Here is a 42,043-nt window from a genome sequence, read left to right as displayed (position 1 = left end):
TCGACCGGCAGGCCGGTCGCCGGGTCGATCCTGTGGTCGACGACGACGCGGCCCGACGACCCGGCCGGGGGCTCGAGGTTGCCGTGGAAGTCGTTGAAGGACAGGATCTGGATGTTCATCAGCGGTCCGGCGTCGGGTCGCGCCCTGCCGGCCGTGGCCTGCGCGGTGCTGCCCGTCGCGGCGAGTCCGGCGATGGCGCAGGCGCCCGCCGTGGCGACGCCGACGAGGCGCCTCGTCAGTCTGGTGGTCATGGTGCTCCCTGGTTCTCGAGCTCGCGTTTCCCGTGTCGATGCTCTGGTCGTCCTTGTCCTCGGCACCCTAGTCGGGCCCAGTGACTTCACAGGGATTCAGGAGGCAACGACCAGTGACATCCGGTCGACATCGTGGGTGAGGCCGCCGCTGGCACCCTGGGAACGGCGGCCGGAAGGTCCGACCCCCGTGGTGGAATGACCCGCATGGAGAGCACCGACGTCACGACGCGCGTCGACCTGGCGCAGGACGAACGCACCGCGGTCCTCGACCTCGTCGCGGCCGCGAGCGCCGCCGACGGGGTGCCGCCGATGTCCGAGCAGTTCCTCCTCGACCTGCGGGCGGGTTCGGGTGTCACCCACCTCCTCGCGTATGCCGCGTCGGGGCCCAGCTCGTCGAAGCCCAGTTCGTCCGGGCACCGTTCCTCGACGCTGAGCGGCTACGCCCAGCTCTCCGCCGGCGCGGCCGAGCTCGTCGTCGCTCCGGGTCACCGCCGCCGTGGCACCGGCACCGCACTGCTCTCGGCACTGCCCGGGGACGCCCAGGTGTGGTCCCACGGCGACCTCCCCGGCGCCTCCGCCTTCGCCGCCGCTCGCGGGCTCGACGTCTCCCGTGAGCTCTTCGTCCTCGAGCGCGACCTGCCCGCAACGGAGTTCGCCGATCCCATCGTGCTGCCCGACGGGCTGCGGGTCCGGCCGTTCGAGCCGGGACGCGACGAGGACGAGTGGGTGCGCGTCAACGCGGCGGCCTTCGCCCACCACCTCGAGCAGGGGCGCCTGACCCGGGCCGACCTCGAGCAGCGGATGGCGCAGCCCTGGTTCGACAGCGCCGGGCTGCTGCTCATCGTGCCCACCCCGGGGCAGGGTGACCCCGACACCGTGGCGGCGTTCCACTGGACCAAGGTCCACCCGGCGGGGGCGAAGGGTGAGGACCCGGTGGGTGAGGTCTACGTGGTCGGCGTCGACCCGGCATACCAGGGACGGGGGCTGGGCCGGCCGCTCACCCTCCTCGGCCTGCGCCACCTGGCCCAGGAGGGGCTCGAGCACGTGATCCTCTACGTCGACGGCGACAACGCCGCGGCCCTGCGGGTCTATCGGACGCTGGGCTTCTCCACGCTCGGGGTCGACCGGACGTACGCACCCGCCAGGGGCCCGGAGTGCGACGATGACGTCATGACCGCCACCGCCAACGTCTCGGACCGGGACCTGCCGGGCACGGAGGACGACCCGACGGCTGACGCCCCGGAGGACGAGCTGAGCTCCGTCCGCTCGCTCGCCAGCGCGATCCCGGCCCACCGTCCCTACCAGCCGCGCGCCGCCAACGGCCGGTTCGTGCGCGCCGACGGCTCCGACGAGCTGCCGCCCGACCGCTTCCTCGAGCGGGAGATCTCCTGGCTGCAGTTCAACGAGCGCGTCCTCCAGCTGGCGATGGACGAGGACGTGCCCCTGCTCGAGCGGGCGAAGTTCCTCGCGATCTTCTCCAACAACCTCGACGAGTTCTTCATGGTCCGGGTCGCCGGGCTCAAGCGACGCATCGTCGCCGGGCTCGCGGTCCGCTCCGCTGCCGGGCTCGAGCCGCGGGAAGTGCTCGAGCAGGTCGGCGAGGTCGCCCAGAAGCTCGTCAAGCTGCAGGCGAAGGTCTTCCTCGAGTCGGTGCGGCCGGCCCTCGCCGACGAGGGCATCACCATCCGTCGCTGGGACCAGCTCTCCGACGCCGACCGCGAGCCCCTGACCCGGCTCTTCATCGACTCGATCTTCCCCGTGCTCACCCCGCTGTCGGTCGACCCGGCCCACCCGTTCCCCTACATCTCCGGCCTGTCGCTCAACCTCGCGGTGACCCTGGTCAACCCGAAGACCGGCAAGGAGCACTTCGCCCGGATCAAGGTGCCGCCTTCGCTGCCGCGGCTGCTGCGCGTCGGCGGCGACATCCAGGACGGCGAGTATGCCGTGCGGTTCGTCCCGCTCGAGGACGTCATCGCGGCCCACCTCGACCAGCTCTTCACGGGCATGGAGGTCCACGAGCACACGACCTTCCGGGTCACCCGCAACGAGGACCTCGAGGTCGAGGAGGACGACGCGGAGAACCTCCTCACGGCGCTGGAGAAGGAGCTCACCCGCCGCCGCTTCGGGCCACCCGTGCGGCTCGAGGTCGAGGAGGACATCGACGACCACGTCCTCGACCTCATCGCCCGCGAGCTGCAGGTGGAGCCCGCTGAGGTCTACCGGCTGCCGGCCCCGCTCGACCTGCGCAACCTCTTCATCGTCGGCGACATCGAGCGTTCCGACCTCAAGTACGAGCCGTTCGTGCCCCTCACCCAGGCCGACCTCTCGCCCACGGAGTCGTCGAAGGCCAGTGACATCTTCGCGGCGATGCGCAGCAAGGACATCCAGCTGCACCACCCCTACGACTCGTTCTCGACCTCGGTGCAGGCCTTCATCGAGCAGGCCGCCGCCGACCCCCGTGTCCTCGCGATCAAGCAGACCCTCTACCGCACCTCGGGCGACTCCCCCATCGTCGACGCCCTGATCGACGCGGCGGAGGCGGGCAAGCAGGTGCTCGCCGTGGTCGAGATCAAGGCCCGCTTCGACGAGGTCAACAACATCAGCTGGGCCCGCAAGCTCGAGCAGGCGGGCGTCCACGTCGTCTACGGCATCGTCGGCCTGAAGACCCACGCGAAGATCTGCCTCGTCGTGCGCCAGGAGGCCGAGGGCCTGGTGCGTTACTGCCACATCGGGACCGGCAACTACAACCCCAAAACGGCCCGTCAGTACGAGGACCTCGGGCTGCTCACCTGCGACCCCCAGGTCGGCGAGGACCTCACCCGGCTCTTCAACCAGCTGTCAGGCATCGCCCCGAGGAGCCGCTTCAAGCGGCTGCTCGTCGCCCCGCGGACGGTGCGGTCCGGGCTGATGGAGCAGATCGAGGCCGAGGCCGAGCGGCACGAGCGCTCCGGCGGCGGGCACATCGTCCTCAAGGTCAACGCGATCGTCGACGAGGAGATCATCGACGCCCTCTACCGCGCGTCGCAGGCGGGCGTCCGCGTCGACCTGTGGGTGCGCAGCATCTGCTCGCTCCGGCCCGGCGTCGAGGGCCTCAGCGAGACGATCACCGTGCGCTCGACGCTCGGCCGGTTCCTCGAGCACTCCCGGATCTTCTGGTTCGGCGGCGGCGGCGACCCACAGGTCTACATCGGCAGCGCCGACATGATGCACCGCAACCTCGACCGCCGGGTGGAGGCGCTCGTCCGGATCACCGACCCGACCCACCTCGCCGACATCGAGTCGCTGCTGCGGCTCGGCGCCGACCCGGGCTCGTCCCGCTGGGAGCTGAGCGGTGACGGCCGCTGGACCCGGCACCACCGCGCCGCCGACGGCGAGCCGTTCGTCGACGTCCAGTCCGCGATGATCGAGATCCACGCCCGGCGGCGCCGCAAGGCGCGACGCCGCTAGGTTCTCCCCCATGTCGGTCATCCCCGCCGCCGGGACCGTGCCCTGGCGTCGCCGACGCGGCGCCCTGGAGGTGGCCGTGGTCCACCGCCCGAAGTACGACGACTGGTCGTGGGCGAAGGGCAAGCTCGACCCGGGCGAGGAGTGGCCGGTCGCCGCGGTCCGGGAGACGCAGGAGGAGACCGGGCTGGAGGTGCGGCTCGGGCTGCCGCTCCCCCCCACGGCATACACCGTGCTGGACCGGATGGGGCAGCCGGCCGCCAAGGAGGTCCGCTACTGGGCCGCCGAGGTGGTGGGGGGCGCGGGCGCGCTCGACAACGAGATCGACGAGGTCAGCTGGCTCGACGTGGTCACCGCGCACGAGCGGCTCGACTACGCCCGGGACCGCGAGCAGCTGCGGGCCGTGGTCCGTGCCGACGGGCAGGGCAACCTCACCACCTGGCCGCTGGTCGTCGTGCGGCACGCCAAGGCGCGGTCCCGCTCGTCGTGGGGCCGCGAGGACCCGCTCCGTCCGCTCGACGCACGCGGGACGGCCCAGGCCGCCGCGATCGTGCCCCTGCTGGCCGCCTTCGGGATCTCGCGGCTGGTCTCGTCACCGTCGACCCGGTGCGCCGACACGCTCCGCCCGTATGCCGCGGCCACCGGCCTGCCACTGAAGCTGAGGGACGGGCTGTCGGAGGAGGGCTTCGTCGCCGACCCCGACCGGGCCGTCCACCACCTGCGCCGCGCCTTCGACCGCGGCGCGGCCACCGCGATCTGCAGCCACGGACCCGTGCTGCCGACCCTGCTCGAGACGCTGCGGCACTATGTCGACCTCACCAGCGAGGAGGGTGCGGTCGCCGACGCCCGGTTGAGCGAGGCGGCCGACCTGGCGATGGGCAAGGGGGAAGTGCTCGTCTGCCACGTGGTGTCGACCGGCATCGCCGCGCGGATCGTCGCGGTGGAACGGCACCGCAGCTGACCGTCAGGGGCGGCATACCAGCGCAATGCCGTTTTGTCGCCCATGGGGACAGCAGAAACCCCCAAACCGACAGGTTGCGTTTACCTCTCGTTAACCGATCAAGGACTTTTCGTCACCGAGCCGACCTACCTTCGAGTCGGGAGATGTCATCGGCGACCGTCGCTGCGTGCCTCCCACCCGAAGACAACGACCCCCGAGAGGGACAACTCCCGTGCGAATCACCCGTACCACCGCCGTCAGCGCCATCGCGCTGTCCGGCGCCCTCGCCCTGTCTGCCTGCGGCAGCGACAACAACGCCGGCGGCACCGGCTCGACCGCAGCGGCCACCATCGCCGCCGCCGACTGTGGCAGCGGAACGCTCAACGCCGAGGGGTCCACCGCCCAGCTGAAGGCGATCCAGCAGGCGATCAGCCTCTACCAGGCCGCGTGCAACAACAAGGTCACCATCAACTACAGCGGCACCGGATCGGGCGCCGGCGTCAAGCAGTTCACCGCCAAGCAGGTTCAGTTCGGCGGCTCCGACTCGGCCCTGAAGACGGCCGTCGCGTCCGGGGCGACCACCACCGAGCTCGCTGCGGCCACGACGGCCTGCGGGTCACCGGCGCTCGACATCCCCCTGGCCGCCGGAGCCATCGGGGCGGCCTTCAACGTCAAGGGCGTCGACAAGCTGAACCTCGACTCGGCCACCCTCGCGAAGATCTTCAAGGGCGCCATCACCAAGTGGAACGACCCCGCCATCGCGGCGACGAACTCCGGTGTCACCCTCCCCGCCACCGACATCAAGGTCTTCTTCCGCTCGGACGAGTCGGGCACGACGGAGAACCTCGCGAAGTACCTCCACGCCACTGCGCCCGACGTCTGGACCGACGCGCCCGCCAAGGCCTGGAAGGGCGCCGGCGAGGGCAAGAAGGGCTCGTCCGAGATCGCCAAGTCGGTCGTCGCGACCGACGGGGCCATCGGCTACATGGAGGTCGCCTTCGCCAAGGAGGCCAAGCTCAACGTCTCGTCCATCGGCGGACTGGCCCCGGAGAGCGACGCACTGAGCAAGGGCGTCTCCGGCGGGACCGTCAAGGCGACGAACGGCGACGTGCGGGTCACCTTCGACTACACCAAGCCGGCCGCTGGCGCCTACCCCATCCCGATCGTCACCTACGAGCTGGTCTGCTCGAAGTATGCCGATGCGGCCGTCGGGAAGAACGTCAAGTCCTTCCTCGGCTTCTGGGCCAAGGACAGCACCCAGCAGGCCATCGCCCCGCTCGGCTACGTCCCGCTCCCGACGGACCTGAAGACCGCGGTCGACGCCGCGGTCGCGGGGATCTCCTGATCTGCGACACCGCCACCACGTGACGATCGACGCGCCCACGAGGCACCGCATACTCGGTGCCGAGTGGGCGCGCTCGCGTCATCGGACCCACTCGCGTCATCCCCGCCCCCGACGCCCCATCCACCCCGTGCCCACCAGGAGCGCCGCATGACGACCGAGACCGAGGTCGCCCAGGTCCTGCGACCCGCGAACCACCGTCGCCAGGACCAGGTGTTCAAGGCTCTCGCCATCGGCGCGAGCAGCGTCATCGTCGCCCTCGTCGTCCTGGTCGCCGTCTTCCTGGTGACCCAGGCCTACCCGGCGCTGCGCCAGAACACGGCGAACTTCTTCACCTCCCGGATCTTCTCGATCGACACCCCGCCGATCATGTTCGGCATCGCCGACCTGCTCTGGGCGACGATCGTGACCTCGGTCATCGCGGTCGTCATCGCGGTGCCGCTCGGGGTGAGCATCGCGCTGTTCCTCTCGCACTACGCGCCCGAGCGGCTGGCCCGGCCGGCCGCTCAGCTCGTCGCCCTGCTCGCTGCCGTGCCGTCGATCATCTACGGGCTGTGGGCCTCGCAGCTGGTGGCGCCCTACTACCTGCCCGTGCAGGACTTCCTCGAGAAGGTCCTCGGCTGGATCCCCCTGTTCTCCGCGACGAACACCTCCGGCGGCGCGACCCTCATGTTCGCCGGCATCGTCCTCGCGGTGATGATCCTGCCGATCATCACCTCGCTCTCGCGCGAGGTCTTCGCCCAGACGCCCACCTTCCACGAGGAGGCCGCGCTGGCCCTGGGGGCGACGCGGTGGGAGATGATCCGCACGGCGGTCCTGCCCTTCGGCAAGCCCGGTGTCATCTCGGCCGCGATGCTCGGGCTCGGTCGGGCGCTCGGCGAGACCATCGCCGTGACGATCATCATCAGCTCGCTGTCGGACCAGAACCGGCAGAGCTTCAGCCTCTCGTTCTTCAACGGCGGCGAGACCTTCGCCAGCCGGATCGCCAACAACGCGGCCGAGTTCGACACCCCGACCAAGGCCGGTGCCTACATCTCGGCCGGCCTCGTGCTCTTCGTGCTGACCTTCGTCGTGAACGCCATCGCCCGGGTCGTCATCGAGCGCAGAAGGGCCTTCAGCGAATGAGCGCCGCCACCCACACCCCGGACCTCGTCGAGCAGGCCCTGCCCGACCCGGAGACCCCGCAGAGCACCGGGCGCCGCGTCAAGGACCGGACGGCCACCGTCGCGGTCTGGGCCGCCTTCGTGATCGCGATGATCCCGCTGGTCTGGATCATCGTCGCGCTGCTCGTCAAGGGCGGGTCGGTCGTCGTCAGCGCCAGCTGGTGGACCAACTCGCAGCGCGGGATGACGACGCTCACCGCCGGCGGTGGCGCCTACCACGCGATCATCGGGACGCTGTTGCAGGCGGTCGTCACCGCGGTGATCTCGGTGCCGCTCGCCATCATGACGGCGATCTACCTGATCGAGTACGGCCGCAGCACCCGGTTCGGGAGGATCGTCTCCTTCATGCTCGACATCCTCACCGGTGTGCCGTCCATCGTCGCAGGGCTGTTCATCTACGCGCTGTGGGTGACGACCTTCGGCCTTCAGCGGGTGCCCTTCGCGGTGTGCCTCGCCCTGGTCCTGCTGATGGTCCCCGTCGTGACGCGGTCCACCGAGGAGATGCTCAAGCTCGTCCCCAACGAGCTGCGCGAGGCGTCCTACGCCCTCGGTGTCTCCAAGTGGAGGACCATCACCAGCATCGTGCTGCCGACCGCGTTCTCGGGCATCATCACCGGCATCCTGCTCGGCCTGGCCCGGGTCATGGGCGAGACGGCGCCGCTGCTGATCCTCGGCCCCTACAGCCAGTCGATCGCGACGAACCTCTTCTCCGGCTTCATGGGTACCCTCCCGACGATGATCAACGCCGAGCGCAACGAGGTCGCCGCCATCCCCCTCGACCGCGTCTGGGGAGCGGCCCTCACCCTCATCATCCTGGTCCTGCTGCTCAACCTCGCTGGCCGGCTCATCGCCCGCTACAGCGCCGTCCGGAAGTGAGCTGAACCATGGCCAAGCGCATCGACGTCAAGGACCTCAACGTCTACTACAGCTCGTTCAAGGCGGTGGAGGACGTCACGATGACGGTCGAGCCCCGCTCGGTGACGGCCTTCATCGGACCCTCCGGCTGCGGCAAGTCGACCTTCCTGCGCACCCTCAACCGGATGCACGAGGTCATCCCCGGCGCCCGGGTCGAGGGCAGCGTCATGCTCGACGACCTGGACCTCTACGCCAAGGGCGTCGACCCGGTCTCGGTGCGCCGGTCCGTGGGCATGGTCTTCCAGCGACCGAACCCGTTCCCGACGATGTCGATCTACGACAACGTCATCGCCGGGCTGCGCCTCAACGGGGTCAAGGGCCGCAAGGACCTCGACGAGGCGGTCGAGACCTCGCTCAAGGGGGCCAATCTCTGGAACGAGGTCAAGGACCGGCTGAAGAAGCCCGGCGCCGGCCTCTCGGGCGGGCAGCAGCAACGCCTGTGCATCGCCCGGGCGATCGCCGTGCGACCGCAGGTGCTCCTCATGGACGAACCCTGTTCGGCGCTGGACCCGATCTCGACGCTCGCCATCGAGGACCTCGTCAACGAGCTGAAGTCGGACTTCACCATCGTCATCGTCACGCACAACATGCAGCAGGCCGCCCGCGTCTCCGACCGCACAGCCTTCTTCAACCTCGCGGCGACAGGGAAGCCGGGCCGGCTCGTCGAGATCGGCGACACCCAGAAGATCTTCAACAACCCGATCGAGCGGGCGACCGAGGACTACATCTCCGGACGCTTCGGCTGATGCGTGGGGCGCAGGGGGCACCATGATGGCGACGACCGGCAGGACCAGCGGGACCGCTCGGACGAGTTTCTCTGCGGTCCTTGCGGCGCTCGGGGTCTGTGCTGCCGCCCTCACGGGGTGCAGCGGCGGTTCGGACGCCGGCCTCCCGTCATACACCGGTGGGGCGGGGAGCGGTTCGACGTCCTCGGCGGCCGCAGGGTCTGCCACGACGAGCAGCGCCGGTATGCCGTCCAGCTCGTCGGGTGCACCGGGCTCGTCGGGCTCGTCGGGCTCGTCGGGCTCGTCGGGCTCGTCGGGCTCGTCGGGCTCGTCGGCAGTCGGCGCCTTCCCCGACGCCGTGCCCACGGTGACGGAGGGAAGGAGCACCGTGCCTGCCTCGGCGGCGCCACTGAAGAAGGCGCTGGCGGACTACCAGCTGGCCGTCCTCACCGGGCTGCACACCGGTCAGCCCGCCAGCAACCTGGGCTCGGTGGCGACCGGAAAGGCCCTCTCGCAGGCGCTCGGAACCACGACCTCCTTCAGGTCGAAGTCCTGGTCGCTGCGAGGCAGCCTCATCTATGCCGTGCTGACCGCGACCATCACCGGGCCCACCGCGACCATCGAGGGGTGCCTGGCCGACTCGACCGTCGCCTTCACCTCCGGCCTGCCGGTGAACCCCCCACGCACCACCTACGTCGCCTACTCTGGAGACCTCGTTCTCAGGGGGAACACATGGATCGTCAGCAACCTCGCCAACACGGTGCAACCGCGGTGCCCGGTGTGACGGACCGCGTGCGACGGACACTCGTCGGACTGGCCGTCGCGGTGCTTGCCGCGACAGGCCTGGCCGTCATCGGGGCTCCTGCCGCGCACGCCGATGGCTGCGCCTCGTACTACTGCACCAACCCTGGTGGCGGCGCGACCGTCAGGATCTCGGTGATCTTCACCGGGGACGCGGCGGGCGGCGGGGCGGGCGGTGGAGGGACCTCGGACTCGGTCTACGTCAAGCCGGTCTGCTACTGGTACCCCGTCCTGACCTACGGCAAGACCCTCCAGCAGGTGATCGACGAGTACTACTCCCCGCCCGGGAAGAGCCGCGGTGGCGCAAACGACTACGGGTGGCCCAACCCCCCGCTGGAGTGGTGGGCGCCCTACCTCGCGGCCGAAGCCGCCGGGCACTCCACCCGGATCTACGAACCGACGTGCGACGACGGCAACAGCTATTCCGGGGGTGACCTCACCAGACTGGCCGACTACGCCACGCCGACCAGTCCCTACGGCTTGGTGCTCACGACGCCCAACAACGTACCGCCGCCACAGATCGACCCGTTCGTCCTCGTCGAGGCGGACCAGAAGCACCTCCAGCTCGGTGACCCCCAGGTCGACCACAACCCCGAGATCGGCGCTCTGGGCGGCGGGACCCTGGTCGGGCTGCCGACCTACTTCTGGATGCGCGACGGCCTCACCGTCGGCGGCGCGGCCGGGACCCGGACCATCCGGGCCACTGCCGCCGGAGTCTGGGCACAGATCAATCTCCAGAACGACGGGATCACCCTCGTATCGGACGGTTTCGCCCCTGCGGCCTGCTCGCACCAGCAGGCGCTCACCCGCTACGGCGACGGCGGGACCCCCTGCAGCGTCGTCTTCACCCATGCGTCGATCGCGGCGCCCTACACCGTGACGGCGGCCAGCGCGTGGAAGGCGGCGTACCAGACCTCCGACGGGCAGGCCGGGCCCGTCGCCATCGACCCTGTGGTCGGCACGGCCAACACCATCACCGTCGGCGAGTCCCAGGCGATCGTCCAAGGCGGCTAGGCCCGCGCTCAGCGGACGAGCAGGGTCAGCCCGTAGGCGAGCGCGGCGGCGAGGCCGGCGCCGGGGAAGGTCAGGACCCATCCGCCGATGATGGTGCGCGCGACCCCCCACCGGACCGCGGACAGCCGCTTCGTCGAGCCGACGCCCATGATCGTCGAGGTGATCGTGTGGGTGGTCGAGATCGGGGCGCCGAACGCCAGGCCGGCGACGTAGAGGATGACCGCGGCGCTGGCCTCGGCGGCGAACCCCTGGGGCGGGTCGAGGTGGATGATCTTGCGGCCGAGCGTGCGCATGATCCGCCAGCCCCCGGCATACGTGCCGAAGCTGATCACGACCGCGGACAGGACCAGCACCCAGAAGGGGACCTGCTGGGAGGTCTGGCGACCGGCGACGGTCAGCGCCAGGACGACGACCCCCGCCGTCTTGGCGGCGTCCTGCAGACCGTGGCCGAAGGCCATCGCGGCCGCTGACCCCGTCTGCGCGTAGCGGAAGCCGCGCGAGACCCGACCGGGGTTCGCGTGTCGGAACGACCAGAGGATCGCCGTCATCACGAAGTAGCCGAGGACCAGCCCGACGATCGGGGAGACGACCATCGGGATCACGACCTTGTCGAGGATGCCCGTCCACTTCACCGTCGCGCCGGCGGCCAGGGCGGCGCCGCCCAGCCCGCCGATGAGGGCGTGCGACGACGAGGACGGCAGCCCGAGCCACCAGGTGAGGAGGTTCCAGCCGGTCGCCCCGACGAGGGCCGCCCCGACGAGCCAGAGTCCGGCACTGCCCTGCGGCGCGTCGATGATGCCGCTGCCGACGGTCTGGGCCACCTTGGTGCCGAAGAACGCCCCCGTGAGGTTGGCGATCGCGGCCATCCCGAGCGCGATGCGCGGGGTCAGGGCTCGGGTCGATACCGACGTCGCGATCGCATTGGCCGCATCGTGAAAGCCGTTGGTGTAGTTGAAGCCCATCGCCAGGAGGATGACGATGCCGAGGGGGATCCAGTCCACGGGAGGGTCAGGACTCCTTGACCGCGATGCCCTCGACCGTGTGGGCGACCGCCTCGAAGGCATCGGCCGCGGCCTCGAACGCCGACACGATGTCCTTCATCTTCAGGACGTGGATCGCATCGGTGTCGTCGAAGAGGTTGGCGACGAGGCGCCGGTAGTGCTTGTCAGCCTGGTTCTCGAGCCGGTTGATCTCGATCCAGTAGGTCGCGAGGTCCTTCATCGAGCGCAGCCTCGGCATCGCCTCGGCGGTGAGCTCGGCCATCCGGGCCAGGATCTCGATCTGTTTGGCGACCCCATGGGGAAGCTCCTTGACCTGGTAGAGGTCGATGAGATCGGCGGCCTCCTCCATATGGTCCATGCAGTCGTCCAGGCGCGAGGCGAGGTGGTAGATGTCCTCGCGGTCGAACGGGGTGATGAAGGAGCTGTTGACCCGGTTCGTGATCTCGTGAGTCGCTTCGTCGGCCTCGTGCTCGAGGTCCCGGATGCGTTGGACGACCGTGGCCCGCGACTCCAGATCGGTGGCCGCGAGGAGGTTGGTCAGCTCCCGGGCCCCCGCGACGAGGTGGTCCGCCGAGATCGCGAAGAGGCCGTAGAAGCTGTCCTCCTTGGGCGTGAGGCGGAATGCCACAGGGTTGTCTCCGGTCATGGGGGGAAGGCCGAAGGGAATGCTACGGGTCGCGCTCCACCTTGTCGCAACCGAGCGTTCACCCCTTCGACGTCTTGGGTACCCCTCGAGCGGACGCCGTGGCACAGACACCGAGGGCGTCGTCGATCTCGCGGTCGGACAACGGACCGTCGACCGTGCTCGCGGCCACGATCAGCTCGCCGACGAGCTCGATCTCGTCATGGAGGGCGATATCGCGCAGCTCCTCGCCCTCGTGCCCGGTCATAGGGCAACACTAGGGAGTCAGGCGGGTCCCATGGTGGCGAACGCCTCGAACTGCGGCGGTGCAAGCCTGCTCGTGGCGTGCTCCCGGGAGCGGGGATCCCTCCGAACCGGACAAAAGCTGTGGTCGCGACGCACCGCCCGAGCCGTGGACCCGCCATGATGGTCATATGCCTGTCCACACCGTCGAGGTCGGACTCCCGACGCAGGCCCCAGCGGTGTCACCGGTGGCACCTCCCCCGGTGGCACCCGCGCCGACGTCGCCCGCGCCGACGTCACCAGCGGACGCCGGCGCCCGGATCGATGAGCGCGGGTCCTTCGCCCACGGTGCCTGCCTCGGGTGCGACTGGATCGGACCGGGACGTCGAGCGCGCGACCGAGCCCGCCAGGATGCGGCGCGGCACCAGGTCATCCACCACCCCTAGCCCGCTCAGCAGCCAGGTCGCCAGGCGCCGAACGGCGACAGGTTGTTGCGTCGGGCCGGGAGCGCCTCACGGCGCAAGGCCGCTCGAGGCGGCTTGATTTGGGACCCGGGGCTACCGCGGCCCGACGCTGGTTCAGGATATCCCGTTCCCGGCTCCGCGGCACGCGGAGTCCCCATAACCACGGTCGGACCACTCGGTCTGGACCTCCTCCGAGCGTGGCCTCCTCCGAGCGTGGGCGTTTCAGACGAGGTTGCCGCGTCGCCAGAGGTGGGCGGCTGCGGTGAGGTCCTCCGCCGTCACGAGGAGCTGGGCCGCTCGCTGCGCCTCTTCCTCACCCTCGGTGCGGTCGCCGCGGCCGGCGGCCACGACCCGACAGAACGCCGCGGCACGATCGAGAGCGACCGCCAGGTCGCCCTCGAAGACGCCGGCGAGGATCGCGTCGGTGAGGGCGATGATCTCGTCCGGCCCGGTCGGCTCGGCCGGCCCGGCGACGGCGTGGTTCACATCCGTGAAGCGCATCCCCGCGCTGTAGTCGGCGCTGGCGCCCGCGGGGTCCCGTCGTACCCACTCGCGTAGCACATAGAGTCGCCAGAGTGCGCCGGGCAGGGTCCGTGCCGGACGGTGGGCCCAGAGGTCGGCGACGGTGGTCAGGCCGAGCTCCTCCACCAGGTCGACGAGGCGGGCGGTGAGCACCGGGTCGTGGGACTCGCGGCCGGCATGCACGAGCACCCTGGCGGTCTCGTGGGCCGCCTCGATCTCCTTCATCGGGTCGAAGGCAGCGCCGTGGGCCTCGATCGCGGCCGGACTGAACATCGCCGGGCGCCGAGGCGGCTTGCGCTCCTCGTTCGACACCATGCCTCCCGTCGTTCGTTCGAGTGTTCCCGGGCCGTTCTGTACCCATCGACCCCCCCACGGTGTCACACGGACCTCGAGACCCGACCCTGGACATCCGTCCGGCCACCTCGATGTGGCTCACGACGACGTGGAGTCCACCGTCGGTGGCTGCGCCGCCGCCGCGCTGAGCTCGGGCCCCGGCGGGCACAGGGCGATCCACGCGGCGGGGACCGTCGGTGCCACGACGTCGGCATACCCGAGCCGGGCAAGGGTGTCGGCGGCAGCCATCCCGAGGGGGAAGGCGCGCCCCGACGGATCGACGAGATACGTCGTCCTGGCGTCTGAACCGGTGACTCCCGTGACGACCGTGACGACCGCGCCGCCGCCGGGCTGGACGACCGGGGCTGGCGCAGTACCCCCGGCCGTCGTGAACCGGAGGTGCGTGGTGGGGGACCGACCCCCCGGTGCATCCAGCTCGGCACACGGTGTCGACACCGGCGAGGTGGACGCCGTCGTCGTCGCGACAGCCGACGCCGAGCCGGCCGCTGAGCTCGACGCGGTGAGCGGGGTCGCGAGGGGGAGGATCGCGGGCCAGTCGGGGGGCGTGAAGCTCGTGACGGCGCTCGGGGGCAGCCGGGCGAGATCGGTATCGGTGACGGCGAGGGGGGTCGCCAGCTCGGCCGGTGCCGTGGCGCGGTAGACCGCCGTCGCGAAGGCCGTCAACGGCACGGTGCCATCGGCCTCGATGACGAAGGAGGCGTCGGCGCGATCGGTGTTCGTCACGAGCTGCCCGATCATCGGCACCGTGCCGCGCAGTGCGAGCGCGTTCGACGTCGGCCGGCCCACCGTCGCCTGACCCACCTCCTGACCCACCACTGCCGCAGCGGCGAATCGGAAGGAGGCGAAGGCGAGGTCGGTCCCCGGCGAGAAGAGGTCGACCCAGCCCGCCGGAGCGGGTTCGGGCGAACGCGTCTGATCGAGATACTGCTTCACCGCGGGATAGGACGCGGTCGGGATCCGGTAGTGATGGTCCGCGGCCACGAGGTAGATCCCGCCAGCGGGCCCGGTGACGGCGACCACCACCGCGCGCTCCCGGGAGAGGTCGGTGGTGGGGGTGCCTGAGGGAGGTGGCGCGGAGACCGTCCCGGAGGTGGAGGCGGAGGCGATACGGGTGCGGACGCCTGTCCCGTCGAGGCACGACAGCCACCCGGTCTGGACGAGGGCTGCCGGCGTCGGGAGGACGTCAGGGGCGCCCGGTATGCCGAGCGGAGCCCCCCGTCGAGCGCCCGCGATCGCGGTGTCGTCGACGACGACGACGTGGCCGGGCGAGGTAGCGGGGCGGAGCAGGCGGCCCGACGCGGCGTTGAGCAGGGGGTGCAGTACGCCGGCGACACTCACGAGTCGCGCGGCGGACGACCGACTGACGATGACGTCACCGTCCGACCAGACGCCCGGTGACGAGGGACTCAGTCGACTGCTGACGACGCCCCCCACGAGGAGCAGCACCACCAGCGCCATCCCGACGGTGAGGGGTCTGGTCCGGGCACCGGCCGGCGCCTCGTCGGACCGGCCCTGGGTGACGAACGCCTCGAGAACCCGACGGCGGGTGTCGGCCCGGACGGCGGAGCGCGCTCGGGGATCGCTCACGACACCCCGACCCGCGACACGAGCCCGACCGAGACGATGAGGAGCACCACGAGGAGCAGCATCAGGAGAGCGGATGCGACCCCTTCGACGAGGTCGACGTGGTCGAGGGTGCGGAGTCCCCAGGGCAGCCCACGGGAAGCCGGCTGTCGGCCGGGCCGGAGAAACGTCAGGATCGGCGCGGCAACAGCGGTCAGGGTCGTCGCGACCATCGTGGCCGCTGACACCATGACCGGGACGGCGCCCCAGGGGTCGGTGTCGAGAATCAGGGTGGACAGGAACGCTGGGGGGAGCCGGAGGGGCGGCGTCTGGAACATGGCGGTCAGCGATGCCACCACCGGCCCGGCGAGGGCGGCCGCGACCGCGACGGCCCTGAAGAGCTTCCCGCCGCCGTCATGGGTGGCGGTCCGGGTCCGTCGTGCAAGCAGGAGCCCGCAGACGCCGACGAGCCCGAGCCCGGCCCATCCCCCTCCGGTGACGACGACCGGCGCGGACGCCGCCAGGACCAGATCGACTCCGAGCACGCCCGCCAGAGCCAGTCGTCGCCCGGGACGGGACCGCGGCCCGACGACCCATGGGACGACGCCACCGAGGGCCACCAGGCTCACCAGCTCGACCGCGACCACCTGCCGCGACGACAGCGAGGTCAGGGTCAGGCTGGCCCCCACGAGCGCGGCGAAGGTGCCCCCGACCAGCCAGGGGACGACCACCGGGGCCAGAGGGGTGACGGCGCCGGCCGTGTCCACCAACGAGCCCGACGAGCCCGACGAGCCCGACGAGCCCGACGAGCCCGACGAGCCCGACGAGCCCGACGAGCCCGACGAGCCCGACGGACCCGAGGAGCGGGACGGTCGCTGAGAGCGGGTCGCCGAGGCCGCGAGGGCCAGCGCGGCTCCGCCTGTGAGAGCGAGAGCGAGACCGGCGAGCAGGAGGGAGCGAGCGACGTCCGCCGCGGCGGCGAGCCCGGCCACCGCGGCATACGGGCCGGCAGCAAGAAGAAGGAGATCTGCGGTCCCGGTCGTCCGTCGTCGCGCGGCGCTCGTGCCGGCCACCAGAAGGAGGGCGGCGAGGCCGGCCGCAGCCGCGGCGCCGACCGGCCCGGAGGAGTGGTGCAGTCCGAGGACGAGCGCTCCGCCGGCGAGGCCGAGGCCGCCCAGCACCTGTGAGCTCGATTGGGAGTCGTCCACGTCCCAGGCGGGGGACACGACGGCGAGGGCATCGGTGACCGCGTCGACGAGGTCGTCGTGGACGACGGCGTCCGCCTCGGGTCCGTCGCCCAGCCCGAGGACGAGGGTCAGCGTCTCGCCGTCCCGCACGCCCTGCTCGCGCAGACCGGTCTCCGGATCGAGCACCCTGTCGTCACCCGCCACGAGTGCGCACCCGCGGTGGACCTCCTCGGGATCGAGGGCTCCGAGCGCGGCAGCCACAGCGGGGACGAGCTCCCCGAGGGGCACCCGGGCCGCGAGCACGAGCTCCGAACGGTGGCCGGACCAGGTCACGCCGAGCCGCATCAGGTCGGGCGACCGAGTGCTCGTCGCCGTCGTCGTCACGACGAGCGTCGTCGGATGATGACCAGGGAGGCGACTGCAGCGAGCGCGAGGACCGCGGCCGACACCCAGCCGGCGAGGCTCCCGCTGCTGGAGGCTTTCGACGCAGGGACGGCCGCCGAGGGGTCGACGTGTGCTGGCCCGGTCGCCTCGGGACCCGTCGACGGTGGGGTCGGGCCGTCCGTCGACCCGCTCGCCGCCGCGGGAGGGAGGACCAGCTGCCCGTCGGCGCCGAGCTGCGTCGGGATCCGTGGAGCGGCGGGCGTGTCCTCGTGCACGGTGGCGAGCCCGCCGTAGAGCGGTTGCACGTCGGGGTAGGAGCGCGGGTCGACCGTCAGCGTCGCGGCGAGGTCGACCGCGCCGAAACCCCGTCGCGGATCCCAGACGGGTATGCCGTGCGGCTGAGTCGTGTTGCGTAGCAACGAGAAGAGCAGCTGGTTGCCCGTCGCTCCCGGCCAGCGCTGCTTCATCAGCGCCAGCTCGCCCGCGACGACGGCACTGGCCCCGGAGGTGCCCGACTGGAGCACGTCGGACACCCACCGGCCGTCGGTGAGGCCCCCGCCGAGGATCTCCTCCCCCGGCGCGACGAGGTGGATCTCCGACCCCGAGGCACGCAGGGCCTGGGCCGTCGTCATGGTGCTCGCCGCGCTCGTGGGCGAGAACGGGGACACGGCGCCGGTGCGACCCTCCGACCCGACGACGAGCATCCCCGGGTTGGTGCCCGGAGACATCGGCTGTGTGGCGGCCCCGCCGTTGCCGGCGCCCACGACGAAGATGACGCCCTGGGCCAGACCCCGGTTGACGGCAGCGAGGAGCGCGGGCGTGGTCTCGATGCTGACCGGGATCTCGACGATGTCGGCTCCGTCGGCCACGACACGGCGACGAGGCCCACCATCGCGGCCTGGTCGCACATGAGGTTCTGGGCGGGGTCGAGCGTGTTGAAGATCGCGTAGGTGCGCAGGGTCGCCCCCGGCGCGACCCCGAGGATCCCCGTGCCCCCCGGCCCGTTGCCCCGACCGCTACCGACCAGCACCGAGGCGATGGAGGTGGTGTGGAACGACACGGCGCCCAGGGCGACGCTGGGGCTCAGCGGGCCCTGGTCGGCGTTCACCTCGCCACAGCTCGAGAGCGTCGGCCTCACGTCCTGCCCGACGAGGTCCGGCACCTCGGGGCTCACGGGGCCGTCGATGAGGGCGATGTCGACGCCGGCGCCGGTGATCCCGGCAGCATGGCGGGCGCGCAGACCTGACGCCTCGAGCCACCACTGCCCCTGCTGCCAGCTGGACACGCCCGGCGCGGCCACAGCCGCCACCGCCGTCACTACCGCTGCTGGACCCGGTCGATCAGGGGAGGCCGCCGCCGGGGCGACCACCGTCCCGACGGCCAGGGCAGCGACGAAGGCGGCCAAGGCGGCCGACCCTGCGGGCCGTGGACGCCGGAGCATCACGCAACCCGCTGCCGGTGTCCCGCCGTGGCCACGTCCGCCGGCCCCGCGGGAGGTGGGAACCCTGCGACGAGCACGACACACCCTCCCCTCGATGTCGACGGCCCCCAGTGTCGCACCCGGCGCCGTGCACGAGGGGGAGCGCGGCAGCCGAGCGGTCGCCTCAGCCACCCTGCTCCCACATCGCGGCACGCTGGGTCTCACCGCGTCGGGCCTGGGCTGCGGCCTCCACGACGAGCGGAGGCATGGCCTGCACCGCGGTGAACATCTCGGCGAACAAGGTGTCGACCCGACGCTTGAACGCGTCGTAGCCCCGCCTCGAATCGGTGCCCTCACCCCACTCCGCGATCGTGGTCAGCAGGTCGGACGACAGCGAGTCGAAACCCTGTGTCATCGACCGGTGGGTGGTCGTGATCTCGGCCGCCATGGTCTCCAAGGACCCTGCCGAGACCCGGATGATGTCGTGGCTCATCGTCTGCTCCTTGTCGGGCCGTCAGGCCCGGGTGGCGAGCCGGGTCGCGGCTCTGCTGTAGGTGGCGGCCGACGCGTCCTGCTGGGCGTTGACCTCGGACTCCTGCCGGTCCATCGTGGCGGCGAAGCGCTGCATGTCGGTGACGATCGCCTCGGCGTCGAGGAGCCACCTGTCGATGAGGCCGAAGAAGGCCGACGACGCCGGCCCCTGATAGGCCGGTCGCAAGGCGTCGGACTCTCCGCGAAGCCGTCGCAGCTGCTGCTGGAAGGACCCCTCGGCGCCCCGGATCTTGCCGGCCGCGGCGCGTTGCGCCCCGACCTGTTGTTGCTGCGTCGGACTGCTCACAGCTCCCCCTTGCTCGTCGTGGATGGTCGTGGTGACACCTCGACCCTAGGTCCGCGGCAACCCCCTCTCCGAGTTGTCCACAGGGGAATTCAGCGCTCTGTCAACGAGATCGACGATCGCCGTCACGGCGTCCAGGCACGCAGCACGGTCAGGAGACCCGCCGCCCAACAGGCGACCGGGAGCACCGCGACGACGACCAGTACCTCGACACCCCGGGCCAAACGGGACCGATCCCGCCGAGGTCGGCGCCGCCTCCGGGCCGGCGACACCCCCATCAGTCCCACCCCCACGACGACGTATGCCGCGAGCACGGCGACGGGTGTCGGCAGCGAGGCGACCGGGACGACGAGGGCCGGGATCACGGCCGACGCGGATGCCACCCGCAGGGCCCATCGGTCACCACGGCCCCGGCCGCGGGCGCTTCCCGCCAGCGCTGTCGCAGAGGCGAGAACGGACACGAGCACGGGCAGGCCGACCGGCGTCGAGACCGGCCCGAGGGCAGCGGCCGCCCCTGGCAGGCGGGGACCGACGGGGAGCGCGAGCGACATACCCGCCGTCGCCGCGAGCAGGACCCCGCCAGCGACCAGCACCACGACGAGGACGGCGAGATGGGCTCCCAGCTGTCGTCGCGCGACGACGCGGACCCACCGATGAACGGCCGCGGTGTCGTGCGACGACGCACCGCCCGCGCCGGGGCCGGTGGAGCCGGCCGCGACCGGGAGCCGGAGGACGAGGTCGGGCACGACGCGACTCATCGACGCCGCGATCGCGAGCGCCAGCACCGCTGCCCCGAGGGGTGGGACCCCTGCCCTCGGCAGGCCCACGACCACCAGGGCGAACAGGGAGAGGACCGGGGCGCACGATCCGGCGACCCGGACCGCCACCCGGTCGGTCGTCACCCTCCCTCCTCGCGAACGTCGTTCGTGCCGCTCGCTCCTCGAGCCGGGTCCATCCGTCCGCTCGCTCGGGTCGCCGGCGGCGTTCCGGCCCGGCGCGTCGCCCGCCCGCGCCGAGACGACGACCACCGATCCGTCGACGAGGCCGGCACTCACGATGCTGGCGCCCGACGTCAGCTCCTCACCCGTGAGGGTGTGTGCGACCCACCGGAGGCCGGGGCTCAATTCGGCGCGCGAGCCGGGGGGCTCGTCCGGGAGCAGGTCGGTCAGCATCGCGCCGACCTCGAGCTCCGGGTCGACCACGACGTCGTGCCGGCGCGCGCCCCGGATCACCGTGAGGTGCCGCGCGGCGACCACGACCTCGCGGCTGCGGGCCGGGCTGTCCGCGACCTCCCGGGGTGGTGGGTAGGCCCTGGGCTGGGGTCCGCCCGGCGGACTCGGCGGACTCGGCACGTAGGGCACCTGGCGCCTCCTGATCTGGGCAGCGGTCTCGATACGTAGTTAACCACTGTTCGAGATCGTTTGCCGTTGCTCAAGGCTATTATCATCGATATGACTCTCGTCTCCAGCGCCCACCCCGCCCGCCGGATCGCCCCGCCGGGTATGCCCACCGGTGACCTCGTCCTCGAACCACCCCCGCCCGCGCCCCGCACCGAGGGTCTGGGACCGACTCTCCTGATGACCCTGCTGCCCCTGCTGGCCGGACTGGGCTCCGTGGTGGTCGTCGTCACGAGTGGCCGCGGGTCGTCGACGAGCTACCTCGGAGCCGGTCTCGTCGTCGTCGCCTCCCTCGGGTTCGCCGGCGCCACGCTGTGGAGATCACGATCGGGTCGCTCGGGGTCGACCCGGTTCGCCCGGCGGGACTACCTCGACCACCTCGCCGAGGTGCGGGCCGAGATCCGGACGGCGGCGCGCCGGCAAACGACACACCTGCGCTGGACCCACCCGGACCCGCACGCCCTCGTCGCGATCGCCGAGGAGGGGTCGCGGGTGTGGGAGCGCTCACCCGGCGACGACGACTGGCTGCTCGTCCGGTTCGCGACCGGGCCGCACCCCCTCGGGATCCAGGTCGTCCCCACCCCGACGGCACGGTCCGAGCGCCGCGACCCCGTCGCCGCGGCCGCAGCCCGCCGCCTGCTCGCCACCCAGCTCACCCTGCCCGATCTCCCGACCTCCCTCCGTCTCGGTGAGTTCGCCCGCATCGAGGTCACCGGGTCCGCCGACCGCGCCCGGGCAGTCGCCCGGGCCGTGGTGACCCAGGCCGCGACCTTCCACGGACCCGACCACCTCACCGTCGCCGTGCTCGCGTCTCCCGGCCACGTGGCCGCCTGGGAGTGGGTCAAGTGGCTGCCGCACAGCCGCAGCTGTGCCGAGAACGGCGTGGAGGGTCCGCGGCGCCTCGTCTGTGACGATCTCGACGACCTGATCCGGCTGCTGCCGGACGACCTCGTGGAGCGCCCGGCGTTCACCGCGTCCGAGGGGTCGCCCGAGCACCCGCTGGAGTCCCACGTGCTGATCGTCCTCGACGACGTCCGGCCACCCGACGACCACCCGGTGCTCGGTCGGGACGGCCGACGGAGCCTGACCGTGCTCGATCTGCCGACCCACTGGGACGACCTCGCGGACGACCGGCGGGTCCGGTGGCACCTCGAGGACGCCGACCCGGCTGCGTCGCCACAGGTCTCCATCGCCCGGCCTCGCCGGGAGACGGTCGGGGCTGTCGCCGACCAGCTCGGGCCCCGGCTCGCCGAGGCCACGGCCCGACGACTCGCGCGGGCGTCGGGGAGCACGCATCCCCGCCGCGCCGACGCCTGCCCCGACGGCGCCCAGCTGACCGAGCTGCTCGGCATCGACATCCACCGCGTCGACCTCACGACCTCGTGGGCGCCTCGCCCGCCGCGGGATCGCCTGCGCGTGCCGATCGGCACGGGCGACGACGGGGCCACGGTGTCCCTCGACCTCAAGGAGTCGTCGCAACACGGCATGGGACCCCACGGGCTCGTCATCGGAGCGACGGGGTCGGGCAAGTCCGAGCTGCTCCGGACCCTCGTCCTCGGCCTCGCGCTCACCCACTCGCCCGAGGAGCTCAACCTCGTGCTGGTCGACTTCAAGGGCGGCGCGACCTTCGCCGGGATGGCCCGGCTACCCCACGTCTCGGCCGTCATCACCAACCTCGCGGACGAGCTGACCCTCGTCGACCGGATGCAGGACGCACTCTCCGGCGAGATGACCCGACGACAGGAGCTGCTCCGCGCGAGTGGCAACCACGCCTCGCGGCACGACTACGAGCGGGCCCGCACGACAGGCGGATCCGCCCACCTCGCCCCCCTCCCCAGCCTGCTCGTCGTCTGTGACGAGTTCTCCGAGCTGCTCAGCGCCAAGCCCGAGCTCGTCGACCTCTTCGTCGCCATCGGGCGCCTCGGTCGGTCGCTGGGGATCCATCTGCTGCTCGCCTCCCAGCGCCTCGAGGAGGGCCGCCTGCGCGGACTCGAGAGCCACCTGTCCTACCGCATCGGACTACGGACCTTCTCCAGCGCGGAGTCGCGCAGCGTGATCGGCGTGGGGGACGCCTACGAGCTCCCAGCGGTGCCCGGCCTCGGGTTCCTGCGGCCGGACCCGTCGACGCTGGTACGCCTGCGGGCGGCATACGTCAGCGGGCCGGCTCCGACAATGGGGAGCGCCCGCGCGACCCCGGCAGGGCGGGGTCAGGTGCGGCCCTTCCGGGGTGCCCGGGTGACACCCGCGGCGCCGCCGGTCGACGGCTCGCCCGCGTTGCCCTCGGCGGGTGCGCGTGCACCAGGGAGCGGGGCGACGGGCCGTGAGACCACGGTCTTCGACCTGGCGGTCACGGCGATGGCGGGCCGGGGTCCCGCCGCCCACCAGGTATGGCTGCCGCCCCTCGACACCTCCGACACCTTCGACGCCCTCCTGCCCGACCTGGCCGTCGACGCGCGGCTCGGTCTCGTCTCGCATGCCTGGCGCCGCGCTGGACCCCTGCGCTTCCCCTACGGCACGGTCGACCGACCACGGGAGCAGCGCCGCGAGGCCCTCGTCGCCGATCTCTCCGGCGCAGGGGGGCACGTCGCCGTCGTCGGGGCACCGCGGTCGGGCAAGTCCACCCTGCTGCGCTCGCTCGTGACCGGACTGAGCCTCACGAACACCCCGCTCGAGGTGCAGTTCTACGTCCTCGACCTGGGCGGGGGGACCTTCACCGGGTTGCGCGGTCTCCCCCACGTCGCCGGCGTCGCCTCCCGGTCCGAGCCCGACGTCGTGAGCCGGGTCGTCGCCGAGGTCGTCGGTGTCACCGATGCGCGCGAGGACTACTTCCGGGTCGCCGGCATCGACACCATCGAGACCTATCGGGCGAGGCGCGCCCTCGATGAGGTCGACGACGGCTGGGGCGACGTCTTCCTCGTGGTCGACGGATGGGGCGCCCTGCGCACCGACTTCCCCGACCTGGAGCCGCGCCTCCAGGCCCTGGCCCAGCGGAGCCTCACCTTCGGGGTCCACCTCGTCACCAGCGCGTCGCGGTGGATGGACTACCGGGCCGGGGTCCGCGACGTCCTCGGCACGCGGATCGAGCTGCGCCTCGGCGACCCCATGGACTCGGAGATCGACCGCAGGCTCGTCGCGGCGCTCCCGGCGAACCGCCCGGGTCGCGCGGTGGTGCCCACCAAGCACCACGCCCTCACCGCCCTCCCCCGGATCGACGGCGACCCTACGCCGACCACCCTGGGGGCGGGGGTCGCGGCGATGGTGGCGCGGGTGGCGGCGAGCTGGCCCGGGCCCCCCGGGCCGCGGCTGCGGCTGCTGCCCGACCGCGTCGACCTCGAGCCGGTGCGGGCGGCCGACCCCCTGTCGACCCGACTCCTGCTCGGCGTCGCCGAACGGGACCTGTCCCCCGTCGGGCTCGACCCCGACCACGACCCGCACCTGCTCGTCTTCGGCGACACCGGCTCGGGCAAGTCGGGTCTGCTGCGGACCTACCTGCGCGAGGTGACACGGCGGCATACACCGGAGACGGCGCAGCTGTTCATCGTGGACTACCGCCGGACCCACCTCGCGGAGTTCGACCAGGCGTGGGTCGCGGACTACGCGACCAGCACCGAGAGCACGCAGGCCCTCGTCGCGGACCTCGTCGGGGTCCTGGGCTCGAGGCTGCCGGGTCCGCACGTCACGCCGGCGGAGCTGCGGGCGCGCAGCTGGTGGGCCGGCAAGGAGGCGTTCGTCGTCGTCGACGACTACGAGCTCGTGGCCACCAGCCAGGGCAACCCGCTCGAGGCGCTCGTGCCGCTGCTCGCCCGGGCGGGCGACGTCGGGCTGCGCCTCGTGGTCGCGCGCCGGAGCGGCGGGGCCGGGCGGGTCTACGACTCGGTGATCACGGCCCTGCGCGACCTGGCCCAGCCGGGGGTGCTGCTGTCCGGGGACCCTGCCGAGGGAGTGCTGCTGCACGGGTCGAGACCCACGCCGGCCCCGCCGGGGCGGGGCCGGTTGCTCACCCGGGAGGGTGACGACGTCATCCAGGTGGCCTGGTCGCCGTCGGTCCACGGGTGAGCCGCGGGCCGGATGCCCTTGCGGGGACTCACTTCTGGAAGGTGTCCTGCGGGCCGGTCGGGGTGCCCGACGCGGGCGATGACGACGCGTGCGACCAGGGACCGCGACCACCGCGACCCGAGGACCGACCCCAGACGAAGAAGGCGACCGCTCCGAGGGCGACGAACGGCACCAACCAGCCGACGTGGGGGTGCAACCCGACGTCGGGGATCAGCGCGAGACCGGTCACCGCGAGGAGCACGATGGACGGGACGTGACCGCGACGCAGGGCCTTCTCGAGCTGGATGCCGCCCTGGGCGTCGGGCAGGAGCAGCCAGGCGAGGAGGTAGAGGGCGACAGCCGGGCCGAGGAGTGCGGCGATGACGGCGATGACGCGGACGACGGCCACGGAGATCCCGAACCGCTGGGCGATGCCGCTGCAGACGCCGGCGATGACGCGGTCCTGCGAGCGGACGAGCGGGCTGCGACGCAGCGTGTCGAAGAACCGGTCGAGGGCCGGGCGTTGGGGGGAGGAGGGGAGGGGTGCAGGTGTGGTTGTCATGACCTCAACGATGCTCCGTGCGGCGCTCCCGGACAGGTGGGTGACGCCCTGACCCGACCCTGGTCGGACCCTGACCCGCCTCAGCGTCCATGGTGTCCGGGTCGGCGAGCGCCCTACGGGGTCGACGTTTCTCGCGTCGCTGCATCGTCGATCTGCGGCCGGTAACCGTGCACGATCGCCAGGACACTGGTCGGAGGCGTGAGGACCTCGACGTCGCCCCGGGTCGGGCGGGTCCTCTGCCTGCCGTAGCCCTGGGTCGTCCACGCGACGACGGCATCCCCGACGACGAGCGCGGGTCCCGTGGGGGTGACGACGAAGACTCCCGAGGGCAGCCCGGCCCACGGCATCGGGTGGGTGCGGCGCAGCGGCGGGCGCGACGCCGGACCCGGGCTGTGCGGCACCAGCCGTTCGGCGTGCAGGTGGCGGTCGAGCTCCGGCGCCCGCAGTGGCTCTCGACCGGTCGCGACCCCCACCGCCCGTTGGTATGCCGCGTAGTCACCGCGCCGGCACAGCGCACACGGCCGGTGCCCGGCCGCGAGGGCCACGGCCTCGTCGTGGAAGAAGAGCGCGGTCCACCGCCGCGGCTCCCACCTCGGGGCCACCCAGTCGCGGAACTCGAGTGCACACGTGATCCAGGCCGGTGACGCGTGCTGCCGGACGATCTCGTGGCCCTCGTGGATGACGCCGCGGTTGCCCGTCCACGCGCCACGCAGGTCGACGGCGACGATGTCGCCGGCCGGGGTGACGCGGTTGCGCTCGGGCACCGGCCGAGCCTAGGGGTCGAGGCGGTGGCTCCCCCCGACCGGGTCACGGGCGGTCATCCACGCGGTCACCACTGCGTCACGTTGGTCATGGGGAGGTCACCAGCGTTTGCGCCCAACAGCCCTGGCGGCTGCCTGTGCGGGGGCCCGCGCTGCGAACGAGTTTCGCGAGGACCCAGCAAGGACAGAGATGTTGACTCTCCACGGAGAGGACCCCACCTCATGGACGCCACCCTGCGCGGGCTCGTCGGCACCGCCGCCAGCTCGCCCTACATCGTCCAGCTGCCCAGCACTGCACCGACGGTGACACCTTCATGAACGCCTTCTACAGCAACGACACCGTCAACCTCGGCACCCCGGTCGGGGCCGACGCGGTCTACGGGTCGCCGAACGGCGACGTCGGCCTCATCCACCTCTCGACCCCGACGCCGGTCAGCGGCTACGAGCAGCTCGCGAGCGCCTACACCGCCTCCGCCGGCGACAGCGGCACGATCTGGGGCTACGGCCTGCGCGCCGACCAGGCCCGGGCCGACCATGGACCTACCTACTCCTGGTCGGCGCCGTTCTTCGGCGGGTCGACGGGCTTCACCGTCGGGCCGGCCGTCGGGGTGATGGGTCGTGGAGCAGGAGCCGACTTCCCTGAAGCGCGTGAGGAGCCATTGTCCAGAGAGCTTTCCGCGAAACCGCCGATCATCCCGGCGAGGTCCACGCCGACCATGTCCTTGACGAGCTGCTGCAGCTGGCCGAGGTTGTTGACGACCATCTTCGGCAACGCGCCGGCGCCCTCCGTCGAGATCACGGTGAGCTTGTCGATCGCGGCCATCGGCGAGGCGAGCTCACGCGCGACCTTCGGCAGGGCGTCGACGAGCATCTGGAAGACGGCGGCCTGGGAGTACTCCTTGAAGGCGCCGGCCTTCTTCTCCATGGCCTCGGCCTCAGCGGTCCCGGTCGCGAGGGTCGCCGATGCGGCGGCGTCACCCTCGAGCTTGACCGCCTGGGCCAGCGCCTCACGACGCGATCGCTCACCCTCACCGGAGAGCCGAGCCGACTCGGAGGCCGCCTTCGCCTCGGCGACGGTGGACTGCGCGATCGCGGTGCGCCGGGCGAGCTCGCCCTCACCTTCGAGCCGGGCCCGCTCGGCGGCGCCCTTGGCCTGGGCGACGGAGGTGGCCCGGTTCGCTTCGGCCTCCTGCTCCTGCTGGTAGCGAGCGGCGTCTGCGGGCTTGCGGATCTCGGTGTCGAGCTGGCGGTCCTTCAGGGCGGCCTGTCGCTGGGCGACGAGCTCCTGCGCGGTGAGGACCTCCTGCTGGCGGGCGGCCTGGGCGATCGGGCCGGCGGCTGCGGCCGTGGCGGCCGCGGCGTCGGTCTCGGCCTTGATCTCGGACTGCTTGAGGGCGAGCGTCCGCTGGGCGATCACGATGTCCTGCTCCGCGGCGATACGGCGCTGCTCGGCGGTCCGCTTGGCGTCGGCCTCGGCGATCGTCGCGTCCTGCTGCACCCGTGCCGCCTCGGGACGACCGAGGTCCTGCAGGTAGGTGCCGTCGTCGGTGACGTCCTGGATCTGGAAGGTGTCGAGCACGAGGCCCTGCCCGGTGAGCGCCGACTCCGTCACGTCGGCGACCTGGGTGGCGAAGCTCGCGCGGTCGCGGATGATTTCCTCGACGGTCAGGGTGCCGACGATCGAGCGCAGGGCGCCGGCGAGCACCTCGGTGGTGAAGACCTCGACCTGTCCCTGCTGCGACAGGAAGCGCTGGGCGGCCGCGCGGATGGAGTCCTCGTCGCCGCCGACCTTGACGATGGCGATGCCGTCGACGTTGAGCTTGATGCCCTGCTTCGAGACGGCGCCGCGGATGTTCACCGTGATCCGGCGGCTCGAGAGGTCGAGCTTGCTCAGCGACTGGACGAAGGGCACGACGAAGACCCCACTACCGGTGACGACCTTCTGGCCGGACAGGTCCTGGCTGGTCTTGCCCCGCCGGCCGGTGATGATGAACGCCTCGTTGGGGCCGGCCACCTTGAAGCGGCTGACGATCGCGAGGACGACCAGGACGACCAGGACGACGAGTCCGGCGATCCCGATGACGAGCGGTGAGACTGACATGGTTCCCCTTGGTAGGACGACGGGTGAAGCGGTGGTGTGGTGCGGTCAGAGCGAGTCCTGCGGCGCCGCGGTCGCGACCCGGACCGCGGTCGGCGACAGGGAGTGCGTGACCCGCACCCGGTCTCCGGTGGCGAAAGGGCGGTCGGCGCGGGCACTGACCTTGCGGCGGATGCCGTTGACGGTCACCGACACCTCGCCGAATCCGCCCTCGGGGATGGCCGAGACGACCGTGGCCGAGGCGCCGACGAGATCGGCGCCGGACGGGGCGGCCTGCTCCGGGCCGTTCTTGAGCACCCGGACGAGGTAGCCGGCGCCGACACCGACGGCGAGGCCGACGAGGACCCCGATGACGACCGCCGCCCAGGTCGGCGTCCCCGAGGCGACAGACACGGCGCCGGCCAGGCCGAACGCCCCGGCGAAGCCGCCGAGGGCGGCGGTGGAGAGGTAGCCGTCCGTCACGTCGAGCGACTCGATCGCGCCGTGTGGCAACAGGTCACCGACGACGATCGACAGCACGAGGATGAGGGCGCCGAAACCTCCGATGACGTAGAACGCGACCACGGCCGCACACTCCCTGCACCAGTCCCCGGTCGTGCTGGTCACGACGCGGTCGACGCTTCTGACGTGGGTCCGGCGCCGGACGGCCCCTACCCCGCAGCCACTCCTCCATCGTCGCACCCGATCCGGGTCGAGGTGATCGCGCGCTCCAGGGAACGCGCTTTCACCTCGCGATGTCGAGCAGAGTCAGCCCGAATCGTCCGGGCGGCGATCGGCGGCAGGCCGGAACGGGTAGGAAGACCCCGAGCGAGGAGGTTCGACATGACGTGGGACAAGAGGTCCGACACGACAGTGCACGAGCAGGACCCCTACAACGCCGAGCCGTCGCGGGCCGCGTTGGTGGGACACATGATCACCCCGGCGGACACCTTCTACAGCCGCAACCACGGCCCGATCCCCGCCGTCGCCCCGATCGACTGGCGGTTGCGCGTCGACGGCCTCGTGGACACCCCGCTCCTCCTCAGCCTGGCTGACCTGCGGTCCGGATTCCCGGAGCGGGAGGTCGTCGCGACGATGCAGTGCGCCGGCGCCCGACGGGCCGACTTCCTGCCCGTGCGCGACATCCCCGGCGAGGCGCCGTGGGGGCCGTGCGCCATCTCGACCGCGCGCTGGACCGGCGTGAGCCTCGGCGACGTGCTCGCCGCGGCGGGTCTGCGTCCCGAGACCGCACACGTCTCCTTCGCAGCGCCGGACGTCTCGCAGGTCGCCGATCCGCCTGCGACGTATGGCAGCTCGATCCCCGTCGACAAGGCCCGCTCACCCGAGGTCCTCCTCGCATGGGCGATGAACGGCGAGCCGCTGGCCCGCGTCCATGGCGCCCCGGTGCGCGTCGTCGTGCCCGGCTACATCGGCGCCCGAAGCGTCAAGTGGGTCAGCGCCCTCACTGCCTCTGCGGCCCCGTCCGACAACTACTTCCAGTCCACCGCATACCGGTTGCTGCCCGCCGACGCCGACCCGACGACGTCCGGTCCGGGTGTCGGTTTCTCCCTGGGTCCCGTCGCGCTCAACGCCGACATCCTCAGCCCCGACCCAGGGACCCACGTCTCCCCCGGCGCCACGACGGTCCGCGGCTTTGCGTATGCCGGTGACGACCGGTCCGTCGTCCGCGTCGATGTGTCGACCGACGAAGGGAATAGCTGGCGACAGGCCACGCTCGAGCAGGACGACGGCCCGTGGGCCTGGTGCCTGTGGCAGATCGACCTCGAGCTGCCGCCGGGCGCCGCCCACGTGCTCGCCCGGGCCTGGGACAGCACGGGCGCGTGCCAGCCCGAGTCGGCGGCCGCGCTCTGGAACCCCAGGGGCTACATCAACAACTCCTGGGCCCACCTCGACCTCGTCGTGCAGTGAGCCGGGAACACCGTGGCAGCTGTTGCCGCCTCACGGGTCATGTCGCACCGGGAATTTTGGCCGCTGCCCGAGCGCTGCACCGCGCATGACGACATGGGGTTTGATCGGAAGCGGCAAGATCGGCAGCGCCGTCGCACGGCTCGCGGTGGCGGCCGGTGACGACGTGGTGCTCAGCAACTCGCGGGGACCGGAGACGCTGGCGGACCTCGTCGCCGAGTTCGGTCCGCACGCCCGGGCGGCGACACCGGTCGAGGCGGCCGAGGCCGGTGACGTCGTCGTGGTGACGATCCCGCTCAAGGCCTACCGCAGCGTCCCCGTGGAGCCCCTCGTCGGCAAGGTCGTCATCGACACCAACAACTACTACGCCGCCCGCGACGACCACTTCCCGGAGCTCGACGACGGTTCGACCACCTCGAGCGAGCTGCTGCAGCAGCACCTTCCGCAGTCCCACGTCGTCAAGGCGCTCAACAACATCAACTTCTTGCATCTCGCCGAGCTCGCCCGACCCGCCCGATCCGCCGACCGCAGCGCGCTGGTGATCGCCGGCGACGACGCCGACGCCAAGGCTCGCGTCACCCAGCTCTTCGACCGTCTCGGCTACGGCACCCTGGACGCCGGACCGCTGCACGAGGGTCGGCGCTTCCAGCCCGACACCCCGGCATACGGGATCCCCTACTTCGCCCCGGGCGCCGACCTCTCGAAGGTCGACGCCGCTCGCGGGATCATGCCGCCCTCGTCCCCGACGACGGCTGCCGACCTCACCGCCGCGCTCGCCGCCTTTCCTGCCTGAGCGGACCCGCACGATCCGGGGCCGGCCGGAACGATTCCAAGTCCAGACCTGCGACGCCTTGCCCGACGACCCCAGACGTAGTTGAGTAACAGGCAGACTCGCGACACCGTGAGAAACTGCCAACGGCTCCGGAGGTCAGATGACCACGTTCACGCCCACCCGACGCGTCGTGCTCGGCGGCGGGCTCGCGGCCGCAGCGCTCGTCACGACCGCCCGGAACGCGGGGGCAGCGCCCGAGACGTGGGGCTGGGTGCGCTCCACACTGGCCCGGATGTCGTTGGAGGAGAAGGTCAATCAGCTCTTCGTCCAGAACGTCTACGGCTCCACAGCGACCACTGCCGACGATCGCAACCTGCCGCTCTACGGCGTGCGCACCCCGGCCGAGGTGGTCCAGAAGTACCACCTCGGTGGCGTCATCTACTTCGCGTGGACCGACAGCGTCCAGAACCCCCCGCAGATCGCCGGCCTGTCCAACGGCCTCCAGTGGGCGGCACTCACGCAGCGCAGTCGGGCACGGGTCCCGCTGTCGATCTCCACCGACTCGGAGCAGGGGATCGTGACACGGGTCGGGCCCCCGGCCACCCAGTTCCCGGGCTCGATGGCGCTCGGTGCCGGCCGCAGCACCGACGACGCCCGGACGGCCGCCCGGATCACCGGCGCCGAGCTGCGCGCGATGGGGATCACCACCAACTTCGCCCCGGACGCCGACGTCAACGTCAACCCCCTCAACCCCGTCATCGGGACCCGCTCCTTCAGCTCCGATCCGCAGCTGGCCGCCTCGATGGTCGCTGCCCAGGTCGCCGGCTTCCAGCAGGACGCCGGCATCTCCTGCACCGCCAAGCACTTCCCGGGCCACGGCGACACCGCGACCGACAGCCACGTCGCGTTCCCGATCATCACCCACACCCGGCAGCAGTGGGAGGAGATCGATGCCCCACCGTTCCGCGCGGCGATCGCCGGCGGCATCGACGTCATCATGACGGCGCACCTCAGCTTCCCCGCCCTCGACGACTCGGGCGACCCCGCGACCCTCAGCCGGATCGTCCTCACCGACGTCCTGCGGGGCGAGCTCGGATGTCAAGGCGTCATCATCACCGACTCCTTGGCGATGCAAGGGGTCCGCGACCTCTACGGTGACGCCGAGGTCGCCGTTCGCGCCCTGTCGGCCGGCGCCGACCAGCTGCTCATGACCCCCGCGATGGACGAGGCGTATGCCGCGGTACTGGCCGCGATCCGCAGTGGCCGGATCCCGGCGAGGGACCTCGACGCCAAGGTCACCCGGATGCTGGAGATGAAGGGGCGTCGAGGCCTCGACCGGCACCCTTGCGTCGACCCGCGCGCGTTGTCTGCCGTGGTCGGGACCCCCGAGCACCTCGCTGCCGCCGACGCGATCACCGCCCGGACGACGACCCTCGTCCGCAACGACGGCGGAGCGCTCCCCCTCGCGGTGGCGGGCACGACCGTCCTCGTGACCGGTTACGGCGTCACGACGACGGCCACCCTCGCCGCCGGGCTGGCGCGGTCGGGTGCCGTCACCACGGTGCTGTCCACCGGGTCCTCCCCCACCGATTCCGTTGTGGCAGCTGCGGTCACGGCAGCGCAGGGCCAGGAGGTCATCGTCGTGACGACGTACAAGGCCTGGAACACCGCGGTCGTCGACCCGCGCGCCGGGCAGCAGCGCCTCGTGACCGCCCTCCGCGCGACCCGCAAGCCCGTGGTGGTGGTCGCCGTCGGTGACGCCTACGACATCGCCTATCTCGCAGACGCCCCGACCTACTTCACCACCTACTCCTCCAGCCCGGTCGCGCTGACCGCCGCCGCACGGGTCATCACGGGCGAGGTGGCGCCGACCGGCACGCTGCCCGTCGACATCCCCGTGGCGGGTGACCCCTCGCGGGTGCTCTACCCGTTCGGCCACGGCCTCGGCTACTGACCCACTCACCAGCTCGACCGCCGGGCGACGACCCGTCACCCTGACCCACGACCGATGACCCTGACTCATGACCCGAGAGACTCATCCCCATGACCGGTCTGAACCGTCGCCAGCTCCTGTCCGCCGGCCTCGTGGCCGGACTCGTCCCAACGCTCGCCGCCGTCGGCGCGGCATACGGCGACTCCGGCATGCCGCTGGGCCGCGGTCCGCTCGGGTCCATGACCGACCGCGACAGGCAGGGCGGCGGGAGCGACCACCACGGGAGCGACGTGGCGCCGATCCGCTTCGCCTCGGCGCGAACAGTGCTGCGGGACAGCAGCCCCCGCGCAGCCGGGCTCGACCCGGCTCCGATCGCGGCCGCGGCCGCCCAGGTGCGCGCGTTCGAGACCGCCGCACCGGGAGCACATCCGCTCTACCCCGGTGCGGTGGGGATCATGGGATACCGCGGGACGGTCGTGCAGCGCGATGCGACTGGCCAGGCGCTCCTCTATGCCGACGGGTCGACGATGCTCCCGGAGTCGCAGCGGGTGCCCATGACGACCGGCACGGTCTTCGACCTCGCCTCGGTCTCCAAGCTCTTCACCTCCATCACGGTGGTCCAGCTCATCGAACGGGGTGTCGTTCGGCTCGAGGAGCCGGTCGCCACCTACCTGCCGGAGTTCGCCGCGAACGGCAAGGGGGCGGTCACCGTCCGCGAGCTGCTGACCCACACCTCCGGCTTCGTCTCGTGGCTGCCGTTGTGGAGCGCTCACTCCGACGAGGCTGCTCGCATCAAAGCGGTCATGGACCAGCCGCTCGACAACCCTCCCGGCACGGTCTATCTCTACAGCGACCTCAACCTCATCAGCCTGGGCGTGATGGTCGAGCGGCTGACGGGACAGAGCCTGGACGCCGTCGTTCGTGACCGGATCACCGCCCCGCTCGGCATGAGCCTTACCGGCTACAACCCCGCCGACCGTGAGGGGACTGCCGCCACGGAGTACCAGACCGCCCCGCCGCGGGGGATGGTCCGGGGCGAGGTCCACGACGAGAACGCCTGGTCGCTGGGCGGCGTCGCCGGCCACGCGGGCGTCTTCTCCACGGTCGACGACCTCGCCGTCCTCAGCCAGGCCCTGCTCAACGGCGGCACCTACCGCGGCAACCGGATCCTCAGTGAGGACAGCGTCCGCCGGATGGTGACGGACTTCAACACCGCCTTCCCGGGCGACGCGCACGGGCTCGGCTTCGAGCTCGACCAGCGGTGGTACATGGAGGGCTTGTCCGGCCCGCAGACCGCGGGTCACACCGGTTACACCGGCACCTCGATCGTCATCGACTTCGCCGCCTCGGCCTTCGCGATCCTGCTGACCAACCGGGTGCATCCCTCGCGCAGCTGGGGCAGCACCAACGGTGCCCGCCGCGCCTGGGCGCAGGGGCTCGCGATGGCCCAGCCCGTGCGGCCCTCGGAGGGCCGGACGGCGTGGTTCACCGGGACGACGGACGCGACGACCTCCACCCTCACGGCTCCCCTCCGGTATGCCGCGCCCGCCGGCGGCGCGGCCCTCTCCTTCGACGTCTGGCTCGACCAGGAGTCGACCGACCCCCTGACCCTCGAGGTCAGCGCCGATGGTGAAAGCAGCTGGGCCGCAATGCCGTTCGACCTCCGCGACCGGGGCACCGTGGTGCACACCGACGGGTCCGTGGCGCTCAGCGGCACCCGGCGGTGGATGCAGGCACGCGCCACCCTCCCTGCCGGGACCGACGCCGTGCGGTGGCGGATGGTGACCGACCCCGTGAACCACGGCCGCGGGGTCTACGTGGACGGCGTCCTCGTCGTCGGCCGGGGGATCCTCCTCGACGGCGAGCGTCACCCGGAGGTCTTCGTCGCGCAGGGGTGGGCTCAGGCCAGCAGCTAGCCGGCGGCCATCATCGTTGCCGTCTGGCGCTCGTCCCGGTGGCCGCCGGTCTGACGGCACGGCGAATCAGCTTGTCGCTCAGGGCAGCCGGACCGTTGTCCCGTCCGGCCGCACGAGCAGCGCGAGGTGGTCGGCGCGCAGCGCATCGAACCACGGGGCGTCGCCGCCGCGTGCCAGCAGCGCGGTCGCGTAGACGTCGGCCCAGGTCAGGCTGGGCCCGATGACGGTGGCGGAGAGCAGCCCGGTCGCGGGGTGACCACTGCTCGGATCGAGGACGTGGGCCCCGCGGGCCGCGGTCCCGGAGGTCGCCACGGCCCCGGCCCGGAGCGGGACCGAGGTCAGCAGTCGGCCGCGGTCGGTGGGGTCCTCGACGGCGATCGTCCAGTCCGGTGTGTCGGTGCGGGAGCACGACACGACGACGTCGCCGCCGGCCGAGAGCAGCGCGTCGTACCGGTCCAGCTCGGCCAGGTCGCGGACGAGGCTCTCGAACGCCTCCTCCACCGCCCAGCCCTTGACGAGGCCGCTGGGGTCGAACCGGATCACGCCCTCCGCCGGCAGCCAGGCGGAGAAGGCGCCGTCCGTCCGGGCTGAGGCGTCCTCGCACAGAGCCACGACCTGACGCAGCCGCGGACTCGCATCCGCGACGGCCAGCTCGCCCCGCTGGATCCGGCTGACCGCACTGTCGTTGCGATAGGTGCTGAACTCGGCGTCGTCAGAACGCAATCGCGAGAACGCTGTTCGGACCGCATGCTCAACGGCGCTTCCGGTTGCCTCCGGACCACGGAGGTGCAGGCTGATCGGCAGTCCCATGATCTGTTCGACGAATGCCCGGCGTGGCAGGTCGTCGGACGCGACCAGCGACCCCGGCGCACCGGCATACCGGGGCAGGCTCGTGGGACTCCGCAGATCGCCGCGGTGTGCCGGTTGCGCCGCCGAGAGGTCGGCCGCCGGAACCGTCACAGGTGGGCCTGGTCGAGGGCGGACTGGAGGGACTGGATGTACCCGTCGCTCGTGACTGTGGCACCCGACACGGCGTCGATCTGCGCGCTCTGTGCGGTCGTCACCTCCTGCGCGAGGACGGGCAGCGCATAGGCGTTGATCTCCTGGTCCCGGCCGTTGCCCTGGGGGTACTGCACGGCCTGGGCCTGCGTGATCTTGCCCCCGCTGACGGTGATCTGCACCTGCACGTCACCCCACCGGGTCGAGGCCGTGGCGCCGGTGAACGTCCCGGACACGGCTGCCTGAGCCGTGGTCGAGGGGGCTGCCGTCGTCGGGGTCGCGGCATTCGGAGCCGCGTCATTCGGAGCCGCAGTGGTCGCAGCGGCGGTCGACGTCTGTGACGACGACGGGCCCGTCGTGGTGGTCGTGGATGAGGGGGTCGCCGCCTTCGTCGACGCCTTGGGGGTGCCGATCGGCTTCGGAGAGCCCAGCGCGATCGTCGAGGTGGCGTTGGTGCTGGTGTGGTAGCTGAAGAGCAGGATGAGCCCGCTGAGGGTGCCCATGACGGCGACGATGATCCGGCGCATGACTGTTGCCTCCTAACGGAACTGGACGGACAGGGGACGGTCTGGGGCTACCACGTGAACCGCTCCTGGTGGATGGCGTCGACGGGGACGCCGGCCTCGAGGGCTGCCCGCCGGACCGCCTCCATCCAGGGGTCGGCGCCGCAGAGGTAGACGTCGTGCGCGGCGACGTCGGGGACGATCTGGCGCAGGGCCTGCGCATCCGTGACGTGACCGGCGCTCTGGGGCAGCCAGGAGTCGCGGCCCTGGAGGCGCGGCCCGAGGACGTAGAGCACCCGCGCCCCACGCGCGGCGGCGAGGGACTCGATCTCCTCGCGGAGCACGAGGTCGCCGGTGCTGCGGGCCCGGTAGACGAGGGTCACGTCCCCCGGCGACTGCGGCAGCGACTCGAGCAGGCCCCGCAGCGGTGTGACGCCGATACCGCCGGCCATCAGCAGCACCTTGCGACGCGTGCGCACGCCTTCGTGGAGGCGGCCGTAGGGGCCTTCGACCGCGACGCGGGTCCCGGGACGCAGCCGCGGGAGGAACCCGCTGCCGTCACCGAGGTCCTTCACGGTGATCCGCAGGGTGTCGCTCGTCGGCGCCGCCGAGAGCGAGTAGGGGTGTCCTCGTGTCCATCCCGGCCCGTCGAGGAACCGCCAGGTGAAGAACTGCCCTGCGGCGACGGGCAGGCGGTCCAGGTGTCGTCCGTGCATGACGACCGAGACCACGTCGGCGCTCTCGTGCACCACGGCGACGACCCGCAGCCGGTGGACGAACGTCCGGTAGAGCGGCATACCCACGCGCCAGACCAGGACCGCGGAGGCCGCGGCGATCCAGAGCGACCACCAGTAGACGGTCGCGAGGGACGAGGTGAGGAACTCCTGCCCCGTCCAGAGCTGGTGTGGCAGAGCGAGACCCACCCCGAGGTAGGCGTAGAGGTGAAGCAGGTGCCAGGACTCGTAGCGCAGCTTGCGACGCGCCTTGCGGATGCTGGTCACCGTGACCAGCACGAGCAGCAGCGTGCCAGCCAGCGCGATGAGCATGCCCGGGTAGTTGACGACCAGGTCCCAGGCCTCGACGAGCAGGTTGGCGTTGGCCACGAGGGCGTAGCCGAGGGTGATCAGGACGACGTGAGCCACCATGAGGTTGAAGGAGCTGAAGCCCACCAACCGGTGCCGACGGGCCAGTTCGTCCTGGCCGTAGACACGTTCGACGACCGGCAAGCGCGCCATGAGCAGCACCTGGATGAGCAGCAGGTCCGATGCGACCAGACCGGTCAGCCGGCCGAGGCTCGTGAGCCCGGCGCCGAGACCGGTCAGCGCCTCGAGGCCGCCACCCGCCACCCAGAGGGCGACGACGACCAACATGCTCGCCCAGGTCGCGCACCCGACGACGTCCCGCCACCAGCGCGGTACGGCGGGATGAGCGGCACGGACCCGGGGGGACATCGCCGACCTCGGGGCGACCGTGAGCCACTCGCTCGGGTCGGTCTCGCCCGTCGTGGTGGTCATCCCGCTCCTCAGGCCGTGGGCGCCGGGTTTCCGGACGTCCCTGTGATGAGTTGAAGGATCCACCGTATTTCTTGGTGTCCGCTGTGACCGGTCCATGAGCAGGGACCGAAACGACCGGCCACCGCCACCGTGCGTCACGCCTGGGTGAGCTCCTCCGCCAGCGTGCGCACCCGCCCGGCGATGTCGTCGCGCACCAGCCGCATCCTCTCCATGCCGTCGATGCCCCGCATGGAGGGCTCGTCGGTCTCCCAGGTGACGACCCGCATACCCGGGAGGTGGTCGAGCACGGCCTCCCTCCCCAGGACCACGACGAGGTCGACGGCTCCGAGGACGTCGGGGTCGATCGGCTTCGGAAACTCACCCACCACGCTGATGCCGATCTCCGCCAGCGAGGCTGCGGACTCCGCGTTGATCGTCGCGCCGGGATGCGTCCCGGCAGAGTGCACCTCGACGCGCGAGCCGGCGATGTCGCGCATCAGCGCGGCCGCGAGCTGCGACTTGCCACCGTTCTTCACGCACACGAACAGGACGCTCGGCCGGTCAGACATCTCGTTCTCTCTCCGACGTCACGCTGTCCGCAGGGCTGCCGATCGGGTCGTCGGCGAAGAAGCGCCGCGCCCACAGCGAGACGTAGACCAGGCCCACGAGGACCGGCACCTCGATCAGCGGACCGACGACCCCGGCGAGCGCCTGTCCCGACGTGACCCCGAAGACGCCGATGGCGACAGCGATGGCGAGCTCGAAGTTGTTGCCCGCCGCGGTGAAAGCCAGGGTCGCCGTCCTCGGGTAGCCGAGTCCCAGCGAACGGCCGAGCCAGAACGACCCACCCCACATGAGGGCGAAGTACGTCAGCAGCGGCAGCGCGATCCGGGCCACGTCGAGCGGCCGAGAGGTGATCGTCCGACCCTGCAGGGCGAAGAGGATGACGATCGTGAACAACAGGCCGTAGAGGGCGACCGGCGAGATCCTGGGCAGGAACTTTCCCTCGTACCACTCGCGACCCTTGGTACGCTCGCCGACGGTTCGGGTGAGGAACCCTGCTACCAAGGGGATTCCGAGGAAGACGAGGACCGACTTCGCGATGTCCCACGTCGAGACGGCCAGGTGCTGCGAGGTCAGCCCGAGCCAGCCGGGGAGCACCTCGAGGTAGAACCAGCCGAGGACGGCGAAGGCCCAGATCTGGAAGACGGAGTTGATCGCCACGAGGACGGCGCCCGCCTCGCGGTCGCCGCACGACAGGTCGTTCCAGATCAGCACCATGGCGATACATCGGGCGAGACCGACGATGATCAGCCCGGTCCGGTATGCCGGTGAGTCGGCGAGGAAGATCCACGCCAGCGCGAACATCACCGCAGGCCCCACCAGCCAGTTCAGCACCAACGACGAGACGAGGAGCCATCGGTCCCCGGTCACCGTGCCGATCTCGGTGTAACGGACCTTGGCCAGCACGGGATACATCATCAGCAGCAGCCCGATCGCGATGGGCAGGGAGACCGACCCGACCGAGATCGCCTGCAGCGCCTCATTGAGCCCAGGCACGGCTCGACCGAGGAGAAGGCCGACCGCCATGGCGGCGATGATCCAGACCGGGAGGAAGCGATCGAGGGTCGACAGGCGCCCGAGGACAGGGGTGCCGGCCACGGTGGAGGTGGTCGCATGGGTCATGACCGCACCCCCGTCAGCACGCGCGCCGCGGAGCCGGCCGGTGGCTGGCCCCAGCCAGGTCGTGGAGCACGCCGCTGAGGTCGTCGAACGCCCCGGGCGCGAGCCGGTAGTAGGTGAACCGGCCGCAGGGAGCGGTCAGCACGAGCCCGGCGTCGCGCAGGATCCGCAGGTGGTGCGAGACCAACGTCTGCTTCGCCGCCAGGATCGTCTGCAGGTGGGTCGTGCAGAGCTCCTCGGCGGCGAGGGCCGTGAGGATGCGCCGACGCATCGGATCGGCCAGAGCATCGAGAACCGGACCCACCGCAGTCAGATCAGTGTTCGTTGATATCAGCACACGCTGATTAGATCACCGTTTGCTGAGGCTGGCCAACTGCCGGCGGATCGGATCCGCCGGCGCATCGTCGACCGAGCCCACCTCGGCCAGATCCGGGCCAGCCCTACTGGCGCGGGTGGTCGCGGTAGTAGTCGCGCCACACCAGCCGGTGGATGGGGATGAGGCGAGGCAGCGAGCGAACGCCGGGGATGAACGGCGCGAGGAGCAGGGCCAGGGTGAGGAGCATCATCAGGCCCCAGACCTGCGCGTCGGCGTTGTCGGACGTGGCGAACGGGGGCACCTGGTACCAGAAGGTGTAGAGCCACATCCAGGGCTGCCCGGGGTAGTTCCCGGTCTCGTTCATCATTCCCCACTGGTCGCCGCCGAGGCTTCGCGCCCGGGCCTGGTCCTCGAGGAAGGCGCCGTCGGCGAGCAGGAGCAGCGACCGCGTCGCGTCACTGCCGTAGAACGTGCCCGACTGCGTCAGCGCGCCCTCCAGCCCGCCCGACTGGGCCAGGGAGAGGAACCGGCTGGCGATCTGGGGCACCGGCCCGTAGGTCCCCTTGGCCACCTTGGTGGGGTCGCCGTCCGGGGCGGCCGCCAGCGCGGTGACGTATGCCGTCGCCCACGCCGTCTGCGTGTCGGCGGGTGCGGCATCCCAGGTGGCGAGGGTCGCAGTGAGCCCCGAATCACCGGGGACCATCCGCAACGGCGCGAGCACGAGGTCGTTCGCGGAGTCGACCGGGATCCGGACGCCGGCCCACTTCTGGAGCGAGAACGGACCGAGCTTCTGGCCGTCGGCGGCCGAGTTGTAGGGCGGTCCGTAGCCCGCGCTCGTCGTGGTCCCGGCGAGCTCGCCGGCGGCTGTCGCAATGACGTCGGACGGGGCCGCTGCGGCCCACGTGGTCATCGTCACTGCCTTCTCGTCCGGGGAGGAGAAGGCCGCCGCCAGACCGATGGTGAGCAGGGCGACCACGACGAGGGCGATGACGAACTCCTTGACGAGGTCGTAGGGCCGCGTCGGGAAGTCGTGGGAGTCGGGCGTCTGCGCACTCCCGTGGGAGGCGCCCCCGTGGGAGGTCGTCCGGGACAGGGTGGCGGTCATCCCCATCACCGCCCTTCGCTGCGGGCGAGATCGTCAGGAACGCGGTCGACGAGGTCCAGGGGTGGAACGACGCCGTGACGTCGCACGAGGACGACGTGGAGGACGACGATCACGCCGAGGACGATCGGCAGGAGGATGACGTGCCAGAGGAGCATCTGACCGGGGTCCAGGACGTTGAAGAAGGCGCCGATCCCGACGGAGTTGAGCCCGTCCTTGGCCTGGGTGCTGATCCACTGGGAGTCGAAGTTGGACTGGGAGAGGTAGCCCGTGAAGGCGGTCCCGATCGAGCCGAGGAAGGCGACGACACCCGTCATCCACGTCAGGGTGCGGTTGCCGCGCCAGGCCGCCATCCAGAACTGGCCCCAGAGGTGGATGACCATGAAGGCGAAGAACAGCTCGACGCTCCACAGGTGCAGCGAGTTGACGAAGTGTCCGAGCGAGGCGACGTGCCACCAGGTGGTCCCGCCGATGGCGAGCACGCACCCCGTCACGACGACGACGGCGAGCGCGGCCAGGGTGAGGACTCCGAAGATGTAGACCCAGGAGGAGACATAGACCGGTTGCCGGTCGGGCAGCGCCTCGCCCTCCGGCACGGTGTTGACGATGCGCGTCCGCACCCAGCGCGTCCAGCTGTCGCCGGATCCCGGCGTTCTCGAGGCCGGCTTCTCGTCGGTCGCCGGCGGCTGGGTCGTCCCCGCCACGGGGGTGGTCGGCGGGGTCATCAGACGTCCTTGTCCGGGCTGTCGGGGGAGGGATCGACGCGAACGGGCAAGGGGGTGACGGCAGCGTGGCCGTGACCCGGGAAGGGGAGGACGAGGGCGAGGACGAAGAGGAGGAGCATGGCCCCGACGATCGCGATGTTGGTCACGGAGACGTGGAGCACCCCCCAGTCCACGAATGCCCCGGCGCCATCCTGCTGTGCGAACGCGACCATCCTGCACACCTCCTCGGTGTCACGCGGGTGGTGCCGGCACGGCATCCACCTCGTCGGACCCCACGTTCCTGCCAACCACGAGGCCCGGCACAGGGCATTTGGTCCCCCCGCGGTATGCCGCCGCATGGGTTGTCGCCGCTTGTCGCCGCGCCAACAGGCACGAGCCCCTCGGCAAGGCGCGCTGAGCGTGGGGTCAGCGCGTCGGCCTGCTTGTGCCTGTCGGGCGGGCGGGCGGGCCGTGAGCCGCCCCTGCCGTAGGCTTCCACGGCACAGGGCCTCTAGCTCAATGGTTAGAGCTGCGGACTTTTAATCCGTAGGTTGTGGGTTCGAGTCCCACGGGGCCCACGAACCCGCAGGCCACAGGTTCTGCGAGGACGCTCGTGGGGACACCTGCGGCGCACATGCCGCGACCGCGTGGCCGATCATCGAGGAAGACCGGAG

General features: G+C 71.5%; 36 protein-coding genes, 1 tRNA gene and 2 pseudogenes. 15 read left to right on the top strand and 24 right to left on the bottom strand.

Translation table 11 applies throughout. The features are described from left to right. Nucleotides 1–251: pseudogene (locus tag Q0R63_RS10280) on the bottom strand (hypothetical protein); the annotation flags it as partial. A 195-nt stretch (nt 252–446) separates the two neighbouring features. Here Q0R63_RS10280 and mshD point away from each other — a divergent pair. The 9 genes and pseudogenes from mshD to Q0R63_RS10235 all read left to right on the top strand — a co-directional run. Beyond that, nucleotides 447–1,373 (top strand): annotated as a pseudogene (gene mshD / locus Q0R63_RS10275) (mycothiol synthase); the annotation flags it as partial. A 48-nt stretch (nt 1,374–1,421) separates the two neighbouring features. Beyond that, on the top strand, nt 1,422–3,698 hold the full coding sequence (locus Q0R63_RS10270; protein WP_295696979.1) for an RNA degradosome polyphosphate kinase: 2,277 nt from the start codon (nt 1,422–1,424) through the stop codon (nt 3,696–3,698). 10 nt (nt 3,699–3,708) lie between these two features. Next, complete coding sequence (locus tag Q0R63_RS10265) at nt 3,709–4,656, top strand: NUDIX hydrolase (protein WP_295696975.1); 948 nt, start codon at nt 3,709–3,711, stop codon at nt 4,654–4,656. A 211-nt stretch (nt 4,657–4,867) separates the two neighbouring features. Beyond that, the gene (gene pstS, locus Q0R63_RS10260; protein WP_295696973.1) at nt 4,868–5,980 is read left to right on the top strand and encodes a phosphate ABC transporter substrate-binding protein PstS; all 1,113 of its coding nucleotides are present in this window, start codon (nt 4,868–4,870) and stop codon (nt 5,978–5,980) included. A gap of 147 nt (nt 5,981–6,127) precedes the next feature. Further along, nucleotides 6,128–7,102 carry a phosphate ABC transporter permease subunit PstC gene (gene pstC, locus Q0R63_RS10255; RefSeq protein WP_295696972.1) on the top strand — a complete coding sequence of 325 codons (975 nt, stop codon included), beginning with the start codon at nt 6,128–6,130 and terminating at the stop codon, nt 7,100–7,102. Further along, the gene (gene pstA, locus Q0R63_RS10250) at nt 7,099–8,016 is read left to right on the top strand and encodes a phosphate ABC transporter permease PstA (protein WP_295696971.1); all 918 of its coding nucleotides are present in this window, start codon (nt 7,099–7,101) and stop codon (nt 8,014–8,016) included. Before pstC ends, pstA begins: the two co-directional genes overlap by 4 nt. A gap of 8 nt (nt 8,017–8,024) precedes the next feature. Further along, the gene (pstB, locus tag Q0R63_RS10245) at nt 8,025–8,801 is read left to right on the top strand and encodes a phosphate ABC transporter ATP-binding protein PstB (RefSeq protein WP_295696970.1); all 777 of its coding nucleotides are present in this window, start codon (nt 8,025–8,027) and stop codon (nt 8,799–8,801) included. A 223-nt stretch (nt 8,802–9,024) separates the two neighbouring features. Next, nucleotides 9,025–9,564 carry a hypothetical protein gene (locus Q0R63_RS10240; protein ID WP_295696968.1) on the top strand — a complete coding sequence of 180 codons (540 nt, stop codon included), beginning with the start codon at nt 9,025–9,027 and terminating at the stop codon, nt 9,562–9,564. After that, nucleotides 9,561–10,595: a hypothetical protein gene (locus Q0R63_RS10235; protein WP_295696967.1), complete on the top strand. Its 1,035-nt coding sequence runs from the start codon at nt 9,561–9,563 to the stop codon at nt 10,593–10,595. The genes Q0R63_RS10240 and Q0R63_RS10235 overlap by 4 nt, the downstream gene beginning before the upstream one ends. Before the next feature lie 8 nt (nt 10,596–10,603). Here the strand turns inward: Q0R63_RS10235 and Q0R63_RS10230 are convergent, their stop codons facing one another. The 10 genes from Q0R63_RS10230 to Q0R63_RS10185 form a co-directional block, all read right to left on the bottom strand. Then, on the bottom strand, nt 10,604–11,596 hold the full coding sequence (locus Q0R63_RS10230; RefSeq protein WP_295696966.1) for an inorganic phosphate transporter: 993 nt from the start codon (nt 11,594–11,596) through the stop codon (nt 10,604–10,606). Nucleotides 11,597–11,603: 7 nt separating this feature from the next. Further along, nucleotides 11,604–12,224 (bottom strand): DUF47 family protein, encoded by a 621-nt coding sequence (locus Q0R63_RS10225; protein ID WP_295696964.1) that lies wholly within the window; start codon nt 12,222–12,224, stop codon nt 11,604–11,606. A 76-nt stretch (nt 12,225–12,300) separates the two neighbouring features. Next, nucleotides 12,301–12,486 (bottom strand): hypothetical protein, encoded by a 186-nt coding sequence (locus Q0R63_RS10220; protein ID WP_295696962.1) that lies wholly within the window; start codon nt 12,484–12,486, stop codon nt 12,301–12,303. Nucleotides 12,487–13,147: 661 nt separating this feature from the next. Next, nucleotides 13,148–13,762, bottom strand: a complete 615-nt coding sequence (locus Q0R63_RS10215) for a hypothetical protein (RefSeq protein ID WP_295696960.1) — start codon at nt 13,760–13,762, stop codon at nt 13,148–13,150. Between the two features lie 117 nt (nt 13,763–13,879). Next, nucleotides 13,880–15,388, bottom strand: coding sequence for a type VII secretion protein EccB (locus Q0R63_RS10210; RefSeq protein ID WP_295696959.1), 1,509 nt, complete (start codon nt 15,386–15,388; stop codon nt 13,880–13,882). Further along, entirely contained in the window at nt 15,385–16,935 is a 1,551-nt protein-coding gene (locus Q0R63_RS10205; RefSeq protein ID WP_295696957.1) for an EsaB/YukD family protein, read from the bottom strand. The genes Q0R63_RS10210 and Q0R63_RS10205 overlap by 4 nt, the downstream gene beginning before the upstream one ends. Then, entirely contained in the window at nt 16,932–17,804 is an 873-nt protein-coding gene (locus Q0R63_RS10200; RefSeq protein ID WP_295696956.1) for a S8 family serine peptidase, read from the bottom strand. The genes Q0R63_RS10205 and Q0R63_RS10200 overlap by 4 nt, the downstream gene beginning before the upstream one ends. Nucleotides 17,805–18,539: 735 nt before the next feature. Then, the gene (locus Q0R63_RS10195) at nt 18,540–18,848 is read right to left on the bottom strand and encodes a hypothetical protein (protein WP_295696953.1); all 309 of its coding nucleotides are present in this window, start codon (nt 18,846–18,848) and stop codon (nt 18,540–18,542) included. Nucleotides 18,849–18,869: 21 nt separating this feature from the next. Next, nucleotides 18,870–19,193 carry a WXG100 family type VII secretion target gene (locus tag Q0R63_RS10190; RefSeq protein ID WP_295696951.1) on the bottom strand — a complete coding sequence of 108 codons (324 nt, stop codon included), beginning with the start codon at nt 19,191–19,193 and terminating at the stop codon, nt 18,870–18,872. Nucleotides 19,194–19,315: 122 nt separating this feature from the next. Further along, nucleotides 19,316–20,542 carry a hypothetical protein gene (locus Q0R63_RS10185; RefSeq protein WP_295696949.1) on the bottom strand — a complete coding sequence of 409 codons (1,227 nt, stop codon included), beginning with the start codon at nt 20,540–20,542 and terminating at the stop codon, nt 19,316–19,318. A 99-nt stretch (nt 20,543–20,641) separates the two neighbouring features. Here Q0R63_RS10185 and eccCa point away from each other — a divergent pair, with 99 nt between their 5' ends. Continuing rightward, nucleotides 20,642–24,643 carry a type VII secretion protein EccCa gene (gene eccCa / locus Q0R63_RS10180; protein WP_295696947.1) on the top strand — a complete coding sequence of 1,334 codons (4,002 nt, stop codon included), beginning with the start codon at nt 20,642–20,644 and terminating at the stop codon, nt 24,641–24,643. Between the two features lie 28 nt (nt 24,644–24,671). Here eccCa and Q0R63_RS10175 read toward each other — a convergent pair whose 3' ends face one another. The 4 genes from Q0R63_RS10175 to Q0R63_RS10160 all read right to left on the bottom strand — a co-directional run bounded on the left by Q0R63_RS10175 (nt 24,672) and on the right by Q0R63_RS10160 (nt 28,649). Beyond that, nucleotides 24,672–25,184 carry a PspC domain-containing protein gene (locus tag Q0R63_RS10175; RefSeq protein WP_295696946.1) on the bottom strand — a complete coding sequence of 171 codons (513 nt, stop codon included), beginning with the start codon at nt 25,182–25,184 and terminating at the stop codon, nt 24,672–24,674. A 113-nt stretch (nt 25,185–25,297) separates the two neighbouring features. After that, nucleotides 25,298–25,948 carry a hypothetical protein gene (locus Q0R63_RS10170; RefSeq protein WP_295696945.1) on the bottom strand — a complete coding sequence of 217 codons (651 nt, stop codon included), beginning with the start codon at nt 25,946–25,948 and terminating at the stop codon, nt 25,298–25,300. Between the two features lie 541 nt (nt 25,949–26,489). Continuing rightward, on the bottom strand, nt 26,490–28,046 hold the full coding sequence (locus tag Q0R63_RS10165; protein WP_295696943.1) for an SPFH domain-containing protein: 1,557 nt from the start codon (nt 28,044–28,046) through the stop codon (nt 26,490–26,492). Between the two features lie 45 nt (nt 28,047–28,091). Continuing rightward, a complete protein-coding gene (locus Q0R63_RS10160) occupies nt 28,092–28,649 on the bottom strand; it encodes a hypothetical protein (RefSeq protein WP_295696941.1) in 558 nt (185 codons plus the stop codon). 216 nt (nt 28,650–28,865) lie between these two features. On the opposite strand from Q0R63_RS10160, the gene Q0R63_RS10155 reads away from it, so the two are divergent. The 4 genes from Q0R63_RS10155 (at nt 28,866) to Q0R63_RS10140 (ending at nt 34,569) form a co-directional block, all read left to right on the top strand. Next, nucleotides 28,866–29,951 carry a sulfite oxidase gene (locus Q0R63_RS10155; protein WP_295696939.1) on the top strand — a complete coding sequence of 362 codons (1,086 nt, stop codon included), beginning with the start codon at nt 28,866–28,868 and terminating at the stop codon, nt 29,949–29,951. Between the two features lie 22 nt (nt 29,952–29,973). After that, a complete protein-coding gene (locus tag Q0R63_RS10150) occupies nt 29,974–30,741 on the top strand; it encodes an NADPH-dependent F420 reductase (RefSeq protein WP_295696938.1) in 768 nt (255 codons plus the stop codon). A 139-nt stretch (nt 30,742–30,880) separates the two neighbouring features. After that, on the top strand, nt 30,881–32,674 hold the full coding sequence (locus tag Q0R63_RS10145; RefSeq protein WP_295696937.1) for a glycoside hydrolase family 3 protein: 1,794 nt from the start codon (nt 30,881–30,883) through the stop codon (nt 32,672–32,674). An 89-nt stretch (nt 32,675–32,763) separates the two neighbouring features. Continuing rightward, complete coding sequence (locus Q0R63_RS10140; protein ID WP_295696935.1) at nt 32,764–34,569, top strand: serine hydrolase; 1,806 nt, start codon at nt 32,764–32,766, stop codon at nt 34,567–34,569. A 78-nt stretch (nt 34,570–34,647) separates the two neighbouring features. On the opposite strand, the gene Q0R63_RS10135 is transcribed toward Q0R63_RS10140, so the two are convergent. The 9 genes from Q0R63_RS10135 to Q0R63_RS10095 form a co-directional block, all read right to left on the bottom strand. Further along, entirely contained in the window at nt 34,648–35,409 is a 762-nt protein-coding gene (locus tag Q0R63_RS10135) for an FAD:protein FMN transferase (protein WP_295696977.1), read from the bottom strand. A gap of 116 nt (nt 35,410–35,525) precedes the next feature. Further along, a complete protein-coding gene (locus tag Q0R63_RS10130) occupies nt 35,526–36,095 on the bottom strand; it encodes an FMN-binding protein (protein ID WP_295696934.1) in 570 nt (189 codons plus the stop codon). A 47-nt stretch (nt 36,096–36,142) separates the two neighbouring features. Next, on the bottom strand, nt 36,143–37,585 hold the full coding sequence (locus tag Q0R63_RS10125; RefSeq protein WP_295696932.1) for a ferredoxin reductase family protein: 1,443 nt from the start codon (nt 37,583–37,585) through the stop codon (nt 36,143–36,145). A 134-nt stretch (nt 37,586–37,719) separates the two neighbouring features. Further along, nucleotides 37,720–38,133 (bottom strand): low molecular weight phosphatase family protein, encoded by a 414-nt coding sequence (locus Q0R63_RS10120; RefSeq protein ID WP_295696930.1) that lies wholly within the window; start codon nt 38,131–38,133, stop codon nt 37,720–37,722. Then, nucleotides 38,126–39,250: an ACR3 family arsenite efflux transporter gene (gene arsB, locus Q0R63_RS10115; protein WP_295696928.1), complete on the bottom strand. Its 1,125-nt coding sequence runs from the start codon at nt 39,248–39,250 to the stop codon at nt 38,126–38,128. Before arsB ends, Q0R63_RS10120 begins: the two co-directional genes overlap by 8 nt. 13 nt (nt 39,251–39,263) lie before the next feature. Then, nucleotides 39,264–39,551, bottom strand: a complete 288-nt coding sequence (locus Q0R63_RS10110) for a metalloregulator ArsR/SmtB family transcription factor (protein WP_295696926.1) — start codon at nt 39,549–39,551, stop codon at nt 39,264–39,266. Nucleotides 39,552–39,687: 136 nt separating this feature from the next. Then, on the bottom strand, nt 39,688–40,668 hold the full coding sequence (locus Q0R63_RS10105; protein WP_295696925.1) for a hypothetical protein: 981 nt from the start codon (nt 40,666–40,668) through the stop codon (nt 39,688–39,690). 5 nt (nt 40,669–40,673) lie between these two features. Continuing rightward, nucleotides 40,674–41,390, bottom strand: a complete 717-nt coding sequence (locus Q0R63_RS10100; RefSeq protein ID WP_295696924.1) for a cytochrome b N-terminal domain-containing protein — start codon at nt 41,388–41,390, stop codon at nt 40,674–40,676. Continuing rightward, nucleotides 41,390–41,602, bottom strand: coding sequence for a hypothetical protein (locus tag Q0R63_RS10095; protein WP_295696921.1), 213 nt, complete (start codon nt 41,600–41,602; stop codon nt 41,390–41,392). Before Q0R63_RS10095 ends, Q0R63_RS10100 begins: the two co-directional genes overlap by 1 nt. Before the next feature lie 272 nt (nt 41,603–41,874). On the opposite strand from Q0R63_RS10095, the gene Q0R63_RS10090 reads away from it, so the two are divergent. Then, a tRNA-Lys gene (locus Q0R63_RS10090) sits at nt 41,875–41,947 on the top strand. Nucleotides 41,948–42,043 lie beyond the last annotated feature (96 nt).

It is taken from the genome of Lapillicoccus sp., from assembly GCF_025353065.1.
Classification (GTDB): domain Bacteria; phylum Actinomycetota; class Actinomycetes; order Actinomycetales; family Dermatophilaceae; genus Lapillicoccus.
Note: the sequence above shows the minus strand (reverse complement) of the source record. Positions and strands in the feature narration are given on the sequence as shown.

Bases quoted from the DNA above. Each gene is read 5' to 3' on its own strand.
- Q0R63_RS10100 (WP_295696924.1), bottom strand. From the start codon at position 41,390: ATGACCCCGCCGACCACCCCCGTGGCGGGGACGACCCAGCCGCCGGCG.
- Q0R63_RS10240 (WP_295696968.1), top strand. From the start codon at position 9,025: ATGCCGTCCAGCTCGTCGGGTGCACCGGGCTCGTCGGGCTCGTCGGGC.
- Q0R63_RS10220 (WP_295696962.1), bottom strand. From the start codon at position 12,486: ATGACCGGGCACGAGGGCGAGGAGCTGCGCGATATCGCCCTCCATGAC.
- Q0R63_RS10265 (WP_295696975.1), top strand. From the start codon at position 3,709: ATGTCGGTCATCCCCGCCGCCGGGACCGTGCCCTGGCGTCGCCGACGC.
- Q0R63_RS10130 (WP_295696934.1), bottom strand. From the start codon at position 36,095: ATGCGCCGGATCATCGTCGCCGTCATGGGCACCCTCAGCGGGCTCATC.
- Q0R63_RS10120 (WP_295696930.1), bottom strand. From the start codon at position 38,133: ATGTCTGACCGGCCGAGCGTCCTGTTCGTGTGCGTGAAGAACGGTGGC.
- Q0R63_RS10270 (WP_295696979.1), top strand. From the start codon at position 1,422: ATGACCGCCACCGCCAACGTCTCGGACCGGGACCTGCCGGGCACGGAG.
- pstB (WP_295696970.1), top strand. From the start codon at position 8,025: ATGGCCAAGCGCATCGACGTCAAGGACCTCAACGTCTACTACAGCTCG.
- pstA (WP_295696971.1), top strand. From the start codon at position 7,099: ATGAGCGCCGCCACCCACACCCCGGACCTCGTCGAGCAGGCCCTGCCC.
- Q0R63_RS10095 (WP_295696921.1), bottom strand. From the start codon at position 41,602: ATGGTCGCGTTCGCACAGCAGGATGGCGCCGGGGCATTCGTGGACTGG.
- Q0R63_RS10215 (WP_295696960.1), bottom strand. From the start codon at position 13,762: ATGGTGTCGAACGAGGAGCGCAAGCCGCCTCGGCGCCCGGCGATGTTC.
- Q0R63_RS10105 (WP_295696925.1), bottom strand. From the start codon at position 40,668: ATGACCGCCACCCTGTCCCGGACGACCTCCCACGGGGGCGCCTCCCAC.
- Q0R63_RS10145 (WP_295696937.1), top strand. From the start codon at position 30,881: ATGACCACGTTCACGCCCACCCGACGCGTCGTGCTCGGCGGCGGGCTC.
- eccCa (WP_295696947.1), top strand. From the start codon at position 20,642: ATGACTCTCGTCTCCAGCGCCCACCCCGCCCGCCGGATCGCCCCGCCG.
- Q0R63_RS10175 (WP_295696946.1), bottom strand. From the start codon at position 25,184: ATGACAACCACACCTGCACCCCTCCCCTCCTCCCCCCAACGCCCGGCC.
- Q0R63_RS10125 (WP_295696932.1), bottom strand. From the start codon at position 37,585: ATGACCACCACGACGGGCGAGACCGACCCGAGCGAGTGGCTCACGGTC.
- Q0R63_RS10195 (WP_295696953.1), bottom strand. From the start codon at position 18,848: ATGAGCCACGACATCATCCGGGTCTCGGCAGGGTCCTTGGAGACCATG.
- Q0R63_RS10165 (WP_295696943.1), bottom strand. From the start codon at position 28,046: ATGTCAGTCTCACCGCTCGTCATCGGGATCGCCGGACTCGTCGTCCTG.
- Q0R63_RS10155 (WP_295696939.1), top strand. From the start codon at position 28,866: ATGACGTGGGACAAGAGGTCCGACACGACAGTGCACGAGCAGGACCCC.
- pstC (WP_295696972.1), top strand. From the start codon at position 6,128: ATGACGACCGAGACCGAGGTCGCCCAGGTCCTGCGACCCGCGAACCAC.
- arsB (WP_295696928.1), bottom strand. From the start codon at position 39,250: ATGACCCATGCGACCACCTCCACCGTGGCCGGCACCCCTGTCCTCGGG.
- Q0R63_RS10140 (WP_295696935.1), top strand. From the start codon at position 32,764: ATGACCGGTCTGAACCGTCGCCAGCTCCTGTCCGCCGGCCTCGTGGCC.